Genomic DNA, 57671 nt, shown 5'->3' with positions numbered 1-57671 from the left:
GCGAAAGAGCCGCAGGCCCGCTATCAGAGCGCCGAATCGATGGCCGCGGATCTTGCCTGGTGCCAGCAGCAGTGGCTGGAGCACGGGCGTATCGATGCGTTTCGCCTGGGCGGCTTCGATACGATACCTCCCGTGATCCGCAATGATGCCTTGTTCGGTAGGGAGACCGAACGCATGCAATTGATCGAGCAGATGGATCAGGTGCGCAGCGATGGCATCGCCCGAGTCCTGCTGGTCGCGGGTGCGCCAGGTGCCGGCAAGTCGACGCTGATCCATCAGGGTGTCCGGCCCATGGCTCCTGGCTATTGGGCCAGCGGCAAGAGCGATTTGCTGCAGCAGGAAACTCCTTATGCGCCATTGGCGGAAATCTTCAGGTCGCTGATGACCCAGTTGCTCGGGAAGCCGGCTCTGGAACTTGAGACGACGAGCCAGCAACTGGTAGAACGACTCAAGGGACGGGGCCGGCTCCTGGTGGATCTGGCGCCCGAGGCCGAGTTGGTCATCGGTATCGCCCCCGAACTGCCAAATATGCCGGCCCGATATGCGCTCGACCACGCTAACCGGACACTGCTCGATGTGCTGGAGGTCTTCGCTCAGCCGGGACGTCCCTTGGTGGTGTTCGTGGATGACGTGCAGTGGGCGGACGATTCGACCCTGTCGTTCTTACAGGCTTTCATCGCCCGGCCGCCCCGGCATCTGGTGCTGATCCTGGCCTACCGCGCGGCAGAGTCGCAGGCCCTCGAGCGACCGGGGGGATTACTGGAGGTGCTGGGCAGTGGGCAATGTGCGCCGCACCAAAAGATTATGCTGGGCCCCTTGTCGGAGCCCGCAGTTGCCGCGCTGATCGCCGCTGAACTGGACACGACCGCCAAAGACATTGAGGCACTCGCGCGAGTCGTGCACTTCAAGACGGCGGGCAATCCTCTCTTTATCAGCCAGGTATTGAGGGCGTTGATCGATGAGCGCCTGGTGCGCTTCGACGTGCGGGATCGCCGCTGGGTCTGGAATCAGGAGGAGGTAGACAGTTATCGCTACGCCGATAATGTCGCGGACTTGATGGTGCAGCGATTCGAACGGTTGTCACCGATGGAGCGGGAAGTGATGCGCACTGCCGGATACGTTGGCAGGCGCTGCGAAGAATCGTTGTTGCACCGGTTGATGCCGCCGTGTGATCCGCAACAGATCGCCAGTGATGTGCAGGGTCTGGTCAGTGCGGGTTTCCTTCTGCGCGAGCGCGAGCATCTGGTATTTCCCCATGACCGGGTGCTCGAGGCGGCCTGTCGGCTTCCGGCACAAGCGGGGAGGGGGGCCGAGCACGCTCGCATCGCCGCCGCCATGCTCGATCAGTGGGGCGAGCATGTCCCTGAGCGAGTGTTCGAAGTCGCCAGCCAGATTCAGCGCATCGACGCCGACGCATTGGACGAGCATCGCCGCGCTGTGTTTGTCGAGCTGCTGGTCGAAGCCGCTGAGCGAGCCAGGAACACAGCCGCTGTCGAGCAGGCCGCGGGCTACTTGCACACGGCCGAAATTCTGCTCGGCCAGGCAAGCAGCTCGGCCCTCTATACCCAGGCGTTCGCCACCCGATGGCTGGCGGCCGAGTGCGACATGCTCCTGGCCGATCTGGCCGGCGCCCAACGACGCCTCGACGATTGCCTGGTCCACGCCAGGACTGCGCTCGACCGTGCGAAAACCTATCGGTTACGGGCCACGTTGCGCACGCTGCACTCCGATTACGAAGGCGCGATAACCGAAGCCCTGACCGGTCTGGCGCTGCTGGGCATTTCCCTGCAGCGCCGGCCCTCGCAGGAGCAATTGACTCAAGCGTTTGCTCAGGTACGCACACTTATCGGCCCACGGCGAATCGCCGACCTGGTGCATCTACCCAAGGCCGATAACCCGCTTGTCGAAGCGACCATGGAGCTGCTCGGCACGCTGATTTCCTCATTCTTCGTCGACGATGACATCCGCTTGCTGCATCTTGCAAAAATGGTCGAACTCACGCTGCTGCATGGCGTTACGCCGAGCAGCAGCTACGGGATTGCCTGGTTCGGCGTGATGATTGCCGAGTGCTATGGCGAATATGTGGATGGGCACGCCTTCGCCGAAGTGGCCCTGGAACTCATCGACAAGTACGGCTATGAAGCCGGTCGAACCGGCACCCTGGTGGCGCTCGACCAGGTCAGTCCTTGGACCAGGCCGATGGCATATGCCCGCCAGAGGGCTATGGCCGCATTCGAGTGCGGCCAGGCCGGCGGCGACTTGGGCATGTCCTGCTATGCCTGCAACCATATCGGCTCCGACCTGCTGTTCATGGGCGAACCCTTGCAAGGGGTGTTGAATGAGCTGGAGCATGGTTTGGCATGGGTGCGTCAGTTTCATTACATCGATATCGAGCGAATCCTGCTGGCGCAACAATCGTTCGCCAGCGATTTGCGTAATGGGCGCCCGCACCGGCCACTTGCCGAGCTGGACGGCACGGAACATGACCGTTTCGGTATTATCGATCGCAGCAGTGTGTCGCAGCCGACGCTGTTCTTTTCGTGGCTGTATTCAGGCATGTCCGCGTTTTACTTCGGCGATATCCCTTACGCATTGCGGCGCTTCGAAGAGGTTGCCACGCTGGTCTGGTCTATTCCGGCGCATATCAATCTCGCTGATTACTACCTGTTCTACGGGCTGGCACTGGGCAGTGCGCAGGCGCCAGGCGAATTGGCCGATAAACTGGAAAAGCTGGAGCGGCAACGCCAGCGGTTCCTGCAATGGGTCGAGCTCAACCCGACAACCTTTCGCAGCAAATTGCTGCTGATCGAGGGTGTGATTGCCCGCTTGCGCGGTCTGGAGCTAATGGCCATCCGCTGCTTCGACCAGTCGCAGATCGCGGCGGCTGCAGCCGGTTTCATCCATGAGCAGGCACTGGCTCATGAACAACTGGCCAATATCTGCATTCCTAATGGATTGGTATCTGGCGCCAATCACCACCTGCGCGTGGCGCGCGATTGCTACAGTCTGTGGGGAGCCGAAGGCAAGGTGCGCCAGCTGGAGGTCATGCATCCGTCCCTGGGCGCGCAGCCGTCGTTTGAACCGATCCGGCCTGTGACTCAGGTTCGGCTCGATCTTGAGGCGGGGGTCGAGGTGGCCCGCGCGCTTTCGCAAGAGATATTGCTCGAGCGACTGGTTGAAACCCTGATGAATCACCTGATGATCCAGGCCGGTGCCGATAATGGCGTCTTGATGATCGTCAACGACGCCGAGCTGCAACTGGCAGCCACTGCCTCTGTCGAGGCTGGTAATGTGCAAGTTGCCCTGGATGCCGGGCAGCCGCTCGAGCAGATCGCGCCTGTCTCGGTGCTCAACGCTACCATGCGCACGCGCACCCCCTTGGTGCTTGACGATGCCCAGGCCGACTGTCCCGAGGCCTATAGCGCCGATCTGCAACAGCGCCAGACGCGGTCCATGTTGTGTCTGCCGTTGCTCAAACAAGGCATGTTGATCGGCTTGGTTTATCTGGAAAACAGCCTGGTATCCAAGCTGTTCAGTGCCGAGCGCCTGACCATGCTGGAGATTCTTGCTTCTCAGGCCGCCGTGTCACTGCAGACCGCCAGCCTCTATGCAAGGCTGGTCGAGGACAACCAGTTGCGCGCGCAGATGGAGGCGGACTTGCGCAGTTCGCGGGCGGAACTTGCGCGTAGCTCACACCTTAAGGTCATGGGGGAACTTTCAGCTTCGATTGCCCATGAAATCAGCCAGCCGCTGCTGGGGATCTTGTCCAACGCCTCGGCCAGCCTGAGCTGGCTCAAGCGAGATCAGCCCGATCTTGAAGAGGCAATTCAGGGGTTGGAAGACATTCGCTCAGACAGCACCCGTGCCGCCAACATTGTCCAGGCGCTTCGCGCTCTTGCCAAACAGGCACCGTTGCAGCGCTTGCCGGTGCAGATCGAAGACTTGATCCGTGACGTTTTGTGCCTGACCGCGACCGATCTGGCGAGCGGCAACGTGCGTCTGGAATCCCGGCTCGATACGAAATGCATAGTGTGGGTGGATGCGGTGCAGATCCAGCAGGTGGTGTACAACCTGATCACTAATGCATTGGAGGCCATCGCCGGAGCAGGGCTGCAGGATGGGTGCATCATCATCGGTTCCGGCGTCAAGGACGACCAGGTTCAACTCTGCTTGCAGGACAACGGCCCGGGAATCGCCTCCCAGGAGCGCGAGCGGATTTTTGATGCGTTCTACACCACCAAAGGCAACGGCATGGGAATGGGGCTGGCCATCTGTAGATCGGTGATCGCTGCACACGGCGGGACGCTAGTCCTCCAGGACAGTGAACAGGGCGCCAGGTTCTGTATCAGTCTGCCGCTTGCGCCGGGCTACGTCGGATAAAAAAAAGGCCGCGTAAGCGGCCAAAGGGGAGGAGTGGGGGCTGTCGATTTCGATCAGTTCATGGGTGAAGTTCCTGTGCCTGGGCCTTTCGCAGGCTATGGGGCGCGTGATTGAGGATTATCCTGTTGGATATGTCCTGATCAATCTCAGGCATCAGGGAACCGTTGCTCGTGATGGCATGTTGAAAGGCGCAGCGCCAGGCCTTGGGTGTTACACCTTCCAGGCGGTTGAAGGTGCGGGTGAAATGCGAGTGGTCGCTGAAACCGCATTCATAGGCGACTTGGGTGATCGCCATCGCAGTGGTCAGCAGGCTTTTTGCTTTTCCGATTTTCATCCTCATCAACCAGCCTTGCGGTGAATGGCCGGTAATCTTTTTGAATGCCCGGGAAAAATGGCTGCGCGATAAGTTGCAATGCTCGGCAACTTCGCTGATGCGTACGCAACTGCCCATGTCACGTATCATCAGCTCTTTGGCGCGGCGTTCCTGCCAGCCGGCCAGGGCTCCCAGCGGTCTTGCAAGGGCGCCTGGAATGTCTGAATTCATCGATTGTGGGTTCATGGCGACTCTCCTGATCGTTGAGGAAAGTTTGTCCGCCAGTGACATTTAAAGTCCTTAAGCAAACCTTAAGAGTTATGAAACGTGGCGCCCAATCATGGCGGTTACCCAGGCAACTCAAGTTGGCAAGCGGAGTATTGGCCTTCAAGAAACTGCGCTAATCAGAGCGGCTGTACTGATGCAGGTGATCTCTATGCCGCGGGCCTTGTTGTGGGCCACGACATCGAGTTGATGCGTCAGTCAATTCGGTAGGGGGCGAGGTACGAGGGAGTGAATAGCTAGCGGCTCGACCGCTAGCTTTCACAAGTTGATTCCAGTGCTCAATGGCTAGCAAACTCAATCAGGTCGGCGTTGAGCTGAGTCTGATGGGTTATCGGGAAGCCGTGAGCAGCTCCCTCGTAGACTTTTAAAGTCGCGTTAGGAAGTATCTCAGCAGAGCGCTTTCCGGTCGTTTCAAGCGGGACAATAAAGTCACCGCTGCCATGAATGACAAGCACTGGAATAAAGATGGACTTCATTTCTTCGCGAAAATCCGAAGCCCAGAACTGCTCGATGCATGCGTATTGGCTGTGTATCGCGCCCGACATGCCCTGCTGCCAGAAAGCCATGCGCCAACCTTCGTTTTTTGCTGCGCTTTCCGGGTCCAGACCGAAGAAAGCGCTCGAAAAATCGAGGAAGAGTTGTGAGCGGTTCTCGAGGATTGCCTTGCGTACACCGTCAACGACTTCGATCGATACTCCATCAGTGTTACCGTCGGTGGCGCCCATTAGCGGAGTAATTGCCCCCAGGAGCACCAGCTTGGCAATACGATCAGTCCCGTGCCTGGTCACGTATCGAACTATTTCGCCTCCTCCCATGGAATGCCCAACCAAGACCGCATCCTTCAGGTCGAGGGTCTCAATGACGACTGCCAAGTCGTCTGCGAAAGTGTCCATGTCGTTACCGCCAGCCGGTTGATCCGAGCGACCATGCCCGCGACGATCATGAGCAATTACGCGAAAACCTGCATTCGCGAAAAATTGCATTTGTCCGTCCCAGGCGTCGCTGTTGAGAGGCCAGCCATGGGAGAAAACAATAGGGCGACCCTGTCCGAAGTCGCGAAAAAAAATCTGTGTTCCGTCTTTCGCTGTAACGTGGTTTTTCATGAGATGCGTCCTTAGGTTCCTATTAAAAATGCAGCTTCAAGACCATGCGGGCACAGTCACCGCCGCGGCACGGATAGTAGATAACCACCGTCCGTGAGGTAGCTTGGGGTAACCTTAAAAGAAGAAACGCGCAGGTTCTTGCATACGTGTGCTGGAGTAAATCGCACAAAAAACTCAATAAGGAAGTTGCAAGAAAATAGAACTAATCGATGCAAGGGGGCGTATGTCGCCCAATCGTCCGTGCAAAATACTTAATCGAGTAAAGTTTTTAACGCGCTAATTTCTGTAGTGGGTTGATTCGGCTGCGCTGGATGCTCCTCGTTGGCAATGGCTGGGGGATATGAAGGTCGGTATCGAGCAGGGGGCGTCTCGGGACTTGGCGGCTTCGCTGGCACGGCGCGGACACCCCGGACACCGGTGTGCTGTGCGGTGGCACCGAGCCGCGGGCCGATTCCCATATCGCCGTGTGGTAGCGGGCCGTTGAAAACAAGAAAAGAGACGTCGGTCTCTTTTCTTCCTTGAGGGCTACCACATCCAGGGCTAGCCGGGCCTTGGTCCAAGGGCGGAGAATCAGGCGATGGTGAGGCTGACGTCGATATTCGTGCGGGTGGCTTTGGAGTAAGGGCAGTTCTGGTGGGCCGCAGCGATGAGTTGTTGCGCGATATCCAGCTCAATATCGGGTAATGACACGGCAAGCCGGGCCTGCAGGAAAAAACCTTGCTCACCATGTACCAGGTCGACTTGCGCGTCGACGGCAGCCGTCGCCGGAAAGCTGATTTTGCGAGCGTTACAGGCATGGCGCAAAGCGCCCAGGAAACAGGCTGACCAGCAGACGGCGAACAGTTGTTCCGGATTTGTGCCGTTTCCAGGTGTGCCTGGCGGAGAAAGCTTGAGATCAAGTCGACCATCATGGCTGCGTCCGGTCCCCTCACGACCGCCTGTAGTATACGTATGGCTGGTGTAGAGAACTTTTTCGATGCTGATCATGGGTATTTCCTGGTAAAAATTACTGCGTTGAGACTCTGATCAGATTGCCCTTAGGGCTTCATGGTGGTTGAGCGCAGTCGCGCCAGCCAGGGGCTCGACAACTGCGTTGCCGCTTTGGCTGCGCCAGTAGTCGAGCAGCGTGTACCGCGCGATCTCTATCAGCCACGCACGAAACGGAACGTTCGGGTCGTAACTTGCGCGTCGTTGATAGAGCGCCATGAAGGCTTCCTGAACCAAATCTTCGACTTCTTCACGCCTGACACGTCCGGCTTGCACCTGTCCCTCATAAAAGGCCTTGAGCAGTGGCTTCACCCTCGCCAAAAGTTGCTGTGACGCACCTTTGCCATGCTTAACGATGTCAGCCATCAATGCGCGTAGTTCGTCGTTCCCGAGACGGTCAACTCTGCACAGACAGCTATCGCGATAACCTTCGGCCATGATCGGATCCCTCTTGAGTCATCAGTTCAACTGTTCATGGACAACGGTTATGCGTGCGCGTGGCCATGCTTGCAGTTGTGAGACTCAAGAGTGATGCCTTGCTTGGCTGACCACCAGTTATTCGGTGTTAGCGCTTGTTAGCTGAGGCATTAACGGGACCCACTCACCCTTGCTTCAGCGCGGTGTCGGTTCCCGACTGAACGCATCCAGTTCCCGCGCGGCGGGTGCCGTTTTTTTGCCTGGTGTTGATGCAAAGTCGAAGCCTTGTAAAACCATTCAATGTAGTCAACGATGCAATTGGCCTTCGTCCCTTGTTTTGTGCCATGGACCTTGTCCCATTTCCTGAATGTTCAGGACTAAAGTTCGCGCACTTTGCCGACAAAAGGCCTGATGACAGCAGAACCGACTATCCTTTCGGATAGTGAACGCTGCACTCTTGGCAAAAAGGGACGCCATGCCAGACTATGATCGCGCCATCTGCTTCAGACCCGGCATCACATGCGGTGATCGAACCTGTCTGCTCAGGCCCTGGCTGCTCTGGATGGCTTCAATTACGGTCTTCTGTCTTTTCACGGCAACTCCCGGATACGGCCAGAACGTGCCAGCCGCAGCGGGTGTGGAAAACGCCACGGTTACGGTGATTCAAGCGCAGGAAATCGTTTCCAGGGCCACCCTCGAAGCCGTTCGCTGGAGCGGCCCTGAATCCGGCCCGCAAGCCCTGCGGGGCAAGAGCATCGCCCTTGTCGCAGAAGATTTGCGTAACGGAGGAATTGTCGGTGTCGCGCAGGGCGCTCGCGAGGCAGCCAAGGCGATGGGCTGGACGCTGAAGATATTCGATGGCGCTGGTTCATCGGCCGGGCGCGCAAAGGCCTTTTCCGATGCCCTGGCGGCGAAACCCGACGGCCTCATTCTGTGCGGCTCCGATGCCCTTGAGAACAACGCGGCGCTGATCCTTTTCGCCAACAGGGATGTGCCGGTGGTTGGCTGGCACGCCGGGGCGCGCCCCGGGCCGATTGACGGCACGCCGGTGGCCATGAACGTCACGACCGACCCGCTCGAAGTGGCTCGCCTCACGGCCATGGCGGCAGTGGCACAGTCAAACGGACGCGCCGGCGTGGTCATCCTGACCGACTCCAAGTACAGCATCGCCATGACGAAAGCCAAGGCCATGGAAAACGTCATTCGGGCCTGTCGGGAATGTACGTTGCTGGAAGTGCGCGATGTCGCGATCTCCGAAAGTGGCGAGAAGATGCCGGGGATCACCAAGGAGCTGCTTCAGCGCTATGGCAAGCGCTGGACCCACACGCTGGCCATCAACGATATCTATTTCGATTACTCGATTGCCTCATTGACTAACGCCGCAATACCCAGTGACGGCATCAGTCTGTTGTCTGCCGGTGATGGCAGCGCTTCGGCTTTCTTGCGCATACAGGCAAAAACCTACCAGACCGTCACCGTGGCCGAGCCGCTCAACCTGCATGGCTGGCAAGTGATGGATGAATTGAACCGGCTGTTTGCAGGTCTGCCGGTGAGCGGCTTCGTAGCGCCGATTCACTTGGTCAATGCCGACAATATCGCCTTCGACGGCGGGAAGAAATTCCAGTACGACCCTGACAATGGCTATCGAGACATCTATCGCCACCAATGGAATCCCTGACATTGGACGTTATTTCCCGGCTCGGACGCCGACTATTGCCGCAATCGCTACGCGCCCAGTTCACACTGGCGTTTCTGACGTTGGCGCTGCTGATCCTGGCGGGTGGTGCAACTGCGGTCTACGCATTGCGCACTTCAAACAACGCCACCCGCCAGCTGACGGATGAACGACTGGTCCGCATGCAAAATGGGCAAGACATGCTGCAGCGCACCTTGCTGATCGAGCGCCAGACCGATCAGCTTCTGACAACCCGCTCCCCCGACACCCTGCGTTCAAGCTATGCGGCGACGGTCCAACAGCTTGAAGCCCTTGATCAACTGGTGCAGCAGCTGACTGCCGCGAACAGTGGCGTGGCGATACTCGACATGCATCAGTCGAGTCAGTTGTTCCGCAATACCGCCAACATCGTTGCGCAGCTGCGAGAGAGCCTGCTGCAAACCGAGGTCACCTTTGAGCAAACCCTGGAGGATCGCACCTCCCGGTTAACCGCGACCCAGACCCGGGCCAGCCTTGAACTGGCGGTGTTACTTTTCGATCTGCCGCAGGCTGTTGACAGTGACGCCGTGCAACGGCTGCGCATCCGATATGAGCGCCTGTCACGCACCGCAGGCAAGTTACCCGACGATGATGTGCAGACGCCCGATCTGTTCTCCCTGCGCCTGAGGCTCATCAGCCAGCACGACGTAATACAGCGCTTCAATGAGGAACTGAAGAATGAGGCCGGGGTTCTGGTCGCGGTGGCCCGCGCGCAATCCAGTGCATACACCGAAGACTATCGCGAAGCCGTGCAGCGCCTGGTCGAGGCCTCAAATCATAGCCAGCAATGGGTGCTGATCATGTTGGGCGCCAGCCTGGTGTTCGCCTGGTTCGTGACCCGGGTCTTCATGGGCCGTCATGTGCTCGTGCGCCTGAATGAAATAAGCCGGCAATTGCGTCAGGAACACACCGACAAAACGCATTTGATGATGACGGAACATGGCAAGGATGAGATCGGCAACATGGCTCGCGCGGTGAATCAATTCCTCAAAGACCGACTTCAGCTGGAAAAAAGAACGGTCCAATTGAGTATCGCCACAGAGCGGCTCGCCGTGCAAAACAGCCGATTAGAGCAAGAAGCCGTCATCCGTGCCGGACAAGGTCATGTCCTGGAGCTGATCGCCAGGAGCACCGAGCTTGCAGAAGTCCTCGACAGCCTGGCTCACCTGGTCGAGTCCCAACTGGAGGGGATGATGGTATCCATTCTGGTGCTGGATGAGGATGGCAAGCACCTGCTGCACGGGGCTGCGCCCAGTTTGCCGAAAGCCTATAACCAGCTCATTGACGGGATTGCGATCGGTCCGAACGTCGGTTCATGTGGCACCGCGGTGTATCGGCGAGAACCGGTCATTGTCACGGATATCGAACTGGATCCGCTGTGGGAGGAGTACCGTACCGTCGCTGCGCCCTATGGATTTCGCGCATGCTGGTCGACGCCGATTCTGTCCCACGAGCGAAAGGTATTGGGTACGTTTGCCTTGTATTCCAGCACCGTACGCAGCCCCAGTTCGACCGAGACGCGACTGATCGACATGGCGACACCTCTTGCCGGTATTGCGATAGAACGCCAACTTACCGAAAAGCGTATTCGCTATATGGGCGACCATGACGCACTGACCGGGCTGCCGAATCGCACACTGCTCGAAGACCGTCTCAAGCAGGCAATACTTTATGCTCAGCGCTACAGCCGGCTGGTGACGGTGGTGTTTCTCGACCTGGACAAATTCAAACTGGTGAATGACAGCCTTGGGCACAGTGCTGGAGACGAACTGCTGAAAACCGTCGCCCAGCGCATGCTGGAGTGTGTACGCCGCACCGACACCGTCGTGCGACTGGGGGGCGACGAGTTTGTGATCATCCTGTTCGACCAGCCCTCAGACCTCGACGGCGTTACTCCAGTCCTGCACAAAATCCAGGAAGCCATCCTGCAGCCGATTCAGCTCAGCGGACATACGCTCCACGTCACCTGCAGCATGGGGTTGGCCACTTACCCTGCCGACGGCGGCGATACCGACACGTTGCTCAGCAATGCGGACGCCGCCATGTACCGGGCCAAGGAGTTGGGTCGCAACAGTTACCAGTTCTATACGAGCGAGATGAAAAACAAGGTTCAGGGCAAGCTCGCCATGCAAGACGGGCTTCGAAACGCACTCAACCATGACGAGTTCCTGCTGCTGTACCAGCCACAGGTGGATTTGCAGTCAGGTCAGATTATCGGCGTAGAGGCTCTGATCCGCTGGCAGCACCCCGAGCTCGGCATGGTGTCTCCAATCAAATTCATTCCGCAGGCCGAAGAGACCGGGTTGATCGTGCCCATCGGCGACTGGGTGATTCATACCGCGTGTAGACAGAACAAGGACTGGCAGGATGCGGGCTGGCCGCCGATCACCATGTCGGTGAATATTTCAGCACGCCAGTTCATCGAAAGGGACCTGATCGACCGGGTGATGCACGCCTTGCAAGAAACCGGACTGGACCCGATGTACCTTGAGCTGGAGCTGACCGAAAGTCTGATCATGCAAGACCTTCAGCAAGCCATCAGCAAAATGAAGGAGCTGCAATCAATGGGGATCAGTCTCTCGATCGACGACTTCGGCACCGGCTACTCCAGCCTCGCAGCATTGAAAAGCTTCCCGATCGCGAGACTCAAGATCGACCAGTCTTTCGTGCGCGATCTGCCCGACAACGAGAACGACAAAGCCATCGCCACCGCAGTGATTTCGTTGGGGCACAAACTGAATCTCAAGGTCATTGCCGAAGGTGTCGAAACCGAAGAGCAGCAAACCTTCCTGCGGAAAAACGGCTGCGATGAAATTCAGGGCCACTTTTTCAGCGGAGCGGTCAGCGCAGAGGAAATCAGCCTGTTACTGCGTACGCCCCGGCTGCCTCAACCGAGCCGCATTGCGAGCCCTGACCCGGTAAGGCGAAAACGCGATGTAAAACGCCCAAGCAGTCCAATACCCGGGCATTAATGACTCAGCGTTCATTTCTGGCTAAGAGCTGCGATGGAAAGTCCTGACACGATGAAGGTCAATCCCGCGCCGAGGTTGAGTCCGTTGGCAAGGCGCGGGCGTTGATAAATGTATTGCGACAGGCGCGTGGCGAAGATACCCATCAACGAGAACCCCACGGCCGTCAGCAGGGCGAACCAGAACCCGTAGACCAGCATCTGTACCGTGACCGAGCCGAGCGTGGGATTGATGAATTGAGGGATGAACGCCAGCACGAAAAACCCTGGCTTGGGATTGAGCGCCGCCGAAAGAAAGCCTGTGAGTAAAATGCTGCGCAGTGGCTGCCGCGCGGCGGGGGCGAAGGTCACCAGGCTTCTGGAGCGCAACACCTTGACCCCAAGCCAGAGCAGGTAGGCTGCCCCCAGCAGCTTGACGACCCAGAAGGCGACTGTCGATGTCTGGATCAATAGCGTCAGCCCTAGCGAGGCGGTGGTAACGTGAAACAGGATGCCCATGCCAGACGACAGGCCTGACACGATGGCTGCCAGGCGACCCTGGCTTAGTCCGCGCCCTATCGCCAGAAGATTGTCAGGACCTGGAGACAGGACCAGCAGTATGCAGGCTGTGGTGTAGGTGAACCAGATATCCATCGGAAACACGGTGACGCTCCCTGTGAGGTATGAGTCGAGTCAACTGATGATGCCCAGGACGGCTGCCCTGACCACCGCTGCGGTTTTGTTAGTGGCACCGAGTTTGCTCACGGCGTTCTTCACATGGAATTTGACGGTGTCGAAGGAGATGGTCAGGATCTACGCGATCTCTTCCTGTGTCTTGCCATCGGCCGTCCAGCGCAGCACCTCGATTTCCCGTGCGGTCAGCCGGTAGTGCCGTGCCTGGTGTGACGGGGCGATCAACAGCCTTTCCATCACTGGCGTGATAGTCTCGGCGAGCCAGCGCATCTTGAGTTCCTTGGCATTGAGTTCGGTCACATTCAGCGTGGAGCTGCTGCGGGCGAGCGTCAGCATGCTCTGGTGACGTGAGGCATTGGTGCGCGAGCAGGCCCAGCCGTATCTCAGGCCCGCGGCGCGAGCTTCTTCCCAGAACTGCGGCATCTTGCGCATGAGCTCTCCCTGCCACAGAAAGGGCGTGGTGCAAGTGCGCGCTCGCTGTACCGAAGGGTCGACGAGCAGAAAACCGGCTTCGCTGTACCGGCGCTGCCAAGTGCTCGAGAAATTGCAACGCATCTGCATGACGGGGTTAGAGAAGGGCAGGACTGTGCAGACACCGAACGAAAACCATTCGAAATCCAACTCCCAGGCATGACGTTGAACGCCGTTCACCAAGTCCTGCTCGTCTTTGACCGAGCTTGTCCATGCCAGCAGGCTTGCGAGCCAAGTACGCATCGAATCTCCATTTCCGGATGCCGTTTCCGAGGTTGTTATACCCCAGCGAAATCAGCTTGGAAAGCTTCAGGGGCCAGTGCCATCTCATGCCGGAGCAGTCAATCGTCGATGGCGTCCTGCCGCTGCCTACCCCATTGGGTAGGTGGTTTTAAACCTTCACTGTCATTAGGTTTGCTCCTCGCCGGCTGAGAGAGAACTCGCTCCCTGGTTCTCCAAAGCCTTGCTGCCGGCGCTATTCCAAACTCATTGATGGTGGTCGATCCATGCTCGAAGAGATTGTCAGCTGGTCCCTGCAACTGATGGCGCATCCCGGCGAGCAGGTAGGGGATGAGCATGAACAGTTGATAAACGGCGGGGTTGGAAAAAGCCTCTTGCTCGGTGATCTGGGTGTCATCGAGGGCCACACTCAGTGTTCCCCTGAGCAGCTCGTAACGCAGCGGGATGCTCAGACCGCTTCGCAGGCCGTGTTGTTCGCGTTGCTGCCAGAAGTGCCGGGAGCGTCCGCGGGCACGCCTTCGCTCGCTGTCCCAGAAAAAAGGTACCAGCTCTCGTCGACAGTGCCTGAGTATCGGGTCGATTTCGATCAGCCCGTCACAGCGATAGTGTTCCAGCCAGCGTTTGGGAAATGTGGTGATAAGGCCGGCGAGAGGGTCGGTATCCCTCGGTGCTGCCGGCCCCAGGCTGATGAGGTAGCTGCCGAAGCCAAGCTGGCGCAGCACTTTGTGCAGCAGGCGCTCCCAATCGCAACGGTTGGCATCCTTGGCGAGACTTATGAAGGCGGTCAGCGGTGCGGCACGCCCGGCCTGGGTCCGGCCGCAGGCGGGGGAGTTGTGTTTGTCCATAAACGAGTCGCTCTTGTTGTAGCAGGAATGAAACAGTCGGAGCACGGAAAAGAAGGGGCGTGAGCCCCTCCTGGCAGATCACTGATGCACGTAACACCTGATGAAACTGCGGAACAGTTCCAGACCGTTTTCGGTCAGGATGCTTTCAGGGTGAAACTGCACCCCCTCCACCGGCAGATGGCGATGACGCACGCCCATCACATAACCATCATCCGTGGATCTCGAGGTGACCTCCAGGCAATCGGGTAGCTGCTGGTCGCTGATCATCAGCGAATGATAACGGGTGGCCTGTATGGCGCGTGCTTGCGTGTGGTCATAAACGCCCTTGCCATCGTTCTCGATCGTGCTCACCTTGCCGTGCATTACGTGAGGGGCCCGGCAAACCTGGGCACCAAAGGCCAGGCCGATGGCCTGATGACCCAGGCAAACGCCCAGTAGCGGTAAACGCCCCTGCAAGTGCCTGATCACTTCGATGTAGCCAACGTCGGCCGGATGCCCAGGCCCAGGTCCCAGCACGCAGAAATCCGGCGAGAAAGCCTCTATGCGCTGGATGAGATCCGGCACGTCGTGACGCTCGACGCGGGTTTCCAGCCCCAGTTGTTCCAGGTACTGGCTGATGATAAAGACGAAGCTGTCGTACGCATCGATCAGGAATACTTTCACAGGCCGATCTCCTTGCCGGTCACCGCCCGGTATACAGAACCCATCTTGTACAACGTCTCTTTCCACTCCATCTCGGGTATCGAGTCGGCGACCACCCCGGCGGATGCCCGCAAGTGGTAGGTACCCTCGTCGAAGACCGTCGAGCGTATGCACAAGGCGGTATTGACGCTGCCATCGAAACCCACCAAGCCCAGGGCTCCGGCGTAGATGCCCCGGCGGTTGCTCTCCATCCCCTCGATCAGCTCCATCGCTCTTACCTTGGGAGCGCCGGACATGGTTCCAGCGGGGAACGAGGCCTTGATCACGTCATAGGCATCCAGACCGGGACGGAGCAGGCCGCGAACGTTCGACACCATGTGATAGAGGTGCGAGTACTCCTCCACCAGCATGAACTCATCGACTTCCAGCGAGCCGGCCTGGCATACGCGACCGATATCATTGCGACACAGATCGATGAGCATCAGGTGCTCGGCGCGCTCCTTCTCTGAGCGCGTCAACTCCAGGACCAGCTGAGTCGGATCGACGCCAGGCTTCTTGCCGACGGTGCCGGCGATCGGACGCATCTCTATCAAATCGTCCTTGATCCTGACGAACAGCTCAGGACTGGCACCGATCAGGTCGATACCGCCCACATGGGCCAGGTACATGTAAGGAGAGGGGTTGCGAAGTCGCAGGTTCTGGTACACATCGAACGGCGAAACCTTCGAGCGGATGCGAATCTCATGGCCGAGCTGGATCTGATAGACGTCGCCAGCGCGGATGTGCTCCATCGCTACTTCAACACGTTCGAAGAATTGCTCCGGGGTGACCGTGCGGATTTCCTCGAATGTTTCTGGATACGGTGGCAGATCCAACGCCTCGGACGCTGGGGTTGTGGTCAGGAAAGGGTAATCCTCCAAAGTACGGGGCGCCCACAGGGGGTGGTTGTTGATCAGGGTTTCGACAATGCCATTGCTGTGGAAATAAACCAGTGTCTGATAGACCGACAGGGCGATGAGTGGGTAGCTGTAGGTCTGTTCGGCCAGATCGGGTAGCCGCTCAATCAGGCGAACACAGTCGTAGGAGAAGTAGCCAAAGAACGCCAGGCTGGAAGGGGCATCAGGCGCAGGCTGGAACGTAGCCTGAATAGCCCTGAGCAGGCTCCACGCGGCCTCGCTGTCCGGTAGATGGATTTTGTACTCATGATCTATCTGCACGCCCACTTGTGTCAGGCTGACGGATAAATGTTCACAAAGCGCAGGGCAGCCTCGCAATTGTGCCTGGCCCTCATTGATGCAAACTTCGAAAAGGGGGTCGAGCCCGATGATCGTCGCCCTGCGATCTCGGCTTGGACCGGAAAGTGATTCAAGAATAAAGACAGACTCGCGACCCAGTTGTGCCAGCGCATTTGCATATATGCCAAGTGCATCCGTAGATCGACGTTTCTCACGGCGAAGAACATTCACGCAAATTAAATTTTTATTCACGGTTAATACCATTTTCAAGGTGCAACGATTCAGGCACTCCATTAAGAGAGCGCCACGGGAATATAAAGTGCGCAGGCACTTTAAATACGTGTTGATGGATATCCTGAGTATTCGGGGCGGACGCTTTTCATGCCGCGCGCAATACAAGACTTGCAACGGATTGCAGCCAGGCGATGTGCAGGGCACAAGGCGCGAGCGCCTTCGATTTCATGGATGAATGATCAGGACGTTGCTGGCAGGCAGCAGACAGGCTCCGGTCTTCGCTTGATTAGCGACGCCAGATATTGCTTTTAAAGATGGCCAGAATGGCCCGGGAACAGCTGTCGGGATAGCTGTGGGAGGAACTGATAGCAGAAAGGTGATAGTACATTTTAGACATCCCAGTCTTGGCTAAGCACTGCGGGGAATGATCGGCAGTGCAGCGAAATTACCAGCGCGCCCCAGGGCTGTCAACTGCTGTGCGGATATTAATCTTTCATTCATTTCTTAATGTCGACGGGCCGGAAAACTATTCCTGCGCATATGTAATCGCGCGTGCTTTTAACAAGAAACTCGTGCGCGCACAACTGTGGAATACCGCAGCTGGGTATTTGTAACTTCTGTCACTAACGTGGCGGCCGTTGAGTTCCAGTAACCCATCAAACCTGAGCGGCTGAAATTAAAGGGATGACCTCGTAACCTTGCCATTCACTGCTAAGGATGACTTGCGCGAGGCCGGCTTCGACATCTTGTCCGGCCCGCTGGAAGACAGCATCTTCTATTACGAGACTACGGGTACCACTGGGCCTGCCACGCCATGCCCCCGGGACCGCAAGGAAAGCTACGCGAGCAATCGCCAACTGGCCATGGCCTACCAGGCCGTGATCGAAAAGCATTTTCCGGGTGAGAAAACAAGGCCATCGACACGTTGATCGTGACGTCAGGCTGGAAAGCCATGGATCAGCTGGATCAGACGGCCATCGAGTGGATCCTCACGCGAGCCAAAAATGTCAGGCGTGTGTGCTCGATCTGTGTCGGGGCGTTCGCCTTGGCCGAAACAGGGCTTTTGGATGGTCGAAAAGCAACCACCCACTGGCGGATGGCCGCTGCACCAGGACTATGCTCCTGATTCAAAGTCGCGAGTGTGTGTTCGAACCATCAACAGGGCCTTCGGTAGCTCGTGACCTGGCGTTCGACGCTAAGCAGTGTCGCATTCGAAGCCGAGTGCCCGGTGTCGTCAAGCGTTCGCTATCAGAACCTCCTGGTGCGATATGCCTGGCCAGAAGACGCGCCGAGACTGGGCGAGGGTGAGGTGAACGAAGACGACGACTTGCCCGTCATCTGGCTTTATTCGCCAATGCTCGATCGTCTTCGCAAGACCGAAAGTGGCTGGAAGATCGCTGAGCGCTACATCGGCGGTTCGACCTTCAATCGACGTTTTACGCCGAAGGACACTTCAGCCGCCGCGACAAGACCCTTCCTGCCCCAGGCTTGACGTGCTGCTGAGCATGCTCGCTGGCACTCAAGATGCGCAGATAATCTGGTCCATGGGATTTATGGTCATCCGGGTTCTTGCCAGCTTGTTGTGCTGAGTGCCGAATCGGCTACTTTCAGTCAACCGAGTGTGCGTTCGATGATAAGGAATTTTGTACAGGAACTAATAATATATGGGTGATTACGGTTTTGATTTTTTGGCGAGTGCTTACTCTGCAAACTCGAGGCTCTCTTATTGTTTAACTCCAGTCGCATCAGGGGGAATGGCTGTTGCTACCGTCTCACTGCAGGATGTTTTTGTGAAAAACTATTGTATGAACGTAATGGTTTAGAGCAGAAGGTTGGTTGTTAGTATTGTTTTGTGCTGAGGGGGCTTCGCCCTTTAGAGTATTGAAGCAACCAGTGAAGGAGGGGCGCGGGCGTATCGGAAGGTTTCAGGGGGTAGTGTTGCGCCCTTGTCCAATCAGCAGAGGCCCTGAATTTTTTACCTGTCTGAGCCGCCTGGCAGAGCTACAATCCTCCTCAATCACAATAGCCGTTTGAAGGCATGTGACTGAATCAACCATTGCCAGGGCTGCTTCTCATGGTTTGGGCTTTGCACTGCGGGGAACTGGAGAATATGCGATGAATGCGTCATTTTACTAGTATAATTCGGCCAACTGTGGATCAAGTTAAGCATTTTTGTTAAGGTGCCTTGCTTGCAAAGTGAGTACACAATGTCTGCTGCCAGAGAAAAGTTGTTAAATACCGCGTTGGACCTTTTTCTTCACGAAGGACTCCAGTCCGTCGGGATCGATCGAGTAGTAAAGTTATCGGGCATTAGTAAAATGACCCTGTATAAGTACTTTCCCTCGAAAGACCATCTAATTGCAGAATGTTTGCAGCAGTATCATTCGGAGATAGTTTCAGAGATCCAGCAGTGTATCGTCAGCTCACCACCGATGCTGGAGCAGAAACTTTTCATACTGTTGGCCTGGTACCGCCGCAAGTTTGTCGAAACGCCGATTCTGGGCTGTATCTTCGTCAGTGCAGCCAATCTTTATACCGATATTGAACACCCGGTTCATCAGGTTTGTCTGGTGCATAAACACATGCTGATCGATATGATCGCTCAGCTGCTGGGCGGTTTCGGTTACGCCAACCCCCGAGAGCTGGCCATGCAATGCCTGATCCTTTTTGAAGGTGCGCGTAACCTCTACACCATCAAGGTCCAGGGCGATTCGCTGGAATCCGCCACCCGGGTGTTGTTGATGTTGTTGCAGCAGCATCGGCCGCAGCCGCAGCCGCATCCATCCTCATCGAGTCCTGCGCCGGGCGAGGTCTGAGCAGAGGCCTTGCAGCCCCCCGTCGACGGCCTGGGCTGCTCGCGTGGCTTTGAGCTAAGCTGGCCCTCTCAACAAAAGGGATTTTAAAGAGGACCGGGTGATGAAGATCCACCAGATCAGAAATGCAACCATCGTGTGTGAAATGGGTCCTTATCGCATTCTTGTCGATCCCATGCTGGGGCATAAAGCCGAACATCCACCGTTGCGGATTTTCGGTCTGCGTCAGCGCAATCCCCTGGTGGAGTTGCCGGTGTCGGCAGAGGCGTTGCTGCAGACTGTCACTCATTGTCTGATCACCCATTGCCAGAAAGGGCACTTCGATCACCTGGATCGTCCAGCGACAGAGTGGCTGAAAGCTCGGCAGATTCCTGTGATCTGCACTCCTCACGATGCCAGGTACTTGGCCCGACGCGGCTTGAACGTGCAGCCATTGGCCGAGGATCACTGGCATCCGCAGCCTTTTCTCGGTGGCACCATCAGCACCGTGAGCTGCACCCATGGAAGGGGGCTGATCGGCCATTTTATGGAGCATGGCGTTGGCTATTTCATTCAAGTTCCGGGGGAACCCGGCCTGTACCTGAGTGGCGATACTGTGCTGACCGAGGCGGTACGGCAGTTTGTCAGGCAGCATCAGCCCGAGGTGTCGGTGGTGCCTGCTGGAGGTGCATGCATGGACATCGGCGGCGAAATCATCATGGGCGTCGAAGAGGTCATTGAATTCACCCGGTTGTCTTCGGGGCGAGTGATTGCCAATCATTTGGAGGCCCTCAGTCACTGCCCCGTCAGTCGAGAAGCGCTCGAGGCTGCTGCCCAGGATGCCGGGCTGGAAGCGCGCTTGCTGATTCCCGCTGACGGGGCTGTGTTGACGCTGGCGCAAACACCGGTTCAAGACCTGCAAACCGCCTGAAGCGAACGAGCCAACCGGCCTTGGCCGCTGACGGGTTGCTTCTCGGGATTGGACGACCAGGATGGCCATCGTGTCGGAGCAGGTCAAAGTCCGGGTTTTCGCTGACTGCATCAAAGGCTGTATTCGATCTGTGCGTACAACAGCTTGTTATCCCGCAATTGGCCGAAGAAACTCTCGATTGGCCCATAGTAGTAGTCGTAACCACCTTTCAAGGACAATCGATCGTTTACCGCGTAGCTGGTTTTCAACCGGGCGATACCGCTGCCCTCGGTCTGATCGGCCACTCCGCTGAACTCCACTGACAACAGATCGTTGATCCAGCGATTGGCCAGCCGCCATGTGTAACCGTATTGCTCGGGAGAGGTCTGCGCGCTGGTCGCCAGTTGGCGAATGGCGATGCTTCGTTCAAACCCCGGTGTCATATCCTTGGGATTGGCGTAGTCGAACACATGGGTGTACGTCAGTTGCATGCCCAAGGTGGCACTGCCAAGGATTTGCCACTCGGCACCACCGATCCAGCGAAACTGAGGTTTCTTGTGGAGAAAGTCGGTGGAGCCCTTGCTCGGGGTATCGCTGTAGGCTGCCTCGGAACGCCAGATGGTGGCGTCTCGGGCCATGCTGAAATCCGCACCGAGGATTCGCGCGCGCTGGGCCTGCACCTCGACCACGGCGCCGGTGGCGCTGATCGCCCCCGGCACCAGGACGGGCATGGGGTCGATACCTTCGAAGTAGGACAACGAACCGTCGAAGTTATCGAACATCCGGTCCCACTTTACCGCCCATTGAGAACGGTGTGGCGTGCGGGTGCGGTAGTCGATCCCGGGCATGGGTTGCAGAGGAATGGAGCTGGCGGCGGCTTCGGGAAACCAGATCGTCGAGAAGGTCCCGGACCCGGTGTCGGTGGACAGGTTCACGGCACTGTTGCCGTAACGCTGCTCGCCGTCTTCCGGGGTCAGAAACCGGTAATTTCGCGGTGACAGGTTATCGGTCGGATTGACGCCGTCGGCGCGCCCCCAAACGATGATTTGTCGGCCCACCTTGAGGCTGTGGTCACCAAAATAGTATTGCCAGTAGGCCTCACGAATGAGGCCTCCGCGCTCTCGATTAGCCGACTGGGTGTTGGCCTGCCAGTCCAGTACCACCTTGCCCTGGTCACCCAGATCGGCCTTTTGACGGCCCCAGAGGGCGCTGGTGAGAATGTCCGTATCGGCTGTCAACGAGCGGTCGCTGGACCATATTCCGGCCCGCAGGGAGATCGAGTTGTCGATCTCCAGGTCGGCCATCGCAACTGTCGGCAGCAGGCACAGAGGGAGCCATGTCCAGCTCTTCATTGATCAAGCCCTTGGGGTTTGAAATAGCGGTCTGAAACACCACCGTCAGCCTTGAAATTCTCCAGGGCGATGATGGTTTTATGGCCGGTCTGCACGTTCTCCGCGACTGACAACATCGGTTGCCACTTGCCGTGGCTGCCCACTGTCTCGAGCTGGCTGTTATTGACCCTCTTCAGCAACTGGCCGGCTTCATCGTAGAACTCGGTCTTGACCGCAACGAAGTTGTCATGGCGAACCCAGTTGACCATCTTCGAATAGCCTGAGTCCTTGGCCACTTTGGCGGAACCGGGGGTTGATTCGATGACATAGGCAGGAGTGTTGTCCGCCAGGGTTTCGCTGCTCACCAGACGATGCTGCCAGTTGGCCGGGTTATGACCGACGATGTCCCCGTAGCTGAAGTCGGTGCCAACGAAACTGTCGCGTTTGTTGGAGGCCGACAGGCGTCTCACCTTATTGAGCGCCGGCAGGTAGATCCACATGTCATCGTCGCTGGCAGCATGCTCGATCAACAGCGTGGCGGTACCCTTGATGTCCTGGGGAGCGGTGAACTTGACGTAGCGCATGTTGTTGCTGCTACCGGCCTGGAGCCGAGTCGCGCCTTCAGTCTTGCGTACGCGCTCCTCGCCATTGCCATTGACCAGGGTAAAGGTGGCGTTGGTAAGCGAGTCGAGAACCTTGGAGACTTCGTAGCTGTTTTGCATCACTGCCTGGGGCGACAGTTCGGCAGCTTGGCTCTGGGGGGAGGCAGTCATCAGGGTACCGGCCGTGACCAGCAGTAGCAGTACGTTGAACTGTGGAGCGAGCGCTTGCCGGGTCTTGAAGATGAAGCCGGGCCGGAAGACCAGCGCCAATGCAGGCACCAGAGTCAGGGAGGCGAAAACGCTGACCAACATGGCGATCACGATGAACATGGAGAGCCACAGATGCACGTTGTAGCCGATCGACAGTGCCAGTACGCCGTAACCGCCAGCGACCGCCGTGGCAACGAACAATGAGGCTTTGCCGGCGGTGGCCAGCGTCGTGTTGACTGCTTCGATCGCGTCCTGCCCGGCCTGGACCTGTTCCCTCAGACGATAAAGGATGTAAATGGCGTAATCCGCACCGATACCGACGGCCATGGCCGAAATCAGCGCATTGGGGATGTTCAGTGGAATATTGAACAGTCCCATGACACCGAAGATTGCCATTACCGACAAGGCGAGCGGTGTGAGGACGATCAAGCCTGCGAATACCGACCGGAACACCAGCGCCGAAATCACGAAGATGGCCAAGGCAACTTGAATGATATTGCGGATCTTGCCGTTGACCAGGGTTTCGGTCATGGCCACGGTTTGTGCCGCACCGCCGCCGAGGGAGATTTTCACATCCGCTGGAAAGCTGCGCTCGGCTTCGGCCCGCAAACGTACCAGCAGATCATTGATCACCGTATTGTCACCGGTCTTGAGCAGCAGGGTGATTTTGGCCCGCTGATAGTTGTAATCCACATACGAGTCAAAGTCGCCGGGTTCACCCGACATGGAATACAGCAGCAAGTATTGGGAGATCAGGTTCTGGTTGTCCGGCAGCGTATCGAAAGTGACCTGATCAGCATTCATGGCCTTGTTCATGCGTCGCAGGAAGGTGGCGATGGACAGGGTCTTGCCGACTGCCGGCTGCTCTTCGGCAAACTGTTGCAAATGGTCGATTGCCTTGAGTACGTCCGGGCGTTTGACGGTATCGGCGCTTTTGCCCTCGATCATGACGTACAGGGCGTTGGTGCCCCCCAATCCCTGGTTGAGAAAGGCGTCGTCTTTCTGAATGTCCAGGTTGGCTGAGAAGTAGTTCTTGCTGGCGTTGTTGATCACGACGCCCTGCATGCAATACACCATTGCGCCGGTGACCAGGGCGAACGCGACGAAGAGCATGCGTCGCTTGCCGGGGTGGGTCACGAGTTGCGCGGCTGCGGCCGGCAAGCGGTCCCACAGACGGACTTTCAACTCCTTGGTGACAGCAATGTCGGACGGCGGCTTGAGCAGCGAGCGGATGGCGGGAATGAAGGTCATTTCCAGGAGCATGGCGCTGAGGATACCGATCCCGGTGAAAATGCCGAAGGAGCGGATTGTCGCGATGTCGAACACCAGCAGGGAGAAAAAGCCCACTGCGGCGGTGCTGCCAGCGATGAGCATGACCGGGCCGACGCCGACCAGCGAGGTGATGACCGCTTCACGGTTGGCTTGGGCTGCGGTCAGATCGGCGCGTTGGCGCAGCCGTGCATAGTCTTCGTAATAACGCTTGAGCAGTTGCACCGCATGCCCGGCGGCTACCGCAAGGATCAGGATCGGCGTGGCCGAGTTGAAGATATCCATGGGCTGGCCCAGCGCCCCCATGAAGCCAGTACCCCAGACCACTGCCATGAGCGCGGTCACCAACGGCAGGATCAGCCCCTGTTTGGTACGGAAGGCTTCGAGATGCAGCAGTCCGATGACCAGAATGGCGATAGGGAAGAGGATGTTGATCCGCTTGGCGTATTGCTCGGTTTTCTCCAGGTAGACCGGGTCGCCACCCAAGGTGACGATCAGGTTGTCGGAGTGATGGGCGTCGACGATCTTGCGAATGGGTTCGACCATCGCGGTAAATCCGTCGGAACGCTCTTTGAGTTCCACCAGAATCGCCGCCGTGCGACCGTCTTCGGAGATCACGGTTTTTTGGTAGGCGGGGTTGTCCGCGAGCGCTTGTTTGAGTGCCGCGTAATCCACCGATGAAATGTCGTCGCCGAGCAATGCACGGGCTTCGAAGCCTTCCTCCGTGCCCTTGATGCCCTTGGCGGAACGGCTGGCCAGGCTCAACAGGGTGGAACGTACCACACCTGGGTTGACGTTGAGTTCCTGGGTGATTTTCTGCACGGTTTCCAGCACTTGCGGCTGGAACACGTCACCACTTTTGGGCGTGATGCCAATCAGCATCAGGTACTTGGAGCCGAAGATCGACTCCAGGTAATTGGTGGCCTTGACCAGCGGGTGATCCTGAGGAGACAGGGTGGCTGGATTGATGACGATTTTGACCCCGGCACCGAAAGTCCCCAATACCGCGGTGATGATCAACGTAGCGACAATAATGAGAATTCGATGCCGCAGGATGAATGTTGCATAGCTATACATGAGTCATATCCTTCGAGCGTTGCCGTTGAGGTTCTGCAAACCGGTCTATTGCGATATGTCTCATGCGCTGGCCTCGACACGCACCAGTGCCAGCTTGTTGATGATCAGATTCATCACGTTAGCCAGCCGGGTACCGGCCTCGGACAGTTCGGAGAGGGACAAGGAAATCTTGTAATGGTCTTCGATGGCACAAACGAACATGGTCAGCGACATGGAGTCGAAGTTTTCTGAAGTGCGCAGGTCGAAGTCTGCCGGGCGTGGTTGCCCATCGGTGATTTCAAGTTCACCGAGGATGCCGGACAGTTCATTGAGTAGTCGATCGTGATTCATGGATTGGATGCTCGAGTGCAAAATATCTGAGCCGGGCCGCAAGGCCCGACTCATCAGTCAGTACGGACGATGGGGTCAGAGAGCTGAGGACTCATGCAAGCGCTTGAGTTCGAAGATGAACTTGATCTTGTGGGTCGGAGTTCGCTCCAGCTTGCGCGGCAGAATGTAAATACGCTCCTTGGAAATCGCCGCGGCCAGCCCTGAGGTGGCGTTGGCGAAGTCGATGGCCCGGTTGAAGAGCTGGCGCAACAGTTCTGTTTGGGGAATGCCCTGCTGGCGGGCACTGATGTAGTCGGGGTCTTTTTTGATCCGTGCATAGTCTGGGTAGATGTACGCGGTCAGGGTGGTGTCCTGGGGATCGGCATGGATCACCATTGCATCCTTGATGTACAAGCTGCGAACCATCAGGTTGGACATCTTCTGCGGGTCGACATAGCTCCCGTCGTGCCAGCGCAGCAGTTCTTTTTTTCGTCCAACGATATACAGCGAACGCTGATTGTCGACGTAGGCAATATCGCCGGTGTCATAGAAACCGTCGTTGCACAGCGGCAAACTGTTGCCCAGGTAGCCGACGGTCACGGTCGGCCCCTTGAGCAGCAGGTTGCCTGCCTGCATCGGGAGGCCCGGGATGTCATGAAGATCCTCAAGCTTGTATTGCAGGCAGTCGATGATCCGTCCGGTGGAGCCCAGAACGATATCGTTCAACTTGTTGCGCGAAATGATCCCCGAGCATTCGGTGGCACCGTAGATGTCCATGATGGTCACTCCCAGCTTGCCGAAGATTTCGATAATCGCCGGATCCAGCTTCATGGAGGACGACACGCCATAGCTGAAATAGCCGCCCAGCTTGTTGCGCAGCAGAATGCTTGCTGCGGTCAACTTGGCTTTGTCGAGGGTGCCCAAGTCGTAGGTGTCGCCCTTGAGTTCGATTTGCGTCAAGTGGTCGTAGACGGTATTCATCACCGGCTTGATGCGCATTTCCTCAAGGACTTCCTTGAGCACATAGATCCAGAACTTGGGCACGGCCATCAGTGCCTTGATTCGGAAGCCCGAGTTTTTCAGGCGCTTGATCTCGTTCTCCAGCACCCCGTCATCGTCGGGTTCGCGGGTGAAATAGATGACCGTGAAACCGCGTGTCTTGGTCAGCAGGAACTCGACCAGGGTTGCGATATGGGTATACGGGCCGATGTTCAGGATCGATTCGTTGGGGCGCAGATTGAGCACGTCCACCGACTCGTTCACCTGATGCACGATGTTGCGCTGGGTGATGCAGACTACCTTGGGCAGGCTTGTGGTACCGGAGGTGGGATACAGCCCCAGCACCACGTCCAGATCGTCGAGACGCGGGCTGGCGCTGACCGGCTGATCCGAACCGAACTCGTCGATGATCTGGCTCATGTAAAGCAAGCCTGGATGCAAAGTCTTGAACTCGTCAGGGTCTACGCTCAGGTCTTCGAAGGTGCTCGCCACGTCGGCAATCAGAAACACCGGGCTGATGCCTGCCTCGGCGCAACTCTTCTTGACGCGTTCGTATTCCGTCATGCTGACCATCACCATGTCCGGTGGTGAAACTGCCAGAATGTGCAGTAGTTCCACTTCATTGATTTTGGTATCGATGGGGAACAGGCGGTTGGCCGTATAGAAAGAGGCGTGGGCGTACATATCCCACTCGAAGCGGTTTTTCGAGAAGGTACTGAGCACTTTGCCGCAGTACTGGCGTGCCTGCAGAAAGCGAATCATCGCCTTGGCTGCATAAGCGTACTCGCTGAACTGGATGGTTTTGTAACGCTCGCCCTGGTCATACACGATTGCCGGACGAGTGCTGTAGCTATCGAAACACAGATCGACGACCTCACGGATGGAGTCGATCCTGTCATGGGACTTGAACTGTTCTGTTTTAGCGAAATTAAACAATTTAGATAGCATGTTGGTGTTCCAGTTCGGTGGTGTGTTCGCTGAGCAGTTGATGGTTCAGTTCCATGTCTCCCAGTTGGAAGCCGTGGATGTTCTGCATGCGGATCAGTTCGTAGATCTGTTTGGGGCGGATGTTGCCTTTGCTGTACGAGGCGTTGGTGCCTTCGAAACCGAGCATGATGGTTTCCGAGAGGCAGCCGAAGACGTTCTCTCCCTCCGGGAAACCCACGAAGCGAATCACAGCGTTTTCAGGCAATTTGGCCAGGCCGGAGTCGAAGACCTTCTGGTAATGCTGGCCGGAGCGGCGCAGGTGGTTGAACTCGCGGCTCAGGTTCGAAGGCACGGAGACGCAGGCAACAATCGCGTCGGGGCGGACCATGTCGGGCTTGATCAGCTCTGGATCGGGAGAGTTGGTCGAGACAATGACCACATCCGCCTCGGCCAGGCCGGCGAAGTCGCCCAGGCGCAACGGCAGATCGCTGTTCAACAGTTCATCAATCAAGCGGTTGCTGTGTAATGCCTGCGGATCCAGGAGGCCTTGCTGGATGTAACCGCCAGCGCTGAGTTTTTCCAGCAGCACGGCCATCAGACTGCCCGCTGAAGGCTCGTCGTTCTCGCGCAGCAAAGTGTCCAGCAACTCGATCATGTCTTTGATGATCTGTCGCCGCGAAGCATTGAGTCTTAGCTGCGAGGTTTTTTCGTCGCGGCCGACGATGGTCATGTTGCCGAACACGCTGGACAGAATCACCGTGGAGGCCAGGCCGATGTTGCCGGCGGCGCCGACCACGCTGACGCGGGTCCGCTGGAAGTCCAGGCCTTGCTCGCTGGCAGCCTTGATGACCGCCTGGACCATCAGCGCGGCGGTGTAACTGTTACCCGTGGTAATCGGCACTTCATAGTCCCTGAGGGACTGGCCATTGTCGGTATAGATCGATGTGTAGGCGCCCAGTCCGACCACGGACACGGGAATGTTATCGTCGCCAATTTCCTTGGCCATGGTCACCGCGTCCTGGATCTTGTTGCGCACTTCCTTGATCTGGTAACCCTTGGCCTGCTTGAAGTACTCGGGCAAGTAAGGAACCATCAGCATGCTGGTCTGGACGATGTAATCGTTGGAGACTACGCAGTCCTGCTGAACCAGTGCCGGATCGAAGAACCGGCTGACCCGGTTCCACCACTGGGTGAAGGCCTCACTGTCCCAGGTGTAACCTGCGAACGAGGTGAAGAAGTAGTCGATCAGGTAATTGACGTGGGTCGGGTGCAGGACGAAGCCGGTACGGGCGTCGATATGACCTTGGGCACCTGCCAGACGAATCGGATACTTGTTGGCGAAGAACAGCGGCACGGTCCGTTCGGCGACACTCGCCGGATGGCCCAGCAAGTGGCTGACCATCAGGTATTCGTTTTGATGCTCGATGATTTTGCATACCTCATCCAGGGCACTGAAGAGGCGATCGCAGTCGGCTTCGGTGATGCACAACGGTGGCTGGATCCGCATCACCGAGCTGCGCTTGCGTCCATGGTTGCCCTTGAGAATGGTGGACAGCGGGGCGAGGACGCGGATCTGGTGGTAATTGAGCAGGTAGGACGAGATGATCAGCGACAGGATGCCTTGCTTGCCTGCGGTACGGAAAAATGGCGAGAACTCGTCCAGACCATGAAATTCGATGCCGAACATCAAGCCGGCTCCGCGAACTTCCTTGATGACCTGAGGGTGGCGTTGCTGCAACCCTTTGAGTCCGTCGCTGATGTACTGGCTCTTGGTGTCGAAGTCCTGCAGGGTCGAGGGGGCGAGGAGCTTTTTCAGAAACGCCAGGGCGACTGCGGCTGACAGGTCGTCTTCCGAGAACGTCGAGGTGTGCAGAATACCGAAGTCCTGATCGTAGATATCGCTGCGGATCAGGGTCGACGAGAGTTTGACCAGGCCACCACCCAGCGCCTTGCTGACCACGATGTATTCGGGTGCTGCATCGGCGAGTACGGTTTGTGCGAAGTAATAGACGCTGCCCAGGCGACCGCAGCCGGTTTGAACTTCGTCGATGATCAGCGGGATGGCGTGTTGAACATGCAAGCGCTTGATTTTTTCCAGGGTCGATACCGGAATCACATGGATGCCGCCTTCGCCCTGAATCAGTTCGCAGAGAAAGCCGGCGACCCGAAGGATCTTTTTCTCTTTGAATTCGATGCGCTGATCCACCAGTACCGGGTAGAGAAATTTGACCGTCAGGTCGTCCAGCAGGACATCGAACTTGTCCAGCCCCGGTTCATCGAGGAAGTACGGGGTGATCCCGCTGAGACCCTCGAATGCCTCCCGGTAGGACTTGTTGGAGGTGACCTTGAGGGCCGAAGTCAGCTTGCCATGATAGGACCCTTTGAGCGCCAGGTAGACGGGCTGATTCTGGGCCTTTTCGAATTCCGCCAGATTGTATTCGTCCAGCGAGTCGCGAAAATCGATCAGCGATTTACCGTTGGGAACAATCAGGTTGTCTTCGTCGAGATTGTGAAGATGGAAGAAGTCATTGAGCTGTTTGCTGACGTCCTCATACAAATCGTTCACCGCGTCGAGCATGACTTTGTAGGAGTGTTTGATGGCGGCCTCGACGCCTTCCGCGCCGGTGTTGGCGAAGTGTGAGATGTATTCGTGTTCCGAGGGCGTCAGTTCGCTCAGCAGCCTGGCCAGCTCGGCTGAACCACTGCGGATGCTGCCCTGGGAATGCACCGGGCGGTCGCTGTTCAAGAAGTTGCGCAGAGCCTCGGCCAGGTCCTCGTCGTTATGCCCAAGAACGATCGAGCCGAAACCGGCCACAAAGTCCGCGTAGGCGGTAGTGCCTTCATACAGATATTGATCTTTGCCGCGATCATAGGTCTTGTCGAGTTTCAGGCTCGACAATAGGTCGCCCAGTTTTGGCCGGCAAAAACGCTCATAGCTAGTCATGCATACACCTGTTTTTCTTCCAGTACATATTGAATTTACGGATATCCTTTCCACTCACGAACTTATCCGTCGTGCAGGTTTCCGCGCTGCGATGAACAGCTGTTTTGTCATGTCTTTAAAGGCAAGCCTGTCCACGTTGCACAAGATTGATGGGCAACGATTCAAGGCGCGCGGTTCAGCTGAAACGAGCCTGAGTTGTTATCTGTTGTTATATTTTTGGCTAGGCTTGTTTCACCAGAAGATCCAGTTGCTTATTGATAAGTCGTCGACGTATCACGCTGCGACGCTTCTTGCCACTTGAAGTCTTTTCAATGGTGCCCCGAGCGCAGAAGTACAGGCGGCTCAGCACAATGTCGTGCTGGTCCAATACGGTCTGTACCAGCTTTTCCTGCATGGTGATCAGTTCGGCCTGAGAGCAGTTGGCATCGCCCTCCAGCACCAGATGCAATTCCATGAGCCCACTGTTTTCATTTTCGATCGATACCAGGGCGCTGCCCGAAGGACGGATGAAATCCAGCGACTCGACGGTTTCTTCGACGTCGTCAGGCACTACGTTGCGGCCCCCGACGACGATCAGGTCGTCCTGCCGGCTATAGAAGTAGAGTTCATTGTTATGCATGAACCCCAGGTCTCCGGTACGCAGTCGGCCGTCGACGAGTTTGGCCCGGGTTGCTTCGGGCATGTTCAGGTAGCCGGGAGTCAGGCAGTCGCTTTCCAGGTTGATTTCTCCCAGTTCAAGCTCATCGAGAGGGCGGTCATTAGCATCGCGGATACTAATCCGGTGGTGGGCATTTGCTACCCCGGAGGAGACCAGTTCAATGACCTGGTCGGCACCTTCGGCGGCCCGTTCGACGCGGCCTTGGGGGCTGATCGTGACAGTCAGGATCTTCAGTTCTCCGAGCCCGCTGCAACTGGCCCCCAGGCTGTTTTCCGCCATGCCATAGGCGGAATGGATGTGTTCTGGCAACAGCCGGAAGGGGGCGAATTGCTCGCGGATTTTTCTCAGCACCACTGGGCTGATCTTTTCCGCAGAGAGGTACAATTGCAGGCGCGACAGATCAACCGGGTCGCCGCTGTGCAGGCGCTTGACGGTACGCAGCGAGGCGACCATCGCCGAGTTGGTGATAAAGCTCAGGTCTACCTGACTTTGCGCCAGCAACCTGAACCAGCGCGCCGGGTTGCGCATGAAGTAGTCGGGGGTGGCCACGCAATGGTCATTGGCTGCGAAGATTGGCAGCAGCACGCCAGTGAACAGGCCCATGTCGTGATGCATCGGTGTCCAGCAGGCCGTGTGGCGTATCGGTCCACCAGTGTTGGCCCGGTGTGAGTCGACGATGTGCTGAAGCTGATTGATGATCATCCGGTGAGTGACCATTACGCCCTTGGGGAAGCCGGTGCTGCCGGATGAGAATTGGATGATCGCCAGATCCTCTTGACCAGGTGGCGCGACCTCGGGCCGGTCCGCTCCTCGTTCAGGGGAAAAGCCCGCCTGGGCGTGAATGTCCAGGCCAGTATGGGCACGCCACTGAGCAATATCTGCCTCAGTGACGGAGCGGTCACAAAGCACCAGCTTGAACTGGCATGAGTTATTGCAACCCTGCAGGAAATCCGCATAGTTCAAATACTTGCCGGCCTTGGTGCGCAGCGGTATTGCAATCAGGTTCAGGCGCCAGCAGGCGAGTAGGCAGGTCACCATTTCAATGCCGTTATTGAGCACCAAGCCGACGCTGTCCTGAGCGCGCAAACCATGATCATGGAATTTTTGCGCGCAATTTTCGACCAGTTGTTCAATGTCACTCAGGCTGTAAGTGCTGTTGGTGTCGGCAAAGGTCCAGCGCACTTGGTGTTGCTTGAGTGCAATGTTGAATCTGTGATTGATGGTTTCCATTTATCTCTCGCAGGGGCAAGCCTCCAGCTGTTATCACGGTGCCGGAGACGTAACTTTTGGGCTTGGGTGTTTCTCTATATTCGTAGCTTGCTGATTGCCTGTTTTATATCTATACGTGTGATTTAAGTGATCTTTTGTTATTTGTGTCGTTGTTTCGTGTGCGCGCAAGCCTGCCGGATACCGGTTTCGTATTGTTTTTCAATTTTGAGTTTCTGGTTTTATGCGATGTAATATTTTTAGTGGGCGCTATCTATTTAATAGTTGTAATGACAGTCGTGGGTAAAGTGAGACGCAGGGGTGTTTTCGTGTCTGTTGCTACATCCGTGTAAATAACTCGAAACTTGAATGAGGGTCGTTTATATTTTGTGATGGGCGCATGTGTAATGCCGTGATGAATATTGTCAATTCGGTAGCTGGCTGCAGCTGCCGTGTTGCTTGTTTTCATGGCCTGCGTGATGTGTATCCGGGCCGGATCATCTTGCAGACGGCTCCAGAGGCAGGATATGGCCGTTGGCCAATCTATCGCGCGTCTGCCTGCGCTGGATCTTGCCGCCGTTCGATCACCAATCCCGGATGCTCCTTGCCGTCTCTGTCGACGCCAATGCGCACGGCCGGATGCGTATTCATCACGGTCGACTCGATATCGCTGGGATAATGCTGATGTTCGTCGGCGACGATCAGTTCTTTCATCCGTCCGGTGATGTACAACTGTTGGTCAAGCATTGCGCCCAGGTCGCCGGTTCGCAGCCAGTGATGGTCACTGTCACGCAAGGTGGCATGAAATGTTTCCCAGGTAGCCTGGGGTTTTTTCCAGTATCCATCGGCGACCATCGGCCCGCTGACCCAGATTTCGCCGACTCGACCCTCGGCAACAGGTTCCAGTGTGTGCGGGTCGACGATGCACAGGCTAGCTTCCGGGGCGATATGACCGCAGCTGACGAGGACTACGCCGCTGGTCGCAGCCTGAAGGGCGCCAGCGCTCAAGCAATCACGGTCGAGGGTCAGTTGCCGAGGTGCCTGATGGGGGTCGCCGGCGGCGATCAGCAGGGTACTTTCAGCCACGCCATAGCAGGGGAAAAAACTCTGAGGACGAAACCCCTGGGCCAGGAAGGCGGTGCCGAAGGCGTCGAGGGTCTGTTGACGCAGCGGTTCAGCACCATTGGTGGCCAGGCGCAAGGTCGACAAGTCCAGGCGTGTCAGATCCCGTGTTTTCGGGGCTTGGCTGCACAGGTCATAGACAGCGCTTGGCGCGAAGGTGATGGTAGCCCGGTGGCGGGAGATCACTTCCAGCCAGCTAAGGGGCTGCGCCAAGAATGTCGACGGTGCCAGCAGATGCACCGGGTAGCCGCCGTACAAAGGCTGCAGGACACCGCTCATCAACTCCATGCCGTGATGAAGCGGGAGACAGACCACCGCCACATCCTGCTCGCTATTGGCCATGGCCTGATGGAGCATCTGCGAGCTTTTCATCAATTGGCGATGTTGCAGGCGTACGCCTTTCGGTTCTCCGGTAGCACCTGAGGTGTATTGCAGCAGCGCCAGCGTTTGCGGGCTGATGGCCGGTGCAGTCCAGTTATCGGCTCCGCTCCAATTCACTTGGTCGATGGCGTAGGCCACCCGGTTACCCGTGCTGACGGATTTCCATTCGCTCTGGCCCAGCCCATCGAGGACTGCACGAGTGGAGATCAGTACTCGTGCCCCGGCATCTTTGAGGACCATCCGGACCCGAGTGTTTCCGTTGTCAATGTGCGGTGCTGGCATTGGCACCGCAGTCATTCGGGCGTACCAGCAGCCAAGCAGCGCAAAAATGTACTCCACCCCGGGCGGCAGCATGATCACGGCCCGTTCGCCCACGCAGCGTTGAGCCCGCAGATCCTGTGCCACAGCTCGAGCGGCGTGGTTCAGTTGCGCGTAGGTCAGGCTTGCTACCTGGTCCGTGGAGTGAGTGAAGCTCAGAGCCAGACGATCGGGCGTGCGCTCGGCGCGCCACTGCAACAGCTCGACAAAGGTTTGCAAGCTGGCGGGAGGCGCGTCGGCACCCCTGACCACAGGGGTATCAAGGTTTATCACGTCCATGTTGAAGCGTCTTGAGGGATGAAAGTGGCGGCAGTATACGTACAGTTCGGTATATAGCAAGCGTGGATAGTTCTAAAAGGCCATCTTTTCAGATTGTTTTCTTTAAAAACAAAATCTTGGTGGTTAGGTAAAGCACTCAACAGAGCGAAGAGGGGAAAGAATGTTTGCCTGGGCTGGGGCAGCTTTCGGTATTTGAGAGTGCTCGTACGGATGTGCTGGAGGTGGCGCGCATGATTGAACGTCGTGGTGCGCTGACGACGGCGGCCCGGCACAAGCTCATCGCGGTCGTGGTTGGAACAGGGAGGGAGATCTCAGGGACTGTTGTTCCACTCGGATCGGGGTTCGCAAAATGGCAGCCGTCAGTGAGACCCTGCATCGAAGCTTTTCACCGGCTTGTCGTAGCGACGCCTTACCAGTGCAAGGCGCCGATCGGTTTAGCTGCTTAGAACCAGTAATGCAGGCCGAGCATTAATGATTGGGCGCTGTAGTCAGTGCGCACATCGCCTTGGGGCAAGCCTTGAATGTCACCGAAGTGCGCATCGCGCGTCTTGAGGTATCGATAATCCAGGGACATGGACCATTGATCGGTGAGCTCGAAACCTACCCCGGCTCCGAGTTGATAGGCCGATACGGTGTCGCGATGAGTGTCGCCGAACTGAACACCGCCGGCTTCCAGGCCACTGACCGACAGGGTGGTGTAGCCCAGGCCGCCGCCAATGTAGGGGGTGAACCGACTGAAGGGGGCTGGCAGGTTCAAGACGTCATACCAGAGGTTGGCCATCAGGCTGGTGGCTTCCTCTTCGCCTTTGCCGTCGATGCTCCCGCCGCCTTCGTAGACCCGGTTATTGAACTGGGTCAGGGTGTTTTTGCGGTAGCTCAGTTCCACTTCAGGTCTGAGCCCGACGGGAAATCGCCAGCCCAATGCCAGTCCGGTGGCGTAGCCGGAATGTAACGGTTGATTGAATTCCATCTCGACAAAATCGAGGTTGTTCTGGTTAAGGTCCTGCGGAGCAACCCAGTTCAGGCCGCCCATGACACTGATGTAGGGGCCGAGCGTGTCGGCGGAACTGGACGCTGGTGCGATAAGACCCATGCCAATGACGCCCATCACGAGATACTGAGGTTTTTTTAGTAGGTTCATGCTCGGTCCGAAGTGTGCCGTTATCGATGAGTAAGCGAAGCGTGTTAGGGAGCGAGCGTTCAACACGCTCCCTCCCGGGATATTTCATACGCGGTGCAAATGCTTGCCGGGTTTTTCGAGCCTTGGGGTACTGACGACATTCGCTCGTTGTTCAGCCAACGTGCATAGATTGTCCAGTGCGGTGCTCATTGCCGCGGTCAGCATTTTGCGTAGCAGCCCGCGGTATAAAAAACTCAAGGGGCCAGAGATCTTCGCGCTATGGATGACATGGGTTTCATTGGGCGAAAGCCTGCGCATCTGATGGTCGAACTCAAGGTCGATCCACAGCAGTCTCGCGGTGTTCCGATAGCTTTCATGCATCCTCACCACTTCCAGTTTGAGCGGCATGTTCAGGCCATTTTTAAGGGTGCATTTGCCTCGCGTTCCCGGTTGAAACGGGCCATTGAGTTCACAATGGCTGACGTCGGTATCCCATAACGGCGCTTCTGAAAAATTGCTCCAGATCTTCCATATTTCAGAAGGCGGCGATTTGACTATGACTTGCACTTTGACATCGTTCACGGCGACACCTTGATTGTGGGGGGGACGGTCATGCTGGAGAGTGAGATCAATTCAATCCCTCAGGCCGCGGGCGCCGATTGACTCAGCACTTGAGCCGTAATACTGGCTTGACCGATTTTTTCGCCCCGGTTGAACAGGTCGATATAGATGCGGTTGGTTTTGAATGGCTGATCCTGCGCGTCAAAACCGGCTTGCGGTGCCAATGACAGCGGACTGTTCCTGGGGATTGGCCGATCCAGGGTGAAACTCAAGGCCAGCAGGTTCATCGGGGTGTTGAGTGGAATCCGCAGATGGCTGTGGGCAATCTGCATGTAGCACTGGCGGGCAATTTCGAGGAAATACACCATCGAATAATGCTCGGGGTCGCCCTCATGGAAGAAGTGCTCATCCGGCAGCTTGAGTGTGTCCACGCTCAAGCCTTGAGCGATGCTGCTCATGTCACTGACGATGACGTTTTCTTCTCTGGCCTTGTGCAGCAAGGCCTTGTCGCGGCAGCGAGTGGCCGTGAACTCGCCGGCGGGCGACGCCTCGAACGCCGAGCTGTAGGCCATCCCAAGGATGCAGCTGCACATCAGCTTTCCGGCCTGCATGACCTTCGCATTGAATACCAGGGGGTCTTTGCCTTGTTCCAGATGCAGATCAATCACACCCTGTTTTTGTACGTATTGCTGGAACTTGATAGTCAGGGTTTTGACATAGGCGACTCGTCCACTCAGTGGGGGCATGGCGAGTTCAATCAGTTGCAACACGCCCTCAAGCAATAAAATGCCGGGAATGTGATCAAGCGGGTGATCGAAGAAATAGGGGTGCGCTTCATTCACCACGAGCTGGGCGCGCAGTGTTTGAGAGCCTCGCTGGACGTTGGCGATCACGATATTTTCCGGGCAACGTTGCCAGTGCGCCGGGCACTGGACTTCAGCGCCACGATGCAGGGCGAAAAGGCCCTCCATGGCGCGAACTCTGACACGCAGCCCTGAGAGCAGGGTGTTGGTCAGCGTGTCACTGAGTTGCAGCACGTCGACGCCGTCGTGTTGCGGTTCGCGGATAAGGCTGACAGGGCGGGCGGGCGCAATGACCTGCTGCAGTTCGTGGGGGGCCGAGTGAGCAAATCGCAGCGTGAAAGGATGCTTGATGACAGGGGCGGGGGCGGCGGCCGCCGGGCTCCATTCCCGAAGCTTTTCAGTGAATAACCACATCACTGCCTTACCGGCTTCGCGAACCTCGATCACCGTGTGAGCCGATGCACTCAACATCACCGCCAACAAGGTTTCGATGCCACTGGCTTCAGCCAGGAAGCCGGTCATCTCTTGCAGTGATCCGCTTGCAGGAGTCGTATCAGGCTGCAACTCGCAGACTTCAATATTCTGGAATTGACTGCGCTCTTTGCCCAGCAGTTGGCAAGCCTCTTCCAGAGAGTTCGCGGCATGGGCGAGGACCGCTGCGCGGATCACCAGCAAAGGTTTGTCGCTGGAGTCTGGTCGATAAGGACGCAGCGCAATCAGCCCCAGTCCTTCACCTTGTACGGTCGCCGAGTGTCGGGCGCGTTCGATCTCGATTTCACCACTGATAAAGCGCCCTGCACCGAGCAAGAGCGTTGTTACGCCCTCCTTGAACCATTGCTGCGATGCCAGCAAGGTTTGCCAGAACAAACCCGGAGTGCCGACCAGTGTTTGATGGAAACCCTTGAAGTCAAAAATCTGCGCCGGGTAACCGGACAACATGTTCGGCAGCATGGTTGCCACGTCCGTCACCTCCACGCCCGGTGGCAGGCCTTGGGCCTGGGAGTAGAAATTGTGGGCGCTGCTATACGCATTGCTGAAGCGCTCCCCACCCATGTTGCAGCACATGACCATCGCAGTGCCGGTTGACCCGGCCACACCCGGCAGGCGTCGCAGTAAATGGTTGACGCGATCGCTGATCAACAGCTTGAACGGATCGACGTGGGCCAGAGGTTTGGGGCCCATGCCGAAACCGTCGATATCAATGACGCGATCCTGCGCCAGAAATTTTCCCAGTAAAGGTTGAGCGGGAGCAGCGGTGTAATCAACGAAGCGCCCATAAGGGAAAACGACTGAGGGTGCTGCTGGCTGATCGAGCTGTTGCTTGAATGATTGCAATGAGCTGTGGCTGCCGATCGCCGCTTCAGCCTCGACAATGGCCAGGTCCAGCATCAGCACGCCGGGGGCGGTAAAAGGGAAGGCGGGGCGGTTGTCTGGAATGTACTCATCCACTACCAGATGCGCGTTGGCGCCGCCAAAACCAAAGCTGGAGATACCTATCCGGATCGCCGACTGACGATCAGCGAGGGGCTGTATCTGCTCTGTGGCCAGTTGCAGGCAGGTCTCGTCGATTTTTGCGCTGGGACGGTAGTCGGGCTGAGGCGGAATACCTTTGTGACGCAATATCATCAATGCCTTGGCGAGCGAAGCGCCTCCGGCTGCGGCCAGTGGGTGACCAATGACGGACTTGATCGAACCGATGGTAATTTTTTTGTCGTCTGTGCGGTGGGGGGCGAAGAAGCTGTTCAACGAGCCCAGCTCTGTCGCATCACCCAGCGGTGTCCCGGTGCCATGGGTCTCGATGTAGTCCACGTCGTTGGGATCAAGACCGACATAGGCACGCTGGTAAGCCGTGTACTGGGCCTGTTTGCCAGGCGCAAACACTGAGCCTTCGGCGCCATCGGCGGAAAGTCCCAATGCCCGCAAAACGCCCAGGGGACGGCGTTGCGCAATCAGGGCCTGCGATACGGGTTCGACCAGAAAGGCGACCGCACATTCGCCCGGCACAATGCCGTCAGCGTCCTGGCCGAACGCCTGCATCTGGGCCCGGGAGGAAAAGGCGGTCAACTGCGAGAACCCCAGAAACAGCGCCGGTGGCAGCACGGTGTTCAGTGCCATGACAATCGCGTTATCCGCCTGTCCGCTATTGACCAGGGCCTTGGCCATATCGATTGCATAGGGGAACGAACTGCAGGCGGTATCTACCGATAATGCCGGGCCACCCAAGGCAAAAGCCGCCGCCAGTTCAGCCACTTGTTCACCCGGCGTATAGCCTTGGAAAGAATAGCCCCCTGGTGCATCGGCTTTTGCGGCGAAATAACTCTCGTCACTCCAGGACGTCGCGACCACCAATGCGGTGCGTTCCTTGATCAGCGCCGAGCCTTGTCCAGCAAGCTGGGTGAGGAGCGTCTGAAGTACTTTCTTACCAATGGCGACCTGCCGTCCTTCATGCCGTGAAGGGGTTGATACGTCATCGGTCAGGCAAAAAGCACTGTCCAGGTAAGTGCGATCCTTTTCTCCTGCCTTTGCTGAATAGATCGACGCCTTATCCAGTTCCCAGCGTGCAAGCATCGAATGGATGGGCGCTATCTGCCCTTGAGAGAGCAAGTGCCAAAGCGCATCCGTTGACGGTGCCCCAGGAAATTCGCCAGCCATTGCGCTGAAGCAAAAATCGCCCTTTGTGGTTACCGCGCCACTCATACCCTATCTCCTGATTGCCAAAATGCTGGGTGATCTGTTCGATCACCCGGATTCCCTGCCATTTTTTTACAGCGGCTTAGTACTCAGCTCAGTCTTGTCAGAAGCGACAAGGCGTCCTGCGGTGTACGACGCGACATCAGCGCTTCACCGGCAAACTCGCTGGCAGAGCACTGTTGTGCCATGGATTGGCAGAGCGCTTCTCGGGCAAAACCGTTGAGCCCCAACTGTGCAAAGGGCGTCTCAATGTCGATCGACTGTGGCGCGTCCGGGACTAGGGGAGACAGGGAGTTGAATAGCAGATTGCTGATCTGCCCTTGGGTATCCGTTGAGGCAGGTGATTGCACTTCGCTGGAGGATGTCGATGTCGACTCGGAGGTGGCCAGCGCGGCTTTAATCAGAGCGATTGTTGCCTGCGGGAACTTGGCGTTGGCCAGTTCAGTGCTGTTGGCCTTGAGTTGCGGCCACAATGCGACGACCGATTCCAGGAAGTCCAGCTGCACCAAGGAGTCCAGGCCCAGGCTTTCGTAGCTTTGTTTTTGGTCGATTTGGTCAACCGTAAAACCGGTGATATTCGCCAGTTGTTCAAGTACCCAGGCTTCGATATCCACGGCAGGCGCCTGCGGATTGGCTTCAAGTCGTGCCAGCAAGGCGGTAGGGGTGGGGGCATCAAAGAGCAGCGAGGTGAGCTCTTTCTTTTCCGGGAAGTGCTGGGCCAGGGATTCGAAAATATCGACCAACCCCAGAGAGTCGATGCCCAGGCTCTCGAAACTTTGATCGAAGTCGATTTGTTCCTGTTTGAATCCAGTGACCGTGCTTATTTCGGCGCGCAACCATTGGCCGTAACTGAACGCAGGCGTTTGTTCGGCAACGGGGGCCGATGTCTGTATTACCGAGTTCGTGTGTACGGGCTCCAGCACCGAAAGGTTTTTATTGACGGGGGCCTCAATCCCATGGGCATAAACGCCCTCGAGAACTTGTTGATGAGCATTGAAGTAATGTGCCGTGACGGATTCGGCTTGCTCCAGCAAACGCATCAATATTGATTCTTTTGCAATATTGGACTCGCAGAGTGAATCAATGATTTTCTCCGAGAGGGAGAAATAGCTATGAGCTATTTTTCCATTGGACACGATGAATTCCTGCACAACATCGTTGAGTTGGAAGCGCATGAGGTTCTCCTAACCAAAGTCGGTATATGTTTTCTATAAGTAAAGAAATCAAAAGCCATGGCCCAGGGGTGGGCCTTGTGTGAATTAATGAACCAAACTGGCAGTAGCCATATAGAGACTTAAAGTTGGAGTTGCACTGCGTCGATCTCGGAAGATGTTGTTTTTCTGGCGCCCTTGAGCAGCCCGGATCTTACGTTCAGATAAGTGAAGAGCGTCATTGCATCAGCTCCCTGGAAAGCGATGTAGCCGTCAGGACGAATCAGCATCAACGTGCCCTCTTTGGCATGGTAACGCTTGTGTAACCGCCAATCGGGGTCCAGCAACGTCGAGTGCCAGGAAGGCAACTCGGCGCTATTCAGGGCATCAATAACGCAATAAGCCTTGATGCCTGGGTAGTCCTTCTCTACTGACTTGGCCAGGGAGTAATAGCCCGGTAACAACGGAGAAAATTGATCGGCTGCGCTGAAAATCAACAGCGTGAACGTTCCATGGAACAAGTCGATCAAGCGTTTTGGCGGCAGACCTTGCAGTTGCCACAACTCAACATCGGGAGCCAGTTGACCTGCGCGCGGCACAGGCGTTTGGAATTCGGGTTTCTTCCCTTTTTTGTCCCAATTCTTGCGCTGCTTTTTTGTCAGCGATTCTTGAATGTAATCACTTTTGCCGTAGTGGTACTGATGACCGGAAATCATCGAGGGCAGCTTGCGCTGAACCTTGCGCCTGTTGCTCAGCAGTGGCAGAACATTGTCGCGCAGCCAAACGAGGGCGCGATGCTTGACGGTAATCAATCCGGTCAGTCGATGTGCCGTGTTCTCGACTTCCAGGGCAACCGGGTAGCGCTCTTCGTTGTAGCTCTCCAGCAATGACTGATCCGCCAGGCCCTGATCGACATAAGCCATTTTCCACGCCAGGTTATAGGCCTCGGAAACCCCCAGGTTCATCCATTGCCCACCGATCGGGCTGCCGATATGCGCCGAGTCGCCCACCAGAAACACAGAGCCTTGCTGCAACGACTGCACGCGGCGATGTTGAAAAGAGGCAATGGTGGTGGATGAGATATTGGACAGCGTCATTTTTTGCCCGCGCCCTTCGCACAATCGCTGAAAGTTCTCCAGGCTCAAGGACGGGCGCTCACCTTCTGGCGGCAGGTTGTAGGGCATCTCGATGAAAAGTCGATAACGGGATTGGGCGCTGATCGGCGCGACGGCCACATAACCGTCCTGTGCACCGAGGAAGAAAGCGCCTTCATCCTTACTTCCAGACCATTCGATATCGGCATCGGCGAGCATGAAGAATCGGTCGTAGGACGATCCTTCGAAGGTCATATCAAGGCGTTTTCTAATGTTACTGCGAGCACCATCGCAGGCGACCACCCAACGACTGCTAAAGGATTCATCACTGCCGTCCGCATGATGGAGCGTCATCCGCACTGACCCCGGCTGGTTTTCTATATCGACCAGCTCGGTATTCCACTCGACATCTACCCCCAACTTGTTCAGTCGCTCAAGCAGAATCTTCTCTGTCTGCGGTTGTGGCAGGCTGAGGAGCAGGGGATAGGTAGCATCCAGACAGGAGAAGTTGTAGTTCAGCACCCGTTTGGCGTTCGACTGTACCGAAAACTGGTTGATAGTGAACCCGTCGCTGATGGCTTGATCGGCAACTTCCAGATCTCGAAAAATTTCCAGGGTTCTGGAATGGATGGCCATCGCTTTGGTAGCGGTCGAGGGGCCGGCATTCTTTTCAATAATGCGAAAAGAGACGCCCCACTTTTTCAGCATGATTGCCAGGGACAGGCCAATAGGACCGGCGCCTACGATCATTACTGTCGGGGTGTTACCGGGTTGTCTGAAGTGCTTGGGGGCCACAGTGCTCAGAGTGTTCATCTGTTAGTACCAGTTTCTATAGAAGGGAGAGTTGGCAATGCTGAGCAGGGCATCGTCACCTGATGAATCTCCGTAGGCATAAATGTAAAAGTCATCAAGGTTGCTCAAACAGCCTTTCAGTCGTGTGACTTTTTCTCTATCAACACAATTGGTACCTGATATCCCACCGGTCAGTTTGTTTTTCGCAGTCGCCAGGCGGGTGCCGCAGACATAGTCAAAACCCGCAGACTGGCCCCAGGGAATCAGGTAGTTCTCCGGTGAGTTGCTGACAAGCGCTGTGACATGCCCCATGGATTGATGCCATTGCAACCGGCGCAGGGCCTCGGGTCTGAGCCAGAGCGGTAGCTGTTCGCTAATGAAATACTTGGCATGCTCACGCTCTTGCTCGACTGACAGACCGCCCAGATAACAGGCAATGAACGCCAGTCGGGCTTGCATCAACGGCGTGATGCCAAGGATCACACTTAGCATTTTGGGCAGCAGGGGAATGATCCTGAACCAGAACGATTTGGTTCCCACAATAAAACGCATGTAGCGCCAGAACGTATGTCTGTCGGTCAATGTGCCGTCAAAGTCAAAAACGGCCAGTACCGGTTGTGTGCCATTAGCTTGCATGAATCTCTTCCTTGAGAGAGATGATCTCGATAGTTTTGGGCAACTTGAAGCCCGAGAGAAAGCGCGAGAGCAGGGTAGAAATAGCGCTCTGGGTCAGGTCGCCACTCCCTTCAACGCACAGGTGCAGTACGTTGACCTCCTTGTTATCCGGGACGATGTAAGCTTTCGCGCGCGCCACGTCCGGATGCTTCAGGGCAATGGATTCGATTTCCGTCAGGTCGACCATTTGCGCTTTGATCTTCGAGATTCGCAGGCGTTGGCAATAGAAGAACACATGTCCATCGTCGTCCCGCCAGACCAGATCACCCGTGTGTAGCCAACCGTCACGGAAGAACCGGGCGTTGGCGTCCTCCGCATCGTTATAGCCGTCAATCACCATCGAGCCGCGTATCAGCAGTTCGCCGATACGTCCAGGTACGACATTTCGCCCCTCGGCATCGACGACCCGCAGTTCTACGCCACTTATCGGTTGTCCCATGGCGCCGCGATGGACCTTGCCAATCGAGCTCTGGACAATCACCGGCATGCTCTCGGTCAACCCATAGCCTTGCAGCACCGGATTGCACCCCAGCAGCCTTCCCAGTTTCTCGGCTTCGTCTGCCGGAAGATGGCTGCCACCCGAATAAATCATCAGTTGAGGGTGCATTGGCAAAAGCGCGCCTTTGCGTTTGACCAGTCGCGTATTGAAGTAGCGAATGACGTCGGGCACCAGGCAGGCAAAGGTGACCTTATGCTCAGACAAGACTTCCGCCAGATCCCTATTGAGCAGGGTGTTGGTCATTAGTAGGGTGGCGCCCACGCTCAATGGAAAAACCATCATCACGGACAGTCCGAAGATGGCATACAGCGGCAGCGTCACCAGATGAACGGATCCGACGCCTTGAAGATGAAACTGCTCATGCAGCCCATCGCTCGATTGCGTCAGGTCAAGGTAGCGGTGAGAAACGGCCAGAGGTTTACCGATGCCCCGATAAGTGAACTGTACCGAGACGATCGGATTGCCTTCCGGCAATAACAAGGGCTCGGCCTGTCGGGGAAGCCGAGAGACAGCCGTTGCGTTGTCGGGCAGGGGCGATGACGGCTCGCTTGCGGCGTTCAACACCAAGGAGTGACGAACGCCGTAGGCAGGCTGAAATGTCTCGCTATGCTGCTCGAACAGCGTTTCGGTCGTCACTACCAGCGTCGGCCTGGCGATGCTGATGACGCTGTTCATTTCGAATGGCGTCAGTTTGTAGTTGAGGATGACCGGCACCGCACCGCGCCCGATGATCGCCAAGTAGTAAGCGATGAACTCCACCCCATTGGGTAGAACAAGCGCTACTTTGTCGCCCGGCAATACATCTAATGCTTTGAGGGCACCATTGCACTCTTCAGCCTTAGTTTGCAAGCCACGGTAAGTGACAGTGTCTTCTTCCGCGTCCAGATTCCTGATAGCAATGTGGTCGGGGAACGACTTTGAAAAACCGACGAATCGATGCAGAAAACCTTCTTTATATGAAAGGCTTTTCATTTACCAACCTCTCTCAATCCTTGAATTTATGGTTAGACAAAAAAGTACTACAGAGGCAGGCTATATTTGAATTGTTTCAATTAAGCATCTATGTAATTATTTTTCCGATACCAGTCCAGGGTGTCGGTCAGTGTTTCCGCTACGGGGCGGAACTTGCATTTCAATTCCTTTAAGCTTTTGTTATGGCTGAAATGGGTGCGCCCTTGTTCTTGCTCCATGAGTTTGACAGTGGAGGTGCTGATGAGTACCGGTTTCTTTGTAATTCGGTAATAACCTTCATAGATCAAGGCAATTATACGCAGCATGAGCAGTGGTACTTTTCGCTCCGGCGCTTTTACGCCGCTGACACTGGACAGCGCCTGGAAAATGCTTTTCATGTCCATATGATTGCCGGCGGCCAGATAACGTTCTCCGGATCTGCCGTGTGTGATTGCCGCGATCTGATGTTCCGCCACATCCCTGGCGTCTACAACGGAAAAACTTCCAGGTAATACGCCGGGTAACTTCTTTCCGACAAAGTCGAGCAAGAACTGTCCTGATGAGGTGGGGCCAATATCCCCGGGGCCAAACATCCAACCGGGCAATACCATGGCGACGAACATGTCCGGGTGTCGCGACAGAAATTCCTGAACTTTCTGCTCAGACAATATTTTACTCAAGTAGTAATCGTCAGCCTCCAATTCACTGCGAGACATTGTTTCATCGATCACTTGATCTTTATCGCCCTTCAAAACCGCAATGGAGGAGGTGTGGACTGCGCGACGAATGCCGGCGGTATAAGCGGCTTGCAATAATCGTTCGGTTCCAGTCACATTAGTGTCATACAGTTTCTGCCAGTGCTTTCCGCCTTTGTAACTATCGCGGAAATAGGCGGCTGTATGAAACAAGGCATCACAGCCTTGCAGAGCATGGCTGAAGGCGTCGACATTGAGCATGTCGCCTTCGACAAATTCGACAGGCAGATTGCCGAACTGCTTCTTGGCTTTTGCGACGGAACGAACCAACGCTTTTACTTTGATATTTCGTTTTAAAAGCGCATGAACCACATTATTACCGAGCAGGCCAGTAGCGCCTGTAACGAAGGCATATTCCATTAAAATCCAGCTCCTGTGAGGTATCTGCTACTGCATTGAGATTGATGTCTCCGGGCTCGATGCTTTGATCTGGCGTTGGTTGCATCAACGGCGGCAAGTAAAAACCATTCGGTATCTGAAAATCAAGCGGTATTTCACGATCTCGCACGGTCGACGTCCTTGAATCCGACCAAAAACACGGGAAACCAGCAGTTTAGAGCGTTGTAGGCAGCAGGCATTCATCAACAAGCCCAACCTCACTGATTCGATCGGGCAGGGGGAGGCACGCGTCAGGCTGGATACCAGCCTATCTTGGGTCCCCCTCCCATCGGCCTAGTACATGGTATTTACCTGGCATTCCTTAAAAGTTTAAAGGTAAAGTGATTAAGAAGGCGTAGTATAAGATATGATAGTTAAAACAGATTTTGCGCAGTGAGTAGCCGATCTGTTGCATCCAGTTACAAATGGTTTTTTTTGTTTGGCCAAAGGAGCCGAAGGTGTGATTAAAAAGAGATTAGGTCGAGAAGAAAGTCAGCAAGTAACAAGAGATAAATTATTCGACACTGCCACTGAGCTTATGGTGAGAAAAGGCTTTCACGCCGCCAGTGTCAACGCTATTTCCGAGGAGGCCGGTTTTTCGAAAGGGGCTTTTTTTTCAAACTTTTCAAGTAAGTCGGACTTGCTTCTGCAATTGACTCAGAGATTCAAGAGGGTTGAAATCGATCGATTGAGTATTACCCTGTCTTCGGGGTATTCATCGGAAGAGCTGACCCATGGGTTGAATGCCTATATTGACACGCTTAAAAATAATACCAGTTGTGCGATTCTTGATGCTGAACTGCAACTGATCGCCTTGCGCGATGAAGAGTTCTCAAAGCATTATTACGATCTGCATCAGGAAAATAGTGAGGCCTTGGGCAAGCTGATTACCATCATATTTAATCATGCAGGCAAGAAGCCTCCTTTGGCGTACGCCGCTCTTGCAAGGACCTTCACCGCTTTGTCGGAAGGTTTGATACTGCAAGGGCATAAAGATCCGGCCTCTGAGATAAAGCTGGTGTTGAATTCGCTTATCAAGACAGCAGAACCTTTATAGACCGCTGCCATTCTTGTGATGCATACGTTATTCGCATGTCCGAGGCTCAGACCTCGGGCTGGATGCGAAAAAGCCCCTCTGTGTTTTCATGGTGGTGGGGTATTGCCTGTATGGAGCAAAGTGCATCTATGCTGGATAAGTGCTAGCGGAAGAGATATGCGTCAAGCACACGATCACTCAGCACCGCAGCCCTTTGGTATCGATGCCGTGAACGGAGTCTGAAAAACGCGTTGAACTCATAAAGTCACGCCCGTAATATCCAGGCTCATCAGGCGCTACAATAGGGTCAGGGAATGGCTAATCTGTCGTGGCACATGTGCAACCCGCACGTCCCATAACAAATCCTCCTGCATTTCTTGTTGGGGGCAACTTCGGTAATTCGCTTTTCCTTCCTGAGTAAAAGACAGTAGATTTCACGTGACTTTTCGGAAGACAGCGCTATCTTGAGTTTTGCATGCACCTGAAATGATCTGCTGAGCATCGCAGGCTGTCTTTGTATTGTCTGTTTGGTGTCACAGGGGTAGCCGCTCTGTTTGCCTCGTATTTTGAGGTGGGAAGTCCATATATTCAAAAGGAACTGAATATGTTTGTTCGTAGTGTCATGATCGTCACTATTTGCGTGGCGGCAAGTTCACGGACCTTATTCTGGTCAGCGTTTTCAATCCCCCCTCGTAGGCACCGAGCGCCACTCTATAAACAATCAGAGTGCCTCTTCGTATTGAGTTCCGCAGTGGACTGGCTGTTCGGCGGGATCGGTCGTTTCGAACCAACGAGTAACAAGACGAAACGGGTTTGTTTCAAACCCGTTGAGTGAGGGTGGGGAGTTGATGATATGAAATTGTTCAGGCCGTTGCTTCAGAGGCCCGTAGCGTTGCTGTGGGGAGGGTTGGCGCTATCCTCAATTGGCGACGAACTCTTCGCGATTGCCATCGCCTGGATGGCGGTGCAGATCGCCGGTACTGATGCGAGCTGGCTCAGTGCTTTACGCGGCGCTGCTGCGTTGGCAGGCGCATTACTGGGTGGAATATGGGCGGAGCGTTGGGATCACCGTCGTACGATGATCGGCGCTGATCTGGCGCGGGCCGGGCTTGCCTTGATTCCGGTAATCGCCTGGGGGCTTGGCATCATGAGTCTCTGGATGCTGGCGGTGCCGCTCATGCTCATGATGATCGTCAACTCGCTCTTCGAGCCGGCGCTACGCGCCAGTCTGCCACGCATTGTCGCGGCGCCGGATCAGCTGCAATCGGTCAACGCGCTGTTCGATGCCATCATCCGGGTTGCCCGGGTGATTGGGCCGATGCTTGCCGCCGCGATTACGCTGCTGATACCGATCGAGCATCTTTTTACCCTGAACGGCATCACATTCCTGATCTCCGCCTGGGCGGTCATGAAGCTGGGTAAAGCGTTACCGCGCCAACCTGTCAAGGCGACAAGCCGACGTGCCGGTTTCACTGCCGGTTGGCGAAGCCTTGTGGGGCGCAGGCAGATGCAGGCGGTATATGTGTGTGCGGGACTGGGTAATGTTGCCTGGAGCGTGGGTATTTCAATCGGCATGGCGCTGGCCGTCGTCAAATACGATATCAAGGGTTTCGGTGTCCAGGATTTTGCTGCCTACGGCCTGATCATGGGTGCCTATGGGGCAGGGAACCTGATCTCCATTTTTATCGTGGGTAACCTGCAGATCCGCCGCTTGTATCACGGGTTTACCTTCGGCTCAGTGGTCAACGGCCTAGGCATTGCGACCATCGGTGCAGCCGTGATGTATCTGCCACCGGAGCATGTTTTGGCGGGGATGATGATCGGCGCAGGTCTTGCGGCACTCGGTGGGCCACTGATTGATATCTCATTCATTCTGCTCATTCAAACCAAGTTCAAGCAAAGCGAGATCGCCGGGCTGGCCAGGCTGCGCTTTGCGGCGCTGGGCGCGTCGATCCTGATAGCCGGTGCTTGCGGTGCTGCGCTGTATGCCCATTTTGAAACTGGTCTGGTTATTGTCGGTGCCGGGATTTTCGAGGTGATCGTGGGTGCGATTGTGCTGCTCATTCCGAAGGATAACGAAGCCGTACAGGCGAACAGGGAAGGAGGTGCTTCATCGTCCTCCTTGGCGGATGGCGGCGAGGTGGCCAGGATGATGTCTTTGTGACAGACGCTTGGGTAGTATCGCAATCCGAGTGTTTCGGCCCGGCACCGGCTGGCGCCAGACACAATCCGGGCGGCTACCTGTTTGATGTGGCGTTCATTCCGTATCTGGGCAGCCTGCATATCGGTCCGGTGCTTGGCTGTGCGGAGGGTGCCTATGATGATTGCATTGCAACATTTTCGAGGCGAGCCCAGTGCAACGGCACTGGCGTGACCTTCAGGTGATGGCGTCCCATCTGGATGTGAATTGGGATACGGCAATGCTCGCTTATGGAGATTTTGCGCTGGATCATCACCCATGTGATCCGGCCATAAATGGTTAGGCCCCGACCCGCATCTGGGCCTTGTCATCTTTTTGGCCATCAGTATTTCCTGTGAACCGCGAGGGGGCGAAAGAAAGTACGTTCGCAGAACCTCGCGGCTGATCTCGGTTGTTTTCAGAAACGGTGCTGAGTAATCCTCTCTAATAGTGGTGAGGCCGGGCGCACAGTGCTACGGCATGCATCACTCAGAAGCGGGCGCGGGCGGCGCTTACTCACCGAATTCCGATCTGACGATAGACTTTGCTTAGGGTTATCTCTGGGATTCCAAAGCCTCAGTAAAGCAGTCGAACAACTCCGGTCTTCAACCGGAATACAGTGCCAACTACGAAAATAGTGCGCATGGAATTTCAGTGCAGGCAACCTATCGGTACTAGACGCCACGACTCCCTTTCAGGGGAGCCCATTTTCAGAGAACGGGCAGGGACGCCTCGCTTCAGCTAGCATCTGCTTTCGACTGCGGATTCCACGAAATCCTCTCTGACGCCCTTTGCCCCACCACGCGATGGTGTCGTTCAGATTGGAATCAGCCAACACAATAAAGCCGGGCAACAGACCGGGCTTTGCGATGAGCGTGGAGCGCTTGTCAAATACCCACTTAAAGGATGAGTACATGAGCCGTACCGGCCATATCTGCCTGATGGCGACCTATAACAAATGGATGAACGCAAAGATCTATGGGGCGGCGGGGTGCTTGTCCGATGATGAGCTCTCAGCTGATAGAAAAGCGTTCTTCGGGTCGATTTTCGGGACGCTAAACCACGTGGTGGCCGGAGACACTGTGTGGCTAAAGCGATTCGCCAGGCATCCAGCGAATCATTCGGCATTGGAGCCGGTGAGGCAACTTGCTGATCCGAAAAGCCTCGACCAATTGTTGTTCTCTACGATTCGAGAACTCTCAGTCCATCGAGAGAGGCTTGATCAGATGATCGTCGAATGGGCTCACGCCATTACAGAGCACGATTTAGACCACACTCTCCATTATGCGAGCTTGAAGGGTGTAGTGTCCGACAAGGATTTTTACAGCGTGGTGATGCATTTTTTCAACCATCAGACCCATCACCGCGGCCAGCTGACTACGCTGCTTGCACAGGCAGGTGTCGACATAGGTGATACAGATTTGGTCGTCCTCATCCCATCCCGATCCAACGCATGAAAAAAAGCTCGATATCAGTATTCCGAATTCATAGCCCAAAAGGGCAATTCGGTTCGGATCGCACTGATTGCATCGCTATTGCCCTGGCTTAATCCACGACGAACAGCTGCGCACCGCTGCTGGTGAATGGCGCGGTCAATCTCGCGACTGCGCAGCGTCCGTGCTTGGAACCTTTCAGGAAACGTGTCATTCCAATTGCTCAGCCACCAACAGCAACGACTGCGGCACAGGACTTTGCGGGTGTTGCGGCTCCTGCAGGCCGGCCAGCCGAAAACCGGCCATGTCCAGCGCATTGAGCCAACTGGACAACGTGCGGAAGTACCACGGCATGGGTTGCCACTGCCCCTTGAACCCGGCGAAGGTTTCCTCCCGCCAACCATCCTGATAGTCGCCCGCCGCCGCGGTCCATGGATGCAGCGTCTGGATCACCAGCGCGCCACCAGGGGCGAGCAGGGCGTTCATGGCGGCGAGCAGAGGGATGATGTCCTGGTGCAACAGGGCGAAGTTGGCGCAGATCAGGTCGTAGTTGCTGCCGATGTCCACCTTCGCCTCCACCAACTCTTCATAGCTCGCCAAATACACCGACGAAGAGCCCGCCGCCCGCGCCGCCTCGACTAACGCGGCATCGCCATCCACACCGACCGCCTTGATGGCCCGTTCAGCCAGCGCACGCAACAGCCAGCCCTCGCCGCAGCCCAGGTCGAGCACACGCTCGGGTTGGCGGCCTAGTACCGCCAGCACGATTGCCTGGTCGGTGACCTTGAGGCGGCTTTCGATAGAGCCGGTGCGGATAGCCTTGATCCAGGATTGGGCATTGTGGTGCCAGCTCTGGAGAAGGGTGGATTCGGGAGCGGGCATTTCGATGTCCGGAGTTATTGGGTTGATGGAAGGATAGGACAGGTGGAGCAGAGCTTCCCGATAACGCTTTACAACGCGACGGGTGTCCGGTTTTTTTAGATATTTTTTTCTAGAGACGGGGCGAGGCTTATCGTCTCATGCGTACGTTTTGGCGCCAGCAACCGTTCGATGGCGCCACTCACCATGTTTTCCAGCAGATTATCGCGCTCTTGTTCATCCAGCGAATAGTGCGTCAGCCAGCTGGGCGCGCTGTTGAGCAAGGCGGCAATGGCATGACCGGCGGCCAACAGGCCCTGTTCACTGAATCGGAGTCGGACGCCGAGCATCAGCAGCAACTTGCGTTCGTACTGCTCGCGCAGTTGCCGGACCCGTGCCTGCTGCTCTTCATTCAGGCAGCCGCTGTCGCGCTCCACCAGGCGAAAATGCCAAGGCATTTCCTGATGCAGATTCAGGTGCGCGCGGATCAATTGGTTGAGTCTGTCGCGTTTTGCCGGGGCCGCTTGTTCAATGCGCCCCAGGGTGGCCAGCAGCTCTTCGTAGAACTCCTCGATCAAATCGAGCAGCAAGTGCTGCTTGCTGGGGTAATGGTAATACAACGAGCCCGGAGCGAGCCCCAGGCAGGTCGCGAGCTCACGCATGCCGACCTGACCGAAACCCTTGCTGGCAAAGAGCACCAGCACCTTGTCCCGGTATTCGGCGAAGCGTGAGCAACGCTCAGGCATAGGCATGGAAGCCGCGCCCCGTTTTGCGTCCCAGGTAACCGGCGGCGACCATTTCCTTGAGCAGTGGAGCGGGGCGGTACTTGCTGTCGTTGAAGCCGTCGTAGAAGGCTTCAAGGATTGCCAGCACGGTGTCCAGGCCGATCAGGTCCGCCAGTGCCAGCGGGCCGATCGGCTGGTTGCAGCCCAGACGCATGCCGGCGTCGATGTCTTCGGCGCTGGCCAGGCCTTCCTGAAACACCAGGATCGCTTCATTGATCATCGGCACCAGAATCCGGTTCACCACGAAACCCGGACGGTTGCCCGCGGTGATTGCGGTTTTGCCGAGTGTGGTCGCCATGTCCAGCGCCAAGGCGTGGGTGGCATCGCTGGTTTGCAGGCCGCGAATCACTTCGATCAGGCCCATCACCGGCACCGGGTTGAAGAAATGCAGGCCGATGAAGCGCTCAGGCTGGCTGACACTGGCGGCGAGTTGGGTAATGGACAGCGATGAGGTGTTCGAGGCGATCACACAGTCGGCGCTGATCTGCGCGGCGATTTGTTGCAGCACGCGCAGTTTCAGGTCCAGGTTTTCGGTGGCGGCCTCGATCACCAGCTGCACGTTTTGCAGGCTGTTGTAATCGGTACGGGTGCGAATCTTGTCGAGGGCCGCGAGCTTTTGCTCGTGCGTCAGCGTGTTTTTGGCGATCTGCCGATCGAGGTTTTTATCGACGGTCGCGATTGCCTTTTGCAAGGCACTCTCGCAAATGTCGATCAAGGTCACGTTGAAGCCGGCCAGGGCGCAGACTTGCGCGATGCCATTGCCCATGGTACCGGCGCCGATGACGCCAATGTTCTGAAGATTCATGCGCATGTCCTTATCAAACCCGTTCGAACAACACGGCAATGCCTTGGCCGCCGCCGATGCACATGGTTGCCAGGGCATAACGGCCTTGGCAGCGATGCAGTTCGTGAATGGCTTTGGTGGCGATGATCGCGCCAGTGGCGCCCACCGGATGGCCCAGCGAGATGCCCGAACCGTTGGGGTTGACCTTCTGCGGATCGAAGCCCAGTTCTTGCGCTACGGCACAAGCCTGGGCGGCGAAGGCTTCGTTGGACTCGATCACATCAAGGTCGGCAACGGTCAGACCGGCGCGCTTGAGCACCAGGCGGGTGGCGGGAATCGGTCCCAGCCCCATCATTGAAGGTTCAACGCCTGCGTGGGCATAACCCACCAGTCGAGCCATAGGCTTGAGGCCTTGTTCCTGAACAGTTTGGCCCGTGGCCATGATCAGCGCGCCGGCACCATCATTGAGGCCGGATGCGTTGCCGGCGGTGACGCTACCGTCCTTTTTGAAGGCGGGTTTCATGCGGCCCAATTGCTCGGCGTTGACCTCAGCCCGTACATGCTCATCCGTCGCAAACGATACCGTCCCTTTGCGGGTCGCTACTTCGATCGGCACGATCTGCCCGGCAAAACGCCCTTCGGCAATCGCCCGGGCAGCACGCTGCTGGCTGAGAAGCGCCAATTCATCCTGGGTCTGACGTGTGATGCCATAGTGCTCGGCGATATTTTCAGCGGTGATACCCATGTGGAAACCGGCAAACGGGTCTTGCAGTGCCCCAAGCATGTAGTCGATGGCCTGCATGTCGCCCATTCGTGCGCCCCAGCGCGCCTGCGGCAACAAGTACGCGCCTCGGCTCATGGACTCGACGCCACCTGCCAGCGCAGCGCCCGCATCCCCCAGCATCAAACTTTGCGCGGCACTGACAATCGCCTGCAAACCCGAACCACAAAGACGGTTGACGTTGAAGGCGGGAGTCTCTTTCGTCAGGCCGGCATTCATCGCTACGACCCGGGAGATGTAGGCATCACGCGCCTCGGTCGGGATCACATGTCCCATCACCGCATGGCCGATGTGTTCGGGCGCCAGGCCTGAGCGTTCGATAGCGGCGCGGCAAACGTCGGTTGCCAACTGAATAGGCGGCACATCCTTGAGTGAACCGCCAAAGCTGCCGATGGCAGAACGGACGGCGCTCACTACAAAAATATCGGAATGGTTCATGTTGGCTCTCTGAATAGGTCTTTTTTGTTGGGCACGAGTCTAGAATCAGCAGCGCCACAGGCCTATGCCAAAACTGTTCAAGGGTGATGGCGTTTTTTGCCATATTCAGATGTGACGAGAGAGGCATTCAAATGCGGGAAACGGATTCGGTGGCGGTTTACTTCATGTACCCCATGATCCATGCGCTACGTGAAGAACCGCAGCGTCTGCGGGCAGTACTTGAACAGGTGGGAATTGATCCGGCGCTGATAGATCAGCCGACGGCACGGGTGCCGGCCACGGCTTTCGCCGCGTTGTGGCTGGTGCAGATTCGTGAGTTGAACGACGAATTTTTCCAGTTGGACTCCCATGGTATGCCGCCGGGCAGTTTTGCCTTGATCTGTCGGGCATTGATTCAGGAGCCGACGCTGGAAAAAGCCATGCGTCAGTGCCTGGCCAATTTCGCCCTGTTCCTGCGTGATTTTCGCGGCACGTTGAGTGTGCGTGGCAAGCGCGCGGTCATCAGCTTGCAGGCCTGTTCGCAGAACAGCGAGATCAGCCGGTTGGGCGAAGAAACGTTTCTGGTGTTGATGATCAGCCTGCTGTGCTGGCTGGGCGGGCGGCGCATTTCGATCGATCGAGCGGACTTTCGTCATCAGCGTTTGTCGCTGCGTGATGATGCCATGCTCTGGGGCCCCAACCTGACCTTTGGCACCGAACGCACCGAAATCGAGTTCGCCAGTCACTACCTGCGGCTGCCGATGATTCAAGACCTCGCCTCGCTGAAAGTGTTTTTACGCACCGCACCGCAATGGCTGGTGATCCGTTTCCGCAACCAGCATGGGCTGACGTCGCAGGTTCATCAGCGCCTGCGCCACAGCCATTACAGCGAATGGCCAACCTTGCAGGCCTTCGCCCTGGAGCAGCACCTGAGCCCCAGCACCTTTCGCCGCAAACTGGGACGTGAAGGCTGTTCGTATCAGGAAATCAAGGATGAAGTACGGCGCGTGGTGGCGTTTGAACGGTTGCGCCAGAGCAAGGCGAGCATCAGCGATATTGCTGAACAATTGGGATTTCAGGAGCCGAGTGCGTTTCATCGGGCATTCAAGAAGTGGACGGGGGAGAGCCCGGGACGGTATCGGGCGCGGTTTCAGGAGGGTTCTGAATGAGTCAATGGTTGGCACCGGGGATCGCATAGCCAGTTCTCCCCCAGTCGATTGTTGCGTCCTGATCGCGCAGATCGCCGCAGATTGAGTTGAACTCGTCGTGCGGCTGCTTAGGCGAGCACATGCGACTGGCTTTGCAGCTCTCGTTCAAGAAAATCGATGAACGCGCGCACCTTCGCATTCAAAGCCGATCGCTCGGTGACGCAGGCATAGATGTGCATCGGTTCAGGCTCTGCGCAAGCTGCATTGCGACTGCCCGGCTCGAACAATGGCAGTAGTCGGCCGCTGTCGATCAATGGCTGAGCGACGAAGCTGGCGAGGCGTGCGATCCCGCCGCCGTTTACAGCAATCTGCGCGATCGTATCAATGTCATCGCAGATGAAGCCCGGATTGACTTTGGCTTCGAAACGGCTGCCATTGAGTACAAAGGTCCAGGGCAGAAAACGACCATCAGTTGGGTATCGAAAGACAAGGCAAGTGTGTTGCTTCAGCTCCTCAGGTGTTGTCGGCATGCCCGCGCGGTCGAGATACGCGGATGACGCGCAGAACACGAAAGGACGCGAGGCGATACGCCGGGCAATGAGCTGATCGCTCAGCTGCGCTTCAATGCGGATGCTGACGTCGACGCCCTCCAGCCGATGATCGACGCTGCGATCCGTACTGATCAGTTCGATGTTGATGCGCGGGTAGGCGTCCTTGAATGCGGGCATTAATGGCGCGAGTACATGCCGACCAAATGCCACGGTGGTGGCGATGCAAAGCGGCCCATGCGGTTTGGTTTCGACAGTGGCAGCTTGCGAGGCGAGATCAATATCGCCCGGAATGTGGCGCACCTTCTCGAAATAGCGAGTGCCGCTTTCGGTGAGCGCCATGCTCCGGGTCGTACGAGAGAGCAGGCGCACGCCCAAGTGGGCTTCGAGCCGCGTGATGCTCTGGCTGACCGCCGCGGCGCTCATGCCTTGGGCACGGGCCGCCGCCGCGATGCTGCCGTTTTCTACCACACGGATATAGGTATTGATCAAACCAAGAATATCCATCGGGTCCCTGTGCTCGATTCGTTGATTTTTCTTAAGAATGATTCAAGCGTAACGCGTCTACCGGCGTGTTCGGCAGCTTGCTAGGTTAGCCGCTCTCGCCACTCAAGATCGACAAGGCTCAAATCGATGACCGATAGAACAGCTAGAAATACCGCACGTTTTCGCTTGCCTAAACACGCGACGCCTTACGTCTTTGCGCTTTACATGGCCACCATCATGGCGTTTCTCATGTGTCTCGTCATCACAATCGCTGAATTCGGAATAGATGAACATTACATGGAAAATGTGATGAATGCGTACCAGGTGGCCATGCCTTCGGCATTCGTCTGCGTGCTCATCGTGCGTCCGTTCGTTGCCCGACTGGTGGCGTGGACCGTGCAAGCCCACTGAGAGAAAAAGTGGGGAACGCGCAGTGATCGTATGACCATGGTTGAACCAGTTGTCGTCGTCATACCGGGAAAATTGAAGGGCTATCGGCCAGCATTTTCCGTGTCTCTTGCGGGATATGGGCCCACATGTCTTTGAGACAGACGGCCATTTTTCAGATTGACAGGGTGGCAGGGGACTCGATATAAAAAGCCAAGTTGTACGACGACAGACAATTCGTCGGCAATCATCACCCTAATCCAACAATAAAGTGATGCCATGAATCTGAACGAGCCCATCAATGCTCAGCGAGTCGGCCAGGCCGTCGGCAAATATCGCTGGACGATCTGCGCGCTGTTGTTTTTTGCCACCACCGTCAATTACCTCGACCGCCAGGTATTGAGTCTGTTGGCGCCGGACCTATCGACGCAATTTGGCTGGAGTAATAGCGATTACGCCAACATCGCGTCGGTCTTTCAGTTTGTCTACGCGATTTCCATGCTGTTTGCCGGCCGGGTGGTCGACAAGATCGGCACCAAGACAGCCTATGTGGTAGCGATCGGCATCTGGTCGACCGGCGCGATCATGCACGCCTTTGCGGTGCCGATGGGTGAGGGGATTGGTGCTGTGTTCAGCGCGTTCGGCATTGCCATGATTCCGGTTTCGATCGCAGGTTTCATGGTGTCGCGCGCCGTGCTGGCGATAGGCGAAGCGGGCAACTTTCCGATCGCAATCAAGGCCACCGCAGAATACTTCCCGAAGAAGGAGCGTTCCTTTGCCACCGGCATTTTTAATTCCGGTGCCAATGTGGGTGCGATCCTGGCGCCGATCTGCGTGCCGCTGATCGCCAGCCTATGGGGCTGGGAAGCGGCTTTCATCGTGATCGGTATGTTGGGCTTCGTTTGGGTGGGCGTATGGATTGCGCTGTACGAGAAGCCGGAGCAGCAAAAACGCCTCTCGGCGCAGGAACTGGCCTACATCCGCAGCGACCAGGTCGTACAGGTGGTCACCCGCCCGATACCGGGTGTCGCCGATAAGAAAGTGTCGTGGTTCAAATTGCTGACCTACCGTCAGACTTGGGCTTTTGCTTTCGGTAAATTCATGACCGACGGTGTGTGGTGGTTCTTCCTGTTCTGGCTTCCCACCTATCTATCGGCGCAATACGGCATGAAAGGCCAGGCCATCGTGATGCCGCTGGCCGTGTTGTACAGCATGACCATGGTCGGCAGTATCGGCGGCGGCTGGTTCCCCAGCTATTTCATGTCACGCGGCGATGCGCCGTATGACGGTCGCATGAAAGCCATGCTGGTGATCGCTTTCTTCCCGCTGCTGGTGTTACTGGCGCAGCCATTGGGTTACATCAGTTTCTGGGTGCCGGTGCTGCTGATTGGCGTGGGCGCGTCGGCGCACCAGGCATGGTCGTGCAACATTTTCACCACCGTGTCGGACATGTTTCCGCAAAAATCCATCGCTTCGGTGGTCGGTATTGGCGGTTTGGCCGGCGGCTTGGGCGGCGTAG

43 protein-coding genes and 4 pseudogenes (2 of these 47 running past the window's edge) are annotated in these 57671 nt (G+C 56.6%); 17 read left to right on the top strand and 30 right to left on the bottom strand.

The window, feature by feature from the left end; all coding sequences use genetic code 11:
• Positions 1-4380: the 3' portion of a trifunctional serine/threonine-protein kinase/ATP-binding protein/sensor histidine kinase gene (locus BK662_RS16705; protein ID WP_123358982.1), read on the top strand. The gene continues 678 nt to the left of window position 1, outside the view; 4380 of the gene's 5058 nt are visible here — the last part of the coding sequence; its start codon lies beyond the left edge, outside the window; the stop codon is at positions 4378-4380.
• A gap of 58 nt (positions 4381-4438) precedes the next feature.
• Here the strand turns inward: BK662_RS16705 and BK662_RS16700 are convergent, their stop codons facing one another.
• Both BK662_RS16700 and BK662_RS16695 read right to left on the bottom strand, forming a co-directional pair.
• Positions 4439-4984, bottom strand: a complete 546-nt coding sequence (locus BK662_RS16700; protein ID WP_259695930.1) for a helix-turn-helix transcriptional regulator — start codon at positions 4982-4984, stop codon at positions 4439-4441.
• Between the two features lie 272 nt (positions 4985-5256).
• Positions 5257-6081 carry an alpha/beta fold hydrolase gene (locus tag BK662_RS16695; RefSeq protein ID WP_123358980.1) on the bottom strand — a complete coding sequence of 275 codons (825 nt, stop codon included), beginning with the start codon at positions 6079-6081 and terminating at the stop codon, positions 5257-5259.
• 301 nt (positions 6082-6382) lie between these two features.
• On the opposite strand from BK662_RS16695, the pseudogene BK662_RS16690 reads away from it, so the two are divergent.
• Positions 6383-6554 (top strand): annotated as a pseudogene (locus BK662_RS16690) (gamma-glutamyltransferase); the annotation flags it as partial.
• Positions 6555-6651: 97 nt separating this feature from the next.
• On the opposite strand, the gene BK662_RS16685 reads toward BK662_RS16690, so the two are convergent.
• Positions 6652-7068 (bottom strand): organic hydroperoxide resistance protein, encoded by a 417-nt coding sequence (locus BK662_RS16685; protein ID WP_123358979.1) that lies wholly within the window; start codon positions 7066-7068, stop codon positions 6652-6654.
• 39 nt (positions 7069-7107) lie between these two features.
• Complete coding sequence (locus tag BK662_RS16680; RefSeq protein WP_123358978.1) at positions 7108-7506, bottom strand: sigma-70 family RNA polymerase sigma factor; 399 nt, start codon at positions 7504-7506, stop codon at positions 7108-7110.
• Positions 7507-8143: 637 nt separating this feature from the next.
• Here BK662_RS16680 and BK662_RS16675 point away from each other — a divergent pair.
• Together BK662_RS16675 and BK662_RS16670 are read left to right on the top strand one after the other, a co-directional pair.
• A complete protein-coding gene (locus tag BK662_RS16675) occupies positions 8144-9163 on the top strand; it encodes a substrate-binding domain-containing protein (protein ID WP_123359013.1) in 1020 nt (339 codons plus the stop codon).
• A complete protein-coding gene (locus tag BK662_RS16670) occupies positions 9151-12171 on the top strand; it encodes an EAL domain-containing protein (RefSeq protein ID WP_123358977.1) in 3021 nt (1006 codons plus the stop codon). The genes BK662_RS16675 and BK662_RS16670 overlap by 13 nt, the downstream gene beginning before the upstream one ends.
• Before the next feature lie 11 nt (positions 12172-12182).
• Here the strand turns inward: BK662_RS16670 and BK662_RS16665 are convergent, their stop codons facing one another.
• From BK662_RS16665 to BK662_RS16640, 6 genes are all read right to left on the bottom strand, one after another.
• Positions 12183-12800: a LysE family translocator gene (locus tag BK662_RS16665; RefSeq protein WP_123358976.1), complete on the bottom strand. Its 618-nt coding sequence runs from the start codon at positions 12798-12800 to the stop codon at positions 12183-12185.
• A gap of 39 nt (positions 12801-12839) precedes the next feature.
• Positions 12840-12950 (bottom strand): LuxR C-terminal-related transcriptional regulator, encoded by a 111-nt coding sequence (locus BK662_RS35890; protein ID WP_375539005.1) that lies wholly within the window; start codon positions 12948-12950, stop codon positions 12840-12842.
• A gap of 9 nt (positions 12951-12959) precedes the next feature.
• Entirely contained in the window at positions 12960-13553 is a 594-nt protein-coding gene (locus BK662_RS16655; protein ID WP_123358974.1) for a helix-turn-helix transcriptional regulator, read from the bottom strand.
• A gap of 98 nt (positions 13554-13651) precedes the next feature.
• Positions 13652-14395 carry an autoinducer binding domain-containing protein gene (locus BK662_RS16650; protein WP_259695928.1) on the bottom strand — a complete coding sequence of 248 codons (744 nt, stop codon included), beginning with the start codon at positions 14393-14395 and terminating at the stop codon, positions 13652-13654.
• A 78-nt stretch (positions 14396-14473) separates the two neighbouring features.
• On the bottom strand, positions 14474-15058 hold the full coding sequence (locus BK662_RS16645) for an anthranilate synthase component II (RefSeq protein ID WP_123358973.1): 585 nt from the start codon (positions 15056-15058) through the stop codon (positions 14474-14476).
• The gene (locus BK662_RS16640; protein ID WP_375539004.1) at positions 15055-16536 is read right to left on the bottom strand and encodes an anthranilate synthase component I family protein; all 1482 of its coding nucleotides are present in this window, start codon (positions 16534-16536) and stop codon (positions 15055-15057) included. Before BK662_RS16640 ends, BK662_RS16645 begins: the two co-directional genes overlap by 4 nt.
• 668 nt (positions 16537-17204) lie before the next feature.
• Between BK662_RS16640 and BK662_RS16635 the strand changes: the two are divergent.
• From BK662_RS16635 to BK662_RS16615, 5 genes and pseudogenes are all read left to right on the top strand, one after another.
• Positions 17205-17417 (top strand): annotated as a pseudogene (locus BK662_RS16635) (phenylacetate--CoA ligase family protein); the annotation flags it as partial.
• Positions 17411-17608, top strand: a pseudogene (locus BK662_RS16630) (DJ-1/PfpI family protein); the annotation flags it as partial. The pseudogenes BK662_RS16635 and BK662_RS16630, both read left to right, overlap by 7 nt.
• A gap of 126 nt (positions 17609-17734) precedes the next feature.
• Complete coding sequence (locus BK662_RS16625; protein ID WP_259695927.1) at positions 17735-17998, top strand: hypothetical protein; 264 nt, start codon at positions 17735-17737, stop codon at positions 17996-17998.
• A gap of 715 nt (positions 17999-18713) precedes the next feature.
• The gene (locus BK662_RS16620) at positions 18714-19322 is read left to right on the top strand and encodes a TetR/AcrR family transcriptional regulator (protein ID WP_123358972.1); all 609 of its coding nucleotides are present in this window, start codon (positions 18714-18716) and stop codon (positions 19320-19322) included.
• A gap of 100 nt (positions 19323-19422) precedes the next feature.
• Positions 19423-20229 (top strand): MBL fold metallo-hydrolase, encoded by an 807-nt coding sequence (locus BK662_RS16615; protein WP_123358971.1) that lies wholly within the window; start codon positions 19423-19425, stop codon positions 20227-20229.
• Positions 20230-20339: 110 nt separating this feature from the next.
• Here BK662_RS16615 and BK662_RS16610 read toward each other — a convergent pair whose 3' ends face one another.
• From BK662_RS16610 to BK662_RS16535, 15 genes are all read right to left on the bottom strand, one after another.
• On the bottom strand, positions 20340-21560 hold the full coding sequence (locus BK662_RS16610; RefSeq protein WP_148057937.1) for a hypothetical protein: 1221 nt from the start codon (positions 21558-21560) through the stop codon (positions 20340-20342).
• Positions 21557-24697 carry an outer membrane lipoprotein-sorting protein gene (locus tag BK662_RS16605; protein WP_123358969.1) on the bottom strand — a complete coding sequence of 1047 codons (3141 nt, stop codon included), beginning with the start codon at positions 24695-24697 and terminating at the stop codon, positions 21557-21559. Before BK662_RS16605 ends, BK662_RS16610 begins: the two co-directional genes overlap by 4 nt.
• A 60-nt stretch (positions 24698-24757) precedes the next feature.
• Positions 24758-25027 (bottom strand): phosphopantetheine-binding protein, encoded by a 270-nt coding sequence (locus tag BK662_RS16600; RefSeq protein ID WP_123358968.1) that lies wholly within the window; start codon positions 25025-25027, stop codon positions 24758-24760.
• 75 nt (positions 25028-25102) lie between these two features.
• Positions 25103-26953, bottom strand: a complete 1851-nt coding sequence (locus BK662_RS16595; RefSeq protein ID WP_123358967.1) for an AMP-binding protein — start codon at positions 26951-26953, stop codon at positions 25103-25105.
• Positions 26943-29876: an aminotransferase class III-fold pyridoxal phosphate-dependent enzyme gene (locus BK662_RS16590; protein WP_123358966.1), complete on the bottom strand. Its 2934-nt coding sequence runs from the start codon at positions 29874-29876 to the stop codon at positions 26943-26945. Before BK662_RS16590 ends, BK662_RS16595 begins: the two co-directional genes overlap by 11 nt.
• A 220-nt stretch (positions 29877-30096) precedes the next feature.
• Positions 30097-31764 (bottom strand): AMP-binding protein, encoded by a 1668-nt coding sequence (locus BK662_RS16585; protein ID WP_123358965.1) that lies wholly within the window; start codon positions 31762-31764, stop codon positions 30097-30099.
• A 519-nt stretch (positions 31765-32283) separates the two neighbouring features.
• Entirely contained in the window at positions 32284-33840 is a 1557-nt protein-coding gene (locus tag BK662_RS16580) for a fatty acyl-AMP ligase (protein WP_123358964.1), read from the bottom strand.
• A 442-nt stretch (positions 33841-34282) separates the two neighbouring features.
• A complete protein-coding gene (locus BK662_RS16570) occupies positions 34283-34981 on the bottom strand; it encodes an outer membrane protein (protein ID WP_123358962.1) in 699 nt (232 codons plus the stop codon).
• 84 nt (positions 34982-35065) lie between these two features.
• The gene (locus tag BK662_RS16565; protein ID WP_123358961.1) at positions 35066-35542 is read right to left on the bottom strand and encodes an SRPBCC family protein; all 477 of its coding nucleotides are present in this window, start codon (positions 35540-35542) and stop codon (positions 35066-35068) included.
• A gap of 59 nt (positions 35543-35601) precedes the next feature.
• Positions 35602-39021, bottom strand: a complete 3420-nt coding sequence (locus tag BK662_RS16560; protein WP_123358960.1) for a polyketide synthase family protein — start codon at positions 39019-39021, stop codon at positions 35602-35604.
• A gap of 83 nt (positions 39022-39104) precedes the next feature.
• Positions 39105-40190 carry an acyl carrier protein gene (locus BK662_RS16555; RefSeq protein ID WP_123358959.1) on the bottom strand — a complete coding sequence of 362 codons (1086 nt, stop codon included), beginning with the start codon at positions 40188-40190 and terminating at the stop codon, positions 39105-39107.
• Between the two features lie 119 nt (positions 40191-40309).
• The gene (locus tag BK662_RS16550; RefSeq protein WP_123358958.1) at positions 40310-42073 is read right to left on the bottom strand and encodes an FAD-dependent monooxygenase; all 1764 of its coding nucleotides are present in this window, start codon (positions 42071-42073) and stop codon (positions 40310-40312) included.
• A 3-nt stretch (positions 42074-42076) separates the two neighbouring features.
• A complete protein-coding gene (locus BK662_RS16545; protein WP_123358957.1) occupies positions 42077-42688 on the bottom strand; it encodes an HAD-IB family hydrolase in 612 nt (203 codons plus the stop codon).
• On the bottom strand, positions 42678-44198 hold the full coding sequence (locus BK662_RS16540; RefSeq protein ID WP_123358956.1) for a class I adenylate-forming enzyme family protein: 1521 nt from the start codon (positions 44196-44198) through the stop codon (positions 42678-42680). Before BK662_RS16540 ends, BK662_RS16545 begins: the two co-directional genes overlap by 11 nt.
• Before the next feature lie 80 nt (positions 44199-44278).
• The gene (locus BK662_RS16535) at positions 44279-45292 is read right to left on the bottom strand and encodes an SDR family oxidoreductase (RefSeq protein WP_123358955.1); all 1014 of its coding nucleotides are present in this window, start codon (positions 45290-45292) and stop codon (positions 44279-44281) included.
• Positions 45293-45770: 478 nt separating this feature from the next.
• Here BK662_RS16535 and BK662_RS16530 point away from each other — a divergent pair, with 478 nt between their 5' ends.
• The 5 genes and pseudogenes from BK662_RS16530 to BK662_RS16505 all read left to right on the top strand — a co-directional run bounded on the left by BK662_RS16530 (position 45771) and on the right by BK662_RS16505 (position 49982).
• A complete protein-coding gene (locus tag BK662_RS16530) occupies positions 45771-46367 on the top strand; it encodes a TetR/AcrR family transcriptional regulator (protein WP_123358954.1) in 597 nt (198 codons plus the stop codon).
• An 832-nt stretch (positions 46368-47199) separates the two neighbouring features.
• Positions 47200-48510: an MFS transporter gene (locus tag BK662_RS16520; protein ID WP_123358953.1), complete on the top strand. Its 1311-nt coding sequence runs from the start codon at positions 47200-47202 to the stop codon at positions 48508-48510.
• 160 nt (positions 48511-48670) lie between these two features.
• A complete protein-coding gene (locus tag BK662_RS35885; RefSeq protein ID WP_375539003.1) occupies positions 48671-48829 on the top strand; it encodes a hypothetical protein in 159 nt (52 codons plus the stop codon).
• Positions 48830-49029: 200 nt separating this feature from the next.
• Positions 49030-49203: pseudogene (locus BK662_RS35330) on the top strand (outer membrane protein transport protein); the annotation flags it as partial.
• A 236-nt stretch (positions 49204-49439) separates the two neighbouring features.
• Positions 49440-49982 carry a DinB family protein gene (locus BK662_RS16505; RefSeq protein WP_123358952.1) on the top strand — a complete coding sequence of 181 codons (543 nt, stop codon included), beginning with the start codon at positions 49440-49442 and terminating at the stop codon, positions 49980-49982.
• Positions 49983-50168: 186 nt separating this feature from the next.
• On the opposite strand, the gene BK662_RS16500 is transcribed toward BK662_RS16505, so the two are convergent.
• From BK662_RS16500 to BK662_RS16485, 4 genes are all read right to left on the bottom strand, one after another.
• A complete protein-coding gene (locus BK662_RS16500; RefSeq protein ID WP_123358951.1) occupies positions 50169-50840 on the bottom strand; it encodes a class I SAM-dependent methyltransferase in 672 nt (223 codons plus the stop codon).
• Positions 50841-50935: 95 nt separating this feature from the next.
• On the bottom strand, positions 50936-51568 hold the full coding sequence (locus tag BK662_RS16495; protein WP_123358950.1) for a TetR/AcrR family transcriptional regulator: 633 nt from the start codon (positions 51566-51568) through the stop codon (positions 50936-50938).
• A complete protein-coding gene (locus tag BK662_RS16490) occupies positions 51555-52406 on the bottom strand; it encodes a 3-hydroxybutyryl-CoA dehydrogenase (protein WP_123358949.1) in 852 nt (283 codons plus the stop codon). The genes BK662_RS16495 and BK662_RS16490 overlap by 14 nt, the downstream gene beginning before the upstream one ends.
• A gap of 13 nt (positions 52407-52419) precedes the next feature.
• Positions 52420-53604, bottom strand: coding sequence for an acetyl-CoA C-acyltransferase family protein (locus tag BK662_RS16485; RefSeq protein ID WP_123358948.1), 1185 nt, complete (start codon positions 53602-53604; stop codon positions 52420-52422).
• 131 nt (positions 53605-53735) lie between these two features.
• On the opposite strand from BK662_RS16485, the gene BK662_RS16480 reads away from it, so the two are divergent.
• The gene (locus BK662_RS16480) at positions 53736-54752 is read left to right on the top strand and encodes an AraC family transcriptional regulator (RefSeq protein ID WP_123358947.1); all 1017 of its coding nucleotides are present in this window, start codon (positions 53736-53738) and stop codon (positions 54750-54752) included.
• Between the two features lie 107 nt (positions 54753-54859).
• Here BK662_RS16480 and BK662_RS16475 read toward each other — a convergent pair whose 3' ends face one another.
• The gene (locus BK662_RS16475; protein ID WP_123358946.1) at positions 54860-55786 is read right to left on the bottom strand and encodes a LysR family transcriptional regulator; all 927 of its coding nucleotides are present in this window, start codon (positions 55784-55786) and stop codon (positions 54860-54862) included.
• Positions 55787-55912: 126 nt separating this feature from the next.
• On the opposite strand from BK662_RS16475, the gene BK662_RS16470 reads away from it, so the two are divergent.
• Both BK662_RS16470 and BK662_RS16465 read left to right on the top strand, forming a co-directional pair.
• Positions 55913-56176 carry a DUF2798 domain-containing protein gene (locus BK662_RS16470; protein WP_123358945.1) on the top strand — a complete coding sequence of 88 codons (264 nt, stop codon included), beginning with the start codon at positions 55913-55915 and terminating at the stop codon, positions 56174-56176.
• Positions 56177-56431: 255 nt separating this feature from the next.
• Positions 56432-57671 carry the 5' portion of an MFS transporter gene (locus BK662_RS16465; RefSeq protein WP_123358944.1) on the top strand. Its footprint extends 164 nt past the window's final position, so the window shows 1240 of its 1404 coding nt (coding positions 1-1240); it begins with the start codon at positions 56432-56434; its stop codon lies beyond the right edge, outside the window.

This window comes from Pseudomonas frederiksbergensis, assembly GCF_003732275.1.
GTDB lineage: Bacteria > Pseudomonadota > Gammaproteobacteria > Pseudomonadales > Pseudomonadaceae > Aquipseudomonas > Aquipseudomonas frederiksbergensis_H.
This window is presented reverse-complemented; position numbering and strand designations above follow the sequence as displayed.

What these genes read in the sequence shown, in the direction of transcription:
- BK662_RS16695 (WP_123358980.1), bottom strand. Translation starts at nt 6,081, where the DNA reads ATGAAAAACCACGTTACAGCGAAAGACGGAACACAGATTTTTTTTCGC.
- BK662_RS16480 (WP_123358947.1), top strand. Translation starts at nt 53,736, where the DNA reads ATGCGGGAAACGGATTCGGTGGCGGTTTACTTCATGTACCCCATGATC.
- BK662_RS16605 (WP_123358969.1), bottom strand. Translation starts at nt 24,697, where the DNA reads ATGTATAGCTATGCAACATTCATCCTGCGGCATCGAATTCTCATTATT.
- BK662_RS16475 (WP_123358946.1), bottom strand. Translation starts at nt 55,786, where the DNA reads ATGGATATTCTTGGTTTGATCAATACCTATATCCGTGTGGTAGAAAAC.
- BK662_RS16595 (WP_123358967.1), bottom strand. Translation starts at nt 26,953, where the DNA reads ATGCTATCTAAATTGTTTAATTTCGCTAAAACAGAACAGTTCAAGTCC.
- BK662_RS16560 (WP_123358960.1), bottom strand. Translation starts at nt 39,021, where the DNA reads ATGAGTGGCGCGGTAACCACAAAGGGCGATTTTTGCTTCAGCGCAATG.
- BK662_RS16610 (WP_148057937.1), bottom strand. Translation starts at nt 21,560, where the DNA reads ATGAAGAGCTGGACATGGCTCCCTCTGTGCCTGCTGCCGACAGTTGCG.
- BK662_RS16535 (WP_123358955.1), bottom strand. Translation starts at nt 45,292, where the DNA reads ATGGAATATGCCTTCGTTACAGGCGCTACTGGCCTGCTCGGTAATAAT.
- BK662_RS16490 (WP_123358949.1), bottom strand. Translation starts at nt 52,406, where the DNA reads ATGAATCTTCAGAACATTGGCGTCATCGGCGCCGGTACCATGGGCAAT.
- BK662_RS16520 (WP_123358953.1), top strand. Translation starts at nt 47,200, where the DNA reads ATGAAATTGTTCAGGCCGTTGCTTCAGAGGCCCGTAGCGTTGCTGTGG.
- BK662_RS16500 (WP_123358951.1), bottom strand. Translation starts at nt 50,840, where the DNA reads ATGCCCGCTCCCGAATCCACCCTTCTCCAGAGCTGGCACCACAATGCC.
- BK662_RS16685 (WP_123358979.1), bottom strand. Translation starts at nt 7,068, where the DNA reads ATGATCAGCATCGAAAAAGTTCTCTACACCAGCCATACGTATACTACA.
- BK662_RS16470 (WP_123358945.1), top strand. Translation starts at nt 55,913, where the DNA reads ATGACCGATAGAACAGCTAGAAATACCGCACGTTTTCGCTTGCCTAAA.
- BK662_RS16550 (WP_123358958.1), bottom strand. Translation starts at nt 42,073, where the DNA reads ATGAACACTCTGAGCACTGTGGCCCCCAAGCACTTCAGACAACCCGGT.
- BK662_RS16585 (WP_123358965.1), bottom strand. Translation starts at nt 31,764, where the DNA reads ATGGAAACCATCAATCACAGATTCAACATTGCACTCAAGCAACACCAA.
- BK662_RS16615 (WP_123358971.1), top strand. Translation starts at nt 19,423, where the DNA reads ATGAAGATCCACCAGATCAGAAATGCAACCATCGTGTGTGAAATGGGT.
- BK662_RS16600 (WP_123358968.1), bottom strand. Translation starts at nt 25,027, where the DNA reads ATGAATCACGATCGACTACTCAATGAACTGTCCGGCATCCTCGGTGAA.
- BK662_RS16485 (WP_123358948.1), bottom strand. Translation starts at nt 53,604, where the DNA reads ATGAACCATTCCGATATTTTTGTAGTGAGCGCCGTCCGTTCTGCCATC.
- BK662_RS16570 (WP_123358962.1), bottom strand. Translation starts at nt 34,981, where the DNA reads ATGAACCTACTAAAAAAACCTCAGTATCTCGTGATGGGCGTCATTGGC.
- BK662_RS16700 (WP_259695930.1), bottom strand. Translation starts at nt 4,984, where the DNA reads ATGTCACTGGCGGACAAACTTTCCTCAACGATCAGGAGAGTCGCCATG.
- BK662_RS16665 (WP_123358976.1), bottom strand. Translation starts at nt 12,800, where the DNA reads ATGGATATCTGGTTCACCTACACCACAGCCTGCATACTGCTGGTCCTG.
- BK662_RS16540 (WP_123358956.1), bottom strand. Translation starts at nt 44,198, where the DNA reads ATGAAAAGCCTTTCATATAAAGAAGGTTTTCTGCATCGATTCGTCGGT.
- BK662_RS16680 (WP_123358978.1), bottom strand. Translation starts at nt 7,506, where the DNA reads ATGGCCGAAGGTTATCGCGATAGCTGTCTGTGCAGAGTTGACCGTCTC.
- BK662_RS16545 (WP_123358957.1), bottom strand. Translation starts at nt 42,688, where the DNA reads ATGCAAGCTAATGGCACACAACCGGTACTGGCCGTTTTTGACTTTGAC.
- BK662_RS16505 (WP_123358952.1), top strand. Translation starts at nt 49,440, where the DNA reads ATGAGCCGTACCGGCCATATCTGCCTGATGGCGACCTATAACAAATGG.
- BK662_RS16495 (WP_123358950.1), bottom strand. Translation starts at nt 51,568, where the DNA reads ATGCCTATGCCTGAGCGTTGCTCACGCTTCGCCGAATACCGGGACAAG.
- BK662_RS16590 (WP_123358966.1), bottom strand. Translation starts at nt 29,876, where the DNA reads ATGACTAGCTATGAGCGTTTTTGCCGGCCAAAACTGGGCGACCTATTG.
- BK662_RS16650 (WP_259695928.1), bottom strand. Translation starts at nt 14,395, where the DNA reads ATGGACAAACACAACTCCCCCGCCTGCGGCCGGACCCAGGCCGGGCGT.
- BK662_RS16655 (WP_123358974.1), bottom strand. Translation starts at nt 13,553, where the DNA reads ATGCGTACTTGGCTCGCAAGCCTGCTGGCATGGACAAGCTCGGTCAAA.
- BK662_RS16555 (WP_123358959.1), bottom strand. Translation starts at nt 40,190, where the DNA reads ATGCGCTTCCAACTCAACGATGTTGTGCAGGAATTCATCGTGTCCAAT.
- BK662_RS16640 (WP_375539004.1), bottom strand. Translation starts at nt 16,536, where the DNA reads ATGGTATTAACCGTGAATAAAAATTTAATTTGCGTGAATGTTCTTCGC.
- BK662_RS16670 (WP_123358977.1), top strand. Translation starts at nt 9,151, where the DNA reads ATGGAATCCCTGACATTGGACGTTATTTCCCGGCTCGGACGCCGACTA.
- BK662_RS16580 (WP_123358964.1), bottom strand. Translation starts at nt 33,840, where the DNA reads ATGGACGTGATAAACCTTGATACCCCTGTGGTCAGGGGTGCCGACGCG.
- BK662_RS16620 (WP_123358972.1), top strand. Translation starts at nt 18,714, where the DNA reads ATGTCTGCTGCCAGAGAAAAGTTGTTAAATACCGCGTTGGACCTTTTT.